General features: G+C 36.7%; 59 protein-coding genes (1 of these 59 running past the window's edge). 32 read left to right on the top strand and 27 right to left on the bottom strand.

The features are described 5' to 3' along the window. The 3 genes from ACQWU4_RS12515 to ruvX all read right to left on the bottom strand — a co-directional run. Nucleotides 1-464 carry the 5' portion of a DUF5606 domain-containing protein gene (locus tag ACQWU4_RS12515; RefSeq protein WP_429936107.1) on the bottom strand. It extends 94 nt beyond the left edge of the window, so the window shows 464 of its 558 coding nt (coding positions 1-464); the start codon lies at nt 462-464; its stop codon lies beyond the left edge, outside the window. Nucleotides 465-542: 78 nt separating this feature from the next. Further along, on the bottom strand, nt 543-1,115 hold the full coding sequence (gene def, locus ACQWU4_RS12510; protein WP_429936106.1) for a peptide deformylase: 573 nt from the start codon (nt 1,113-1,115) through the stop codon (nt 543-545). After that, nucleotides 1,112-1,528 carry a Holliday junction resolvase RuvX gene (ruvX, locus tag ACQWU4_RS12505; RefSeq protein ID WP_429936105.1) on the bottom strand — a complete coding sequence of 139 codons (417 nt, stop codon included), beginning with the start codon at nt 1,526-1,528 and terminating at the stop codon, nt 1,112-1,114. The genes def and ruvX overlap by 4 nt, the downstream gene beginning before the upstream one ends. 115 nt (nt 1,529-1,643) lie before the next feature. Here ruvX and ACQWU4_RS12500 point away from each other — a divergent pair, with 115 nt between their 5' ends. Together ACQWU4_RS12500 and ACQWU4_RS12495 are read left to right on the top strand one after the other, a co-directional pair. Next, a complete protein-coding gene (locus ACQWU4_RS12500) occupies nt 1,644-2,120 on the top strand; it encodes a SixA phosphatase family protein (protein ID WP_429936104.1) in 477 nt (158 codons plus the stop codon). Continuing rightward, nucleotides 2,101-2,985 carry a Zn-dependent protease gene (locus tag ACQWU4_RS12495; protein WP_429936103.1) on the top strand — a complete coding sequence of 295 codons (885 nt, stop codon included), beginning with the start codon at nt 2,101-2,103 and terminating at the stop codon, nt 2,983-2,985. Before ACQWU4_RS12500 ends, ACQWU4_RS12495 begins: the two co-directional genes overlap by 20 nt. 61 nt (nt 2,986-3,046) lie before the next feature. On the opposite strand, the gene ACQWU4_RS12490 is transcribed toward ACQWU4_RS12495, so the two are convergent. After that, complete coding sequence (locus ACQWU4_RS12490) at nt 3,047-4,591, bottom strand: serine hydrolase (protein ID WP_429936102.1); 1,545 nt, start codon at nt 4,589-4,591, stop codon at nt 3,047-3,049. Between the two features lie 134 nt (nt 4,592-4,725). On the opposite strand from ACQWU4_RS12490, the gene ACQWU4_RS12485 reads away from it, so the two are divergent. From ACQWU4_RS12485 to ACQWU4_RS12470, 4 genes are all read left to right on the top strand, one after another. After that, complete coding sequence (locus tag ACQWU4_RS12485) at nt 4,726-5,223, top strand: metallophosphoesterase family protein (protein WP_202094497.1); 498 nt, start codon at nt 4,726-4,728, stop codon at nt 5,221-5,223. A 28-nt stretch (nt 5,224-5,251) separates the two neighbouring features. Beyond that, nucleotides 5,252-5,746: a Smr/MutS family protein gene (locus ACQWU4_RS12480; protein WP_429936101.1), complete on the top strand. Its 495-nt coding sequence runs from the start codon at nt 5,252-5,254 to the stop codon at nt 5,744-5,746. Nucleotides 5,747-5,764: 18 nt separating this feature from the next. Further along, complete coding sequence (locus tag ACQWU4_RS12475; RefSeq protein WP_429936100.1) at nt 5,765-6,481, top strand: DUF3822 family protein; 717 nt, start codon at nt 5,765-5,767, stop codon at nt 6,479-6,481. 83 nt (nt 6,482-6,564) lie between these two features. Continuing rightward, on the top strand, nt 6,565-7,137 hold the full coding sequence (locus ACQWU4_RS12470; protein WP_429936099.1) for an RsmD family RNA methyltransferase: 573 nt from the start codon (nt 6,565-6,567) through the stop codon (nt 7,135-7,137). Here the strand turns inward: ACQWU4_RS12470 and ACQWU4_RS12465 are convergent. Next, nucleotides 7,134-7,484: a winged helix-turn-helix transcriptional regulator gene (locus tag ACQWU4_RS12465; RefSeq protein WP_429936098.1), complete on the bottom strand. Its 351-nt coding sequence runs from the start codon at nt 7,482-7,484 to the stop codon at nt 7,134-7,136. The genes ACQWU4_RS12470 and ACQWU4_RS12465 overlap by 4 nt on opposite strands. A gap of 86 nt (nt 7,485-7,570) precedes the next feature. Here ACQWU4_RS12465 and ACQWU4_RS12460 point away from each other — a divergent pair, with 86 nt between their 5' ends. Next, nucleotides 7,571-8,170: a nitroreductase family protein gene (locus ACQWU4_RS12460; protein WP_429936097.1), complete on the top strand. Its 600-nt coding sequence runs from the start codon at nt 7,571-7,573 to the stop codon at nt 8,168-8,170. A gap of 55 nt (nt 8,171-8,225) precedes the next feature. Here ACQWU4_RS12460 and murI read toward each other — a convergent pair whose 3' ends face one another. From murI to ACQWU4_RS12430, 6 genes are all read right to left on the bottom strand, one after another. Continuing rightward, entirely contained in the window at nt 8,226-9,056 is an 831-nt protein-coding gene (gene murI, locus ACQWU4_RS12455) for a glutamate racemase (RefSeq protein WP_429936096.1), read from the bottom strand. Nucleotides 9,057-9,119: 63 nt separating this feature from the next. Continuing rightward, nucleotides 9,120-10,784 carry a S8 family serine peptidase gene (locus tag ACQWU4_RS12450; protein WP_429936095.1) on the bottom strand — a complete coding sequence of 555 codons (1,665 nt, stop codon included), beginning with the start codon at nt 10,782-10,784 and terminating at the stop codon, nt 9,120-9,122. Nucleotides 10,785-10,874: 90 nt separating this feature from the next. Beyond that, complete coding sequence (hemW, locus tag ACQWU4_RS12445; protein ID WP_429936094.1) at nt 10,875-11,999, bottom strand: radical SAM family heme chaperone HemW; 1,125 nt, start codon at nt 11,997-11,999, stop codon at nt 10,875-10,877. A 51-nt stretch (nt 12,000-12,050) separates the two neighbouring features. After that, nucleotides 12,051-13,001 (bottom strand): PorP/SprF family type IX secretion system membrane protein, encoded by a 951-nt coding sequence (locus ACQWU4_RS12440; protein ID WP_429936093.1) that lies wholly within the window; start codon nt 12,999-13,001, stop codon nt 12,051-12,053. Between the two features lie 51 nt (nt 13,002-13,052). Further along, nucleotides 13,053-14,126, bottom strand: coding sequence for an RluA family pseudouridine synthase (locus tag ACQWU4_RS12435; protein WP_429936092.1), 1,074 nt, complete (start codon nt 14,124-14,126; stop codon nt 13,053-13,055). Between the two features lie 72 nt (nt 14,127-14,198). After that, on the bottom strand, nt 14,199-15,302 hold the full coding sequence (locus ACQWU4_RS12430; protein ID WP_429936091.1) for a PASTA domain-containing protein: 1,104 nt from the start codon (nt 15,300-15,302) through the stop codon (nt 14,199-14,201). 155 nt (nt 15,303-15,457) lie between these two features. On the opposite strand from ACQWU4_RS12430, the gene ACQWU4_RS12425 reads away from it, so the two are divergent. The 4 genes from ACQWU4_RS12425 (at nt 15,458) to ACQWU4_RS12410 (ending at nt 18,102) form a co-directional block, all read left to right on the top strand. Then, entirely contained in the window at nt 15,458-16,441 is a 984-nt protein-coding gene (locus ACQWU4_RS12425) for a D-alanine--D-alanine ligase (RefSeq protein ID WP_429936090.1), read from the top strand. Between the two features lie 4 nt (nt 16,442-16,445). Further along, the gene (locus ACQWU4_RS12420) at nt 16,446-16,901 is read left to right on the top strand and encodes a hypothetical protein (protein WP_429936089.1); all 456 of its coding nucleotides are present in this window, start codon (nt 16,446-16,448) and stop codon (nt 16,899-16,901) included. Between the two features lie 3 nt (nt 16,902-16,904). Continuing rightward, complete coding sequence (coaD, locus tag ACQWU4_RS12415) at nt 16,905-17,378, top strand: pantetheine-phosphate adenylyltransferase (RefSeq protein ID WP_429936088.1); 474 nt, start codon at nt 16,905-16,907, stop codon at nt 17,376-17,378. A 91-nt stretch (nt 17,379-17,469) separates the two neighbouring features. Further along, nucleotides 17,470-18,102 carry a trimeric intracellular cation channel family protein gene (locus ACQWU4_RS12410; RefSeq protein ID WP_429936087.1) on the top strand — a complete coding sequence of 211 codons (633 nt, stop codon included), beginning with the start codon at nt 17,470-17,472 and terminating at the stop codon, nt 18,100-18,102. A 58-nt stretch (nt 18,103-18,160) separates the two neighbouring features. On the opposite strand, the gene ACQWU4_RS12405 is transcribed toward ACQWU4_RS12410, so the two are convergent. Together ACQWU4_RS12405 and ACQWU4_RS12400 are read right to left on the bottom strand one after the other, a co-directional pair. Continuing rightward, nucleotides 18,161-18,730 (bottom strand): DUF2892 domain-containing protein, encoded by a 570-nt coding sequence (locus ACQWU4_RS12405; RefSeq protein WP_429936086.1) that lies wholly within the window; start codon nt 18,728-18,730, stop codon nt 18,161-18,163. A gap of 75 nt (nt 18,731-18,805) precedes the next feature. Beyond that, nucleotides 18,806-19,300 (bottom strand): dihydrofolate reductase, encoded by a 495-nt coding sequence (locus tag ACQWU4_RS12400; protein ID WP_429936085.1) that lies wholly within the window; start codon nt 19,298-19,300, stop codon nt 18,806-18,808. 73 nt (nt 19,301-19,373) lie between these two features. Here ACQWU4_RS12400 and ACQWU4_RS12395 point away from each other — a divergent pair, with 73 nt between their 5' ends. The 5 genes from ACQWU4_RS12395 (at nt 19,374) to ACQWU4_RS12375 (ending at nt 23,812) form a co-directional block, all read left to right on the top strand. Continuing rightward, a complete protein-coding gene (locus ACQWU4_RS12395) occupies nt 19,374-19,979 on the top strand; it encodes a LemA family protein (RefSeq protein ID WP_429936084.1) in 606 nt (201 codons plus the stop codon). A gap of 2 nt (nt 19,980-19,981) precedes the next feature. Beyond that, entirely contained in the window at nt 19,982-20,410 is a 429-nt protein-coding gene (locus tag ACQWU4_RS12390) for a TPM domain-containing protein (protein WP_429936083.1), read from the top strand. Next, complete coding sequence (locus ACQWU4_RS12385; protein ID WP_429936082.1) at nt 20,391-21,203, top strand: TPM domain-containing protein; 813 nt, start codon at nt 20,391-20,393, stop codon at nt 21,201-21,203. Before ACQWU4_RS12390 ends, ACQWU4_RS12385 begins: the two co-directional genes overlap by 20 nt. A gap of 189 nt (nt 21,204-21,392) precedes the next feature. Continuing rightward, nucleotides 21,393-21,914 carry an NAD(P)H-dependent oxidoreductase gene (locus ACQWU4_RS12380; protein WP_429936081.1) on the top strand — a complete coding sequence of 174 codons (522 nt, stop codon included), beginning with the start codon at nt 21,393-21,395 and terminating at the stop codon, nt 21,912-21,914. Nucleotides 21,915-21,925: 11 nt separating this feature from the next. After that, nucleotides 21,926-23,812, top strand: a complete 1,887-nt coding sequence (locus tag ACQWU4_RS12375) for a monovalent cation:proton antiporter-2 (CPA2) family protein (protein ID WP_429936080.1) — start codon at nt 21,926-21,928, stop codon at nt 23,810-23,812. Between the two features lies 1 nt (nt 23,813). Here the strand turns inward: ACQWU4_RS12375 and ACQWU4_RS12370 are convergent, their stop codons facing one another. Continuing rightward, nucleotides 23,814-24,647: a head GIN domain-containing protein gene (locus ACQWU4_RS12370; protein ID WP_429936079.1), complete on the bottom strand. Its 834-nt coding sequence runs from the start codon at nt 24,645-24,647 to the stop codon at nt 23,814-23,816. Between the two features lie 58 nt (nt 24,648-24,705). On the opposite strand from ACQWU4_RS12370, the gene ACQWU4_RS12365 reads away from it, so the two are divergent. Both ACQWU4_RS12365 and ACQWU4_RS12360 read left to right on the top strand, forming a co-directional pair. Further along, the gene (locus tag ACQWU4_RS12365) at nt 24,706-26,847 is read left to right on the top strand and encodes a M3 family metallopeptidase (protein WP_429936078.1); all 2,142 of its coding nucleotides are present in this window, start codon (nt 24,706-24,708) and stop codon (nt 26,845-26,847) included. A gap of 122 nt (nt 26,848-26,969) precedes the next feature. Next, nucleotides 26,970-27,347 carry a YchJ family protein gene (locus ACQWU4_RS12360; RefSeq protein WP_429936077.1) on the top strand — a complete coding sequence of 126 codons (378 nt, stop codon included), beginning with the start codon at nt 26,970-26,972 and terminating at the stop codon, nt 27,345-27,347. A 36-nt stretch (nt 27,348-27,383) separates the two neighbouring features. Here ACQWU4_RS12360 and ACQWU4_RS12355 read toward each other — a convergent pair whose 3' ends face one another. Together ACQWU4_RS12355 and ACQWU4_RS12350 are read right to left on the bottom strand one after the other, a co-directional pair. Next, nucleotides 27,384-27,884, bottom strand: coding sequence for an FKBP-type peptidyl-prolyl cis-trans isomerase (locus ACQWU4_RS12355; RefSeq protein WP_429936076.1), 501 nt, complete (start codon nt 27,882-27,884; stop codon nt 27,384-27,386). 102 nt (nt 27,885-27,986) lie between these two features. Continuing rightward, the gene (locus ACQWU4_RS12350; RefSeq protein WP_429936075.1) at nt 27,987-28,238 is read right to left on the bottom strand and encodes a VF530 family DNA-binding protein; all 252 of its coding nucleotides are present in this window, start codon (nt 28,236-28,238) and stop codon (nt 27,987-27,989) included. A gap of 158 nt (nt 28,239-28,396) precedes the next feature. On the opposite strand from ACQWU4_RS12350, the gene ACQWU4_RS12345 reads away from it, so the two are divergent. The 5 genes from ACQWU4_RS12345 to ACQWU4_RS12325 all read left to right on the top strand — a co-directional run bounded on the left by ACQWU4_RS12345 (nt 28,397) and on the right by ACQWU4_RS12325 (nt 32,509). Further along, entirely contained in the window at nt 28,397-29,488 is a 1,092-nt protein-coding gene (locus ACQWU4_RS12345; RefSeq protein ID WP_429936074.1) for a sensor histidine kinase, read from the top strand. 2 nt (nt 29,489-29,490) lie between these two features. Then, the gene (locus ACQWU4_RS12340; RefSeq protein WP_429936073.1) at nt 29,491-30,165 is read left to right on the top strand and encodes a LytR/AlgR family response regulator transcription factor; all 675 of its coding nucleotides are present in this window, start codon (nt 29,491-29,493) and stop codon (nt 30,163-30,165) included. A 215-nt stretch (nt 30,166-30,380) separates the two neighbouring features. Beyond that, on the top strand, nt 30,381-31,130 hold the full coding sequence (locus tag ACQWU4_RS12335; protein ID WP_429936072.1) for an intradiol ring-cleavage dioxygenase: 750 nt from the start codon (nt 30,381-30,383) through the stop codon (nt 31,128-31,130). 120 nt (nt 31,131-31,250) lie between these two features. Next, nucleotides 31,251-31,892, top strand: a complete 642-nt coding sequence (locus tag ACQWU4_RS12330) for a hypothetical protein (RefSeq protein ID WP_429936071.1) — start codon at nt 31,251-31,253, stop codon at nt 31,890-31,892. Nucleotides 31,893-31,990: 98 nt separating this feature from the next. Then, nucleotides 31,991-32,509: a hypothetical protein gene (locus tag ACQWU4_RS12325; RefSeq protein WP_429936070.1), complete on the top strand. Its 519-nt coding sequence runs from the start codon at nt 31,991-31,993 to the stop codon at nt 32,507-32,509. 16 nt (nt 32,510-32,525) lie between these two features. Here ACQWU4_RS12325 and ACQWU4_RS12320 read toward each other — a convergent pair whose 3' ends face one another. Then, a complete protein-coding gene (locus tag ACQWU4_RS12320) occupies nt 32,526-33,551 on the bottom strand; it encodes an LLM class flavin-dependent oxidoreductase (RefSeq protein WP_429936069.1) in 1,026 nt (341 codons plus the stop codon). A 109-nt stretch (nt 33,552-33,660) separates the two neighbouring features. On the opposite strand from ACQWU4_RS12320, the gene ACQWU4_RS12315 reads away from it, so the two are divergent. Then, nucleotides 33,661-34,467, top strand: coding sequence for a hypothetical protein (locus tag ACQWU4_RS12315; protein ID WP_429936068.1), 807 nt, complete (start codon nt 33,661-33,663; stop codon nt 34,465-34,467). A 60-nt stretch (nt 34,468-34,527) separates the two neighbouring features. Here ACQWU4_RS12315 and ACQWU4_RS12310 read toward each other — a convergent pair whose 3' ends face one another. Beyond that, on the bottom strand, nt 34,528-36,669 hold the full coding sequence (locus ACQWU4_RS12310; protein WP_429936067.1) for a DPP IV N-terminal domain-containing protein: 2,142 nt from the start codon (nt 36,667-36,669) through the stop codon (nt 34,528-34,530). A 346-nt stretch (nt 36,670-37,015) separates the two neighbouring features. Here ACQWU4_RS12310 and ACQWU4_RS12305 point away from each other — a divergent pair, with 346 nt between their 5' ends. The 3 genes from ACQWU4_RS12305 (at nt 37,016) to ACQWU4_RS12295 (ending at nt 39,689) form a co-directional block, all read left to right on the top strand. Then, the gene (locus ACQWU4_RS12305) at nt 37,016-37,528 is read left to right on the top strand and encodes a YceI family protein (protein ID WP_429936066.1); all 513 of its coding nucleotides are present in this window, start codon (nt 37,016-37,018) and stop codon (nt 37,526-37,528) included. A 109-nt stretch (nt 37,529-37,637) separates the two neighbouring features. Next, nucleotides 37,638-38,465, top strand: a complete 828-nt coding sequence (ygiD, locus tag ACQWU4_RS12300; protein ID WP_429936065.1) for a 4,5-DOPA dioxygenase extradiol — start codon at nt 37,638-37,640, stop codon at nt 38,463-38,465. 54 nt (nt 38,466-38,519) lie between these two features. Further along, on the top strand, nt 38,520-39,689 hold the full coding sequence (locus ACQWU4_RS12295; protein ID WP_429936064.1) for a carboxypeptidase-like regulatory domain-containing protein: 1,170 nt from the start codon (nt 38,520-38,522) through the stop codon (nt 39,687-39,689). Nucleotides 39,690-39,720: 31 nt separating this feature from the next. Here ACQWU4_RS12295 and ACQWU4_RS12290 read toward each other — a convergent pair whose 3' ends face one another. From ACQWU4_RS12290 to hutH, 4 genes are all read right to left on the bottom strand, one after another. Further along, entirely contained in the window at nt 39,721-41,214 is a 1,494-nt protein-coding gene (locus ACQWU4_RS12290) for a S8 family peptidase (protein ID WP_429936063.1), read from the bottom strand. Nucleotides 41,215-41,334: 120 nt separating this feature from the next. After that, on the bottom strand, nt 41,335-41,781 hold the full coding sequence (locus ACQWU4_RS12285) for a GNAT family N-acetyltransferase (protein WP_429936062.1): 447 nt from the start codon (nt 41,779-41,781) through the stop codon (nt 41,335-41,337). A 104-nt stretch (nt 41,782-41,885) separates the two neighbouring features. Further along, a complete protein-coding gene (locus ACQWU4_RS12280) occupies nt 41,886-42,551 on the bottom strand; it encodes a flavin reductase family protein (protein ID WP_429936061.1) in 666 nt (221 codons plus the stop codon). A 231-nt stretch (nt 42,552-42,782) separates the two neighbouring features. Continuing rightward, the gene (gene hutH, locus ACQWU4_RS12275) at nt 42,783-44,270 is read right to left on the bottom strand and encodes a histidine ammonia-lyase (protein WP_429936060.1); all 1,488 of its coding nucleotides are present in this window, start codon (nt 44,268-44,270) and stop codon (nt 42,783-42,785) included. 136 nt (nt 44,271-44,406) lie between these two features. Between hutH and ACQWU4_RS12270 the strand changes: the two genes are divergently transcribed. The 3 genes from ACQWU4_RS12270 (at nt 44,407) to uvrC (ending at nt 47,953) form a co-directional block, all read left to right on the top strand. Then, complete coding sequence (locus ACQWU4_RS12270) at nt 44,407-45,168, top strand: hypothetical protein (RefSeq protein ID WP_429936059.1); 762 nt, start codon at nt 44,407-44,409, stop codon at nt 45,166-45,168. 78 nt (nt 45,169-45,246) lie between these two features. Beyond that, entirely contained in the window at nt 45,247-46,110 is an 864-nt protein-coding gene (locus ACQWU4_RS12265) for a hypothetical protein (RefSeq protein WP_429936058.1), read from the top strand. Nucleotides 46,111-46,159: 49 nt separating this feature from the next. Beyond that, the gene (uvrC, locus tag ACQWU4_RS12260; RefSeq protein ID WP_429936057.1) at nt 46,160-47,953 is read left to right on the top strand and encodes an excinuclease ABC subunit UvrC; all 1,794 of its coding nucleotides are present in this window, start codon (nt 46,160-46,162) and stop codon (nt 47,951-47,953) included. Nucleotides 47,954-48,016: 63 nt separating this feature from the next. On the opposite strand, the gene ACQWU4_RS12255 is transcribed toward uvrC, so the two are convergent. From ACQWU4_RS12255 to ACQWU4_RS12245, 3 genes are read right to left on the bottom strand one after another with little or no spacing between them, the layout of a single operon-like run. After that, nucleotides 48,017-48,772, bottom strand: a complete 756-nt coding sequence (locus ACQWU4_RS12255) for a hypothetical protein (protein WP_429936056.1) — start codon at nt 48,770-48,772, stop codon at nt 48,017-48,019. A 24-nt stretch (nt 48,773-48,796) separates the two neighbouring features. Then, complete coding sequence (locus ACQWU4_RS12250; RefSeq protein ID WP_048502901.1) at nt 48,797-49,879, bottom strand: PorV/PorQ family protein; 1,083 nt, start codon at nt 49,877-49,879, stop codon at nt 48,797-48,799. A gap of 13 nt (nt 49,880-49,892) precedes the next feature. Beyond that, a complete protein-coding gene (locus ACQWU4_RS12245) occupies nt 49,893-50,771 on the bottom strand; it encodes a DMT family transporter (protein WP_429936055.1) in 879 nt (292 codons plus the stop codon). 197 nt (nt 50,772-50,968) lie between these two features. On the opposite strand from ACQWU4_RS12245, the gene ACQWU4_RS12240 reads away from it, so the two are divergent. Together ACQWU4_RS12240 and ACQWU4_RS12235 are read left to right on the top strand one after the other, a co-directional pair. Further along, a complete protein-coding gene (locus ACQWU4_RS12240; RefSeq protein ID WP_429936054.1) occupies nt 50,969-51,496 on the top strand; it encodes a GNAT family N-acetyltransferase in 528 nt (175 codons plus the stop codon). 301 nt (nt 51,497-51,797) lie between these two features. Next, nucleotides 51,798-53,426 (top strand): acyl-CoA carboxylase subunit beta, encoded by a 1,629-nt coding sequence (locus ACQWU4_RS12235; RefSeq protein ID WP_429936053.1) that lies wholly within the window; start codon nt 51,798-51,800, stop codon nt 53,424-53,426. An 86-nt stretch (nt 53,427-53,512) separates the two neighbouring features. On the opposite strand, the gene ACQWU4_RS12230 is transcribed toward ACQWU4_RS12235, so the two are convergent. Continuing rightward, entirely contained in the window at nt 53,513-54,952 is a 1,440-nt protein-coding gene (locus ACQWU4_RS12230) for an AAA family ATPase (RefSeq protein WP_429936052.1), read from the bottom strand. A gap of 57 nt (nt 54,953-55,009) precedes the next feature. Then, entirely contained in the window at nt 55,010-56,128 is a 1,119-nt protein-coding gene (locus tag ACQWU4_RS12225) for a vWA domain-containing protein (protein WP_429936051.1), read from the bottom strand. Nucleotides 56,129-56,465 lie beyond the last annotated feature (337 nt).

Raw genomic sequence — 56,465 nt, 5'->3', positions numbered from 1 at the left:
GCTTTTTTAGGAGCTTCTTTTTCAATGCTTACTTCTTCCTGTGCACCTTCCAATGTTTCTGGTTCTGCTTTTACAAAGCTGTCAGGAGTAACGTATCCTGCTTTCTGAAGGATATTGTACCACTGAGCCAGTTTTTTGATATCTGAAGCATATACTCTTTCCGTATCATAGTTTGGAAGAGAAGCTGTCATAAATTCTTTCAGAACATCATCAGAAGATTTGTGAGAGATCGCTTCTTTGTAATCATTATTCTTAGCAATATTTTCAAAAACTTCGAACAAAGGAACTTCTTTATCAACTGTAAACATGGCAATATTATCCAGCAAGCTTACCTGGCTTGAGTTTCCAATGCTTACTTTCTTCTTGGATGTTACATCTTCAATGATGAAACCGTTTCTTAACTGGGAAACTAATTTGAAAAGTCCTGGCTTTCCGGAAATTGAAATTATTTTTTCTAACAGCATAATTTTATTTTTTGTAAATTCTGCAATCCGCACGGGGCTTTTTGCTTTGTATTATTTTTGTTTTAATCGTTGTTTAATTTATTTTGGAAATCTCATTTTATAGCCGATACTTACATCACCCTGAGAGATTTTCGTCAGCTTACCTTTTACAAGCTTTTTCTTCAATGCGCTCAAATGATCAGTAAACAGCACGCCTTCAATATGATCATATTCATGCTGAATTACGCGGGCTCTAATATCGGAAAAAGTTTCTGTATGTTTCACAAAATTTTCGTCATAATATTCAATAAGGATAGTGCCTTTTCTCTTCACATCTTCTCTCACATCGGGAATAGAAAGACAGCCTTCATTGAATTTCCATTCTTCTCCGGATTCTTCAAGAATCTTTGCATTGATGAAAACTTTTTTAAATTCAGCCAGCTCATCTTTAATATCTTCATAATCTTCATCATCTGCAAGCGGAGTCACATCAATCACAAACAGACGCAGGTCCAACCCGATCTGCGGTGCTGCAAGCCCTATGCCATTTGCACTGTACATCGTTTCGAACATATTATCTATAAGTTCCTGTAAACCGGGGTAGTCTTTGTCTATATCTTTTCCTATTTTTCTCAAAACAGGATCCCCAAAAGCTCTTATCGGTAAAATCATCTTATTCTTTGTTCTAAAAAATTCTGCAATATAATTGTTGCACTTACTTTATCTATTAACCCCTTTTCCTGTCTCTTTTTTTTACTTTTTCCACTTTGGGAAATAAAAAAAGAAGCCATTTTTGAGGTAAATCTTTCATCTAAACGGTGGACTGTGATACCGGAAAATTCTTTCTGAAATTCTTCAATGAATTTTAAAATATCTGTCTCCACTTCGGAAATGTTTCCTTTCAAATCTGTAGGAAGGCCTACTACCACATCATCCACTTTATTTTCTGTGAAATATTTTTTCAAAAAATCCATCAAAACCGGTGTCTGAATGGTATCCAGAGCGCTCGCAATAATCTGCATATCATCCGTTGCAGCAATGCCGCATCGCGCCTTTCCATAGTCTATTGCAAGGATCTGTCCCATAAGTGTGCAAATTTAGTAAAATTTAATGATTTTATTCATAACGCAGTTTTTTTATAAAAATCATGTTTTATTCCATTATTTTTTTTATAATTTTAATCTTCCAAAAAACGAAAATATGAAGAAACTCATCCTCGTAAGACATGCAAAAAGCGACTGGCCGGAAGAAACGGAGGACTTTGACAGACCTTTGGCAGACAAAGGTTTGAAAGATGCTATGAACATGTCCAGATTCATGAAAAGCAATAATATTTCTATTGATCAGTTTGTTTCCAGCCCGGCAGTGCGTGCACTGAATACGTGTAAAATCTTTAATCAGGCTTATCAGCTTAATGTATCTACGGAAGACAAGCTTTATAATCCCTCGGAAAGAAATTTTGAATCTGTAATCTACGACCTGGATGACAGCGTAAGCTCTGTGGCTTTTTTCTCTCATAACAACGGAATTTCCAATTTTGCCAATTCTATCTCTGAAGATATTTTTCACTTCCCGACCTGCGGAGTGGCGGGTTTTGAAATAGACTGTAATTCATGGTCTGAATTTGACGGTGCCAAGAAGAAACTTTTGTTCTTTTATGAGCCTGGGAAAATATAAGACTATCTTTTTATACCTATTCCCTCTCCTGCTCTTTTTTTCATGTCATAAAAAAGAGAGGACGTATATTGAAGCTATTGCCTTAAATGACGCAAAACTTCCCAAAGCAAAGCCTGGTGACTGGAGGTATTCAAGGAATGAAAAATTTCAGACCTTTGAAGATTTTCAAAAATTAAAAAAGATAAAGCCTGAACAGGGTAAAAATACGATCTATCTTCAGCCTATTGGGGAATTCAATGAACTTCAGAAAAAGGAAATACTTCTTACTAAAGAATATTTAAGCAGGTATTTTCAGCTGGAAACAAAAGTGCTTCCTGCTTTAGCCAATACTATTTTTCCAAAAACAGTACGAAGAATTTCTACAGAAGGCCAGGAACAGATTCTGGCAGGTTATGTGCTGGACAGTATATTGATAAAGCGTAAACCTGAGGATGCTGTCGTTTTTATGGGTATTACAGAAAAAGATCTTTTTCCAAAGCCTGAATGGAATTATGTCTTCGGTCTGGCTTCTTATGAGGATGGTGTAGGCGTAACTTCAATGTACAGGTTCTCCGATGGTCATCTTTCTGATGCCAATTTCAATGAAAGTCTGGAAAGATTAATTAAAATAAGTTCCCACGAGCTCGGACATATGTTTGGAATCAGCCACTGTCTCAATGCCAACTGTGTAATGAACGGAACCAATAGTCTTTCTGAAACAGATTATCATTTTGCAAGAGCCTGTTCGCTTTGCCAGCAGAAATTAAATTCAAGTATTCAGTATGATCATAAAAAACGTCTGCTTGATTTGAAAAATTTCTTTGAAAAGCAACATCTCAATTCTGAGTTTGCACGTGCCGGACAAGACTTTAACCTTTTGAAATAATCTGTTAATAAAAAAAACGGACAAAAGCCCGTTTCTATTTATATTGTTTTAACACATCAATCTATTTTCTTCTAAGATCCAGATCATCAAAATCAAAGCTGAAATCTGTAACGTCTGAAACAGGTTTCAATTTCGCAGACTCTGCTTTTCCATTCTCATCATAATCGAAAATAATGTATGCATCGGCATCATAGCTTCTGTCGTCCCATTTTATAATGAAGGAATTATTTGAAAATGGAAGCAATTCTCCTTTTAGTCTCGGAGAGTTCTGGCAAATGATTCTGTATGTATTTCCCTGCTGAGAAATTTCTACATCTCCAAACCATTGATCATTGTATTTTCCAACAATCTGTTCGGCTTTAGGCTGAAGATTTTTTTCTTTTTTAAAAGCTTCGGATTTAGCAAAGGCTTCTTTTTTCTGCTTGTCAAAATCTGCATTTACTTTTGACATTCTTTCGCCGTATGTTTTCAGCCAGTTTCTGTCTGCTACTCCCAAATAAGAATCTTTAACAGTATTTGTAATCGTATTGAAGGCCGCTCCGGACTGCTGATTGGTCAATACCACAATTCCTAATTTCATATCCGGAATCAAGGTAAACTGGGTAACCGTACCGATAAGCCCTCCTGTATGCTGGATTTGTCTATGTCCTTTAACATCACTTAAAAACCATCCTAATCCGTAACCGTAGAAACTTGTATCATAAGGATTTTTTAAAGCAACCCTATCAGGGATCTGCAAGCTCCACAGCTGTTGCACATTTTTATCTGAAACCAATTTTTTACCGTCTTTGGTAGTGAAGTTATTTAATAAAAAGTCAGCCCATGTGGTCATATCTTTGATATTACTCATAATTCCTCCAGCTGCATTACCTGTCTCATTCCAGTCGTGAGGAACGGCAATGGCTTTTCCGTCTACCGGTGCGTGAGCATCAATTTTATTTGATACAGCTTTGGCCCTGTTATAACTTCCGAAACTGGATGTCATTCCGACAGGCTTCATAATTCTCTGTTCTATAAAGTCAGCCCAGCTAAGGCCGGAAACCCTGTGGATTACTTCTCCGGCTACAATGAACATGATATTGTTATAATCCAGCTTAGTTCTGAAAGGATTTTCCGGTTTCAGATATCTTACATTGTGAACAATATCATTAACGGTCAGATTCCCTCCTTCCGGGAAAAACATCAGATCTCCCTGTCCCAAACCTAATCCTGCTCTGTGAGTGACAAGATCTTTTATGGTTACATTCTGGGATACATACGGATCGTACATCTGAAATTCAGGAATATATTTTGAAACTTTATCATCCCAGTTCAGTTTCCCTTCGTCCGCCAGAATAGCCAGCGCAGTGCAGGTAAACCCTTTTGAGTTGGATGCTATTCCCACCAGTGTATTATCGTCCATCGGTTGTTTGGTTGTTAAAGAACGTTGTCCGAACCCTTTGGAATAGATCACTTTTCCATCTTTTATGATTCCTACAGACATTCCCGGAACATCAAAGGTTTTCAGTGTATTCTGGATCAGCTCATCCAGTTTTTTTTCTTCAACCTGAGCGTTGAAAAGCCCCACTGCCACAAGAAAAATTAAAAGAGAAAATTTCTGCTTCATTTTTATAAATTTTCTCAAATTTAGTAAATATTAGATCATTCGGACCTTTCCGTAAGAACTTTGTTCATTTAAAAATAACCTAACTCTTAATGGAAAATAAATCTTTCCTAAATTTGTAAAAATTTCAGATCTTAATGACAAAAATTCTCCTTCTCTCCGATTCCCATTCCTATATAGATGACAGAATTTTAGAATATGCCCGTCAGGCCGATGAAATCTGGCATTGCGGAGATTTCGGAAGTATGGAGGTTATAGAGGAACTGGAAAAAATAAAACCTTTAAAGGGTGTTTATGGGAATATAGACAATGCAAAGATACGGGCTGAGTTTCCTGAAGTAAACCGTTTTTTCTGTGAAGATCTTGAAGTTTTAATGATCCATATCGGAGGATATCCCGGTAAATACACACCACTTACCAACAAGGAAATTTCTGAAAAAGCTCCAAAATTATTTATTTCAGGGCATTCTCATATTTTAAAGGCTATGTTTGACAAGAAAAACAATCTTCTTCACCTTAATCCCGGAGCTTGTGGAAAACAGGGATGGCATAAGACAAGAACTATGATGCGCTTCGTTGTGGAGGGAGAAGAGATCAAGGATCTAGAAATCATTGAACTGGGGCCTAAAAATTAAATTAAAAAACAACAAAGAAGCGGAATACATGAAAATCGGGGACAAAGTTTCTGTAGTAGATGAGGATTTAAGCGGAATTATTACTTCCGTGAACGGCAATATTGTTGTTTTTAAAGATGAATATGGATTTACCTATCAATATCCGAAAGAGAGACTGGTTCCAAAAAATGCGGATCTTTATGAAAATATCCGGGTAGTCAGAAAAGCAGAGCCTAAAAAGGTTATTTCGAAAAAGCATCAGAAAAATCATATGGTTCTGGACCTGCATTTTGATAGTCTGGTTAAGAATCCCAGTGATTATGACAGCTTTGAGAGACTCTTCATCCAGAAAGCAAAGCTGACAGAGGTTCTTGATTTCTGCAGAAAGCACCATCTGAAGAGGCTGGAAATTGTTCACGGAATAGGTGACGGGACACTGCAGAGAATGGTTATGGATGTTTTGGAAAGCCAGACAGATATCGATTTTTACAATAAAGAAATACTTCATCATCAATCGGGTGCCGTTATGATAGAATTTCACTAAATTTGCAGCAATTGAAATATGAACGTACTTAATTTACTTTTTACCAAAGACGGATTAATCTACCAGATTGCAAAAAATAAAAGCATTCAGGAGGAAAAGTCTTATTTCGTTACTGAAGAAACTCCGGAAACTCTTATTGATGAAAAACTGGATGAAATTCTTCTTAAACAAAGATTCGACGAGATCCACGTGATCTCTGCACTGAATCATTTTACGCTGATGCCCGAGGGTTTTTCTGAGCATGAGACGGGATTTGAACTGATTGCGTTCAATGCTCCGGCGGACAGGGAAAAGGAAGAACTTATGCTTTCTGTCAATAAAAAATTCGGGGTACAGTTTTACTATACATTCCCTAAAAATTTTTACAAAAAAATAAAAGAGCTGGCAGTTCCGGTTCATTTCAATTTTTCGGGAGAGAAGTTTCTGAATTCAATCAACAATAAGAATAATAAGGAAATTCATATCAATCTTTACCATAATCAATGTGAGTTTTTTGCCATTGATAACAAGAAAGTTATTTTATATAACAACCTGGATGTAAATTCTGAAGTAGATTTTCTGTATTTCGTGATGTTTACGCTGAGTAAAATAGGCTTCGGAATTAATGAAACCAACTTTTACGCTTATGGTGAAACAACGGAAAATGAAACTTTTATCTCTGAGCTTCAGAAATTCGTTAAAAATATGAGAATTGTTTTTGACAATGTTCCCAATAAGAATTTTATACTCAATTAGGTTGCAGATAGCAGGTTATAGGGGATAATCCCTAAATGCAACAGCCTGCCACCTACAAACCACTACCTAACAACTTAAAAAATATGTTCAGAATAATCTCCGGTAAATGGAAAGCAAAAAAAATAGCCGCCCCTAAAAACTTTGAAGTAAGACCGACTACGGATTTTGCCAAGGAAGCGCTTTTCAGCATCCTGGAAAATAAATATGATATGCAGTCGATTTCCGTGCTTGATCTTTTTGCAGGCATTGGCTCAATCACTTTTGAATTTGCTTCCAGAGGATGCGCAGATGTTACTTCTGTTGAGCTGAATCCAAAACATACAAGTTTTATTAATTCCACTGCCTCAGAACTTGACATGTCTTTACAGATTAATGTTCAGAGAGGTGATGTTTTTGACTGGCTTAAAAAGTTCAGGAATAAGAAAAGTTTTGAGATTGTATTTTCTGATGCTCCATTCGAAATGGAGGAGAAGAAATATTATGAGTTACTGTCTCTTGTTCTGAACAATAAATTTGTTAAGCCTAACGGAGTCTTTATCGTAGAACATCAAAGCAGGATGAAGCTTGAGCACCCAAATTTAATAGACACCCGAAAATACGGAAATGTAAGTTTCAGTTTTTTCGAACCGAATAAAGAAGATGATCAGGAAATTTAATTCCTGATTATTTTTTTTACGGAAAGACCCGGTGCCGCTATTCCCCAAGTGGTAATCGCTTCAAGAACCGGAAGTAATGTTTTCCCAAAATCTGTCAGCGTATATTCTACCATCAAAGGCGGTTTCTCCGTATATACTCTCCTGTTTACTATATGATCTTCCTCAAGCTGTTTTAGCTGCAGGCTCAGAGTTCTTTCTGTAATGGTTGGAATAGATTTTTTTAATTCATTATATCTTTTTGCACCACCAATTAAGTGATGTAAAATTACCGCCTTCCATTTTCCCCCGATAAACTTCATGGTTACGCTGGTGCAGCACGGATATTCTTTGTTATCTATTTTGTACATTTTTATACTATCCTTTTTTACCGTTATTGCAAATGTATTAAACTTAAATTAGTTTTGCAACTATAAAAATGATAGTACAATAATTTATGAGCTTTTTAGAACAAATGAAAAAAAGGTATACGGCAAAAAAGTATAACCCACAAGAGAAAATCAGTGCAGAACAGATTGCAGAATTGAAAGAAATCCTTAATCTAAGTCCGTCTTCTATCAATAGCCAGCCTTGGAATTTTATTTTCGTTAACAAACCGGAACTGAAAGAAAAACTGGGAGAAGCGTCTTACTTTAACAAGGAAAAAGTACTGGAAAGCAGCCATCTGGTTGTATTTCAGGTATTGAAAAATCCGGAAGATTTTGAAAGACAAATCGAAGAAAATCTTACAGAAGGTTCAGTAAATTATTACAGAAACATGGTAAAACCAAATGGTGAAGCGGCCATCCGTTCATGGATGGGGCATCAGGTTTATCTTTCACTTGGAGTTCTTCTGTCTGCATGTGCTACGATGGGAATAGACTCTACTCCTATGGAGGGTATTGAAACTGAAAAGTATGATGAAATCCTGAAAAATGATTCTTATGAAACTCTTTTTGCAGTAGCCATCGGGAAAAGAGATGAAAACGACAAAAATCATCCGGAAATAACCCCAAAAAGAAGGCTGAAGAGTGAGATGGTTATTCTGGAACCATAATAATTCAGACTTTCTTTAAAAATAAAAGCTGTTTCAGGTGAAACAGCTTTTTGTATTATAATACTTTCAGTTCTAAATCTATTGTTTTTCCAAAGAATTTCTTAGAGATCTTTTCAAAGTTCTTCGTCAGATCCGAAAGATAGAAATGATAATTCGGCTTTGGATTATTATCATTCAGAAGATGATATTTATCCAGAATGATTTTCAGGTGATTGGCTACAATATTCGGAGAATCTATCACACGGACCCTGTTTCCGTAGTATTGCTTTATTTCATCAATCAATAAAGGATAATGGGTACATCCGAGGATCAGTGTTTCAATATTTTTAAGCTTGTTATTACTTAAATAATTGTAAATGATCGCATGAGTAATCGGGTGATTCTTAAATCCTTCTTCTATAGCAGGAACCAGTAACGGAGTGGCCAACTCATCAACCTTAATCCATTTGTTCTGTTTTCTGATGCTTTTTTTATACAATCCTGAATTGACCGTTGCTTTTGTCGCAATAACCCCAACGTTATTATGAATCTCATAGGCTACTTTTTCTGCCACAGGATTAATAACGTCTATGACAGGAACTTTTCCGGCAACAGATTGCATAACCTCGTTCAAAGCATTTGCTGTAGCTGTATTACAGGCAATAACAATAGCTTTACAGTTCTGCTGAAGCAGAAAATTGGTGATTTTTGTAGAATATTCTATGATGGCATCCTTCGACTTTTCACCATACGGAAGATGCTTGGTATCCCCAAAATAGATCAGGTCTTCATGAGGAAGAAGTCTTTTGATCTCTTTAGCTACGGTAAGTCCTCCTACCCCGCTATCGAAAATACCGATAGGCTGGCTTGGTGAAAGATGTGAATAGTCTTGCTTTTTAGTTTTCAAAATTCCATTTTAATGACTACAAAATTAATTTAAATTTCAATATCTAAAATGCATATCCCACTACTATTTCACTATGACCTTAAATATTTTTTTATATTCTTTATTTTCAAGTGTAAGTAAATAGCTTCCCGCAGTAATATGATTAACCGGAACAATATTTTTACCTTCATTAACATTGATGGACTGATCATAAACTATTCTTCCATCAAAACCTGAAATGGTAAGACGGGTAGCCCCATTTATTTTTTTATTATTATAAATTTCCAAATGTCCGTTTGAAAGCGGATTAATAATCTTTAATCCAGAATTATTACTGACCTCTACAGATTTCAACAGAGGAGAATTAAGAGCTGAAAAGGCATTAATTCTTCCCCATCCATGATATTTATCAAAGCCTGCTATATCTTCAGATGAAATACCTTTCATATCCTCCGCTGTTGATTGAAGAATATTTCGCACCTGCGCAGGAGTTAGTGAGGGATTTTGGGCGAAGATTAATGAAGCTACTCCCGCTACTAAAGGTGTAGCCTGAGATGTACCGCCCCAATATGAATTATAGGAAGTATTAGAATCCATACCCAGTCCATAAATATAATTCCCGGGGGCAACTACATTAATATGATTACCATAATTGCTTCCCGACGTTGAACTCCAAAAAAATGGTTGTGTCCTTTTATCGTTGGCATCAGTAGAGCCTACAGCAATAACATTATCATAAGTGGTAGAATAGGCAGCCGGATAATTAGCTACTTCATTATTATTGTTCATCATGCAAACTACCAACATTACATTATTCGTTTTCAGATGGTTTATTGCACTGGCCAGCAATGAAGATGATGAAGTGCCTCCGATAGACATTGATACTATTTTCGCACCGTTGGCGGCAGCGTAATAAAGACTGTTTGCCATATTTGCGTAGCTACCGCTGTTGGAGCTGTTTAATACTTTTAATGGCATGATCTTACTGTTCCAGTTTACTCCCGCATATCCTTTTCCGTTGTTAGCCGAACTTCCTATGATCCCTGCACAATTAGTTCCATGTCCGTGATCATCTGCAGGATTATTATCATTATTCACCCAATCCCAGCCCCGGTAATCATCTATAAGACCGTTTCCGTCATTATCAATTCCGTCCATTATTTCTACAGATTTGTTCCATATTCTGCCAGAAATATCTTCATGAGAAAGATTAAGCCCTGAATCTGCTACTGCAATAATCATATTGGGATCTCCAGTTTCAATATCCCATGCCAGTTCCATATCAACGTCGGCATCTGCAGTAGTATTCATTCCGGAAACAGAAAAAGTTCCATTATTGTATAAGCCCCACTGTCTGGAAAAAAAGAATGAATCATTAGGAAAATTCAAAATATTGTCAGGTCCTTTTACACCTGCTCCATGAGCTATATAATTAGGTTCTGCAAATTCAATTTTTGAGTCTTCAGTATAGATTTTTGAAACAGAGGAAATATCTGTATCGTTTTTAAATTCCAATAAAAAGGACGTTGTAATATTCGCATTTCCTATAGGGATAATTTTACTTACACCGTAGTTACTGTTAAGTTTATCAATACTTTGTACTCCAATGATATTTTTTGATGTATCAAATTTCTGTTGGTTAAAAAACTCCTTTTTAACCTTTATTACCAATTGATTTTTTTCAAAGTCCTGGGCATTATACAGGGACAAAAACAACACTGAAAAGAGTGTAAAGATATTTTTTCTCATTACTTTTATGTTTAATTAAGTTTCAGATTATTAAACATAAAAATACGGAAATATCCAACATTTACAAGTATTAAAAAAAGGAATCTATATTTACACAATGAACAGATCGGAAGCAATTCCATCCGCCATAAACCAATGTTTTTCAGGAATTTTTAAATGGTTATTTTCCACCGTTAAAATCTCTTCTTCAAGCTTTGGCTTAATCTCACTTTGGAAATGTTCAAGGATTTTATCACTGAATTTACTTTTCAAGCTTTCAAGATCTACTCCCCAAACTGTTCTTAAGCCTATCATAATCATTTCATTGAACTGATCCTGCTGAGAAAGAATTTCCTCTTCTTTAGCCAAAAGACCGGAATTTAATTTCTTAATATACTGCTGATTGTTGGCTACATTCCAGCTTCGCACATCAAATCCATTGTAGGAATGGGCAGAAGGACCGATTCCAAGGTATTCTTTATATTTCCAGTACGCAGAATTATGTCTTGAATAAAAGCCCTGTTTTGCAAAATTGGAAACTTCATAATGCTCAAATCCATTATCTTTCAGGAAATCTGAGAGATAATAGAATTCTTTATTCTGTTCTTCTTCTTTTGGACTGGCAATTTTGCCTTTCGATATCCAGTTTTCCAAAACAGTTTTAGGTTCAACTGTCAATGCATAGGAAGAAATATGGGGTACTTCAAGCGCTATTGTTTTGTTTAAATTCTCTTTCCAGATCTCCAGATTAGAAGTTGGCGAACCATAAATCAGATCAATACTAAGATTTTCAAACCCGAAATCCTGTGCTCTTTTAATCGAATCTTCTGCTTCGGATGCATTGTGGGCACGATTCATTAACTTCAGGTCTTCCTCAAAGAAACTTTGCGTACCGATCGAAAGTCTGTTTACAGGCGATTGAGCCAATTGCTTTAAAAAATTTTTATCCAGATCATCGGGATTGGCTTCGAGAGTGACTTCAATATCGTTATCAAAACTGAAATATTTCAACACTTCATCAATGATTGAACGGATTTCATCTGCCGAAAGAATGGAAGGTGTCCCGCCTCCAAAATACAGGGATTTTAAACTTTTACTTTGTAATTCGTCTTTTCTAAGTCTGATCTCTGCTTTCATGGCACTGATCATTTCATCCTTAAAGTTTAAAGATGTTGAAAAGTGAAAATTACAATAGCTGCATTTCTGTTTGCAGAACGGGATGTGAATATATATCATAAAAAAAGCCCTGAAAATTTCAGAGCTCAAATTTATTTAAATTAAATCAGATTAATATCTATATCCTCTATGATTAATAAAGTTATCAAAGTTATAACCTAAGCTGATCATAAAGCTGTTTCCACCATAAGTCTGGATATCAGACATTCCGATGTTGTAAGTAGCCCCGATCATGAATTTGTTGAATCTTACTTTAATAACAGGGGCAACCTGAAGCTGCTGGCTGTCAAATCTGTTCTGTACCGTTCTGTAACTTACACCGGCAGAGAAAGAGTTGATATCATTAAAGAAAGTAGCCATTAAGTTATAATCGATCATTCTTGTTGAATTGGTATTCAGGTTGATCAATGCTGATGGCGTTACATAGATATTGTCAGCAAAATGCCAGTCATATCCTAAGTTTAAGAAGAATTTAATTGGTGAAGGCTCGATTCCGTTTACGATAGCCTTGTCGTTGCTTAGTGCAATATCATTTACAGACACTCCTGCAAAGATATTTCTATAGGTAGCAGCTGCACCGAAGTTGGCATAAGCCATAAAAATATTCCCTTCTTTCCCGATCAATAGTGGATCGTAACCATCTTCAACATTCACTGAAGTATAGTCGAAGTTCATATTATAAAATGAAACACTGGTACCAAAGGAGAATTGGTCTTTTCTGTCTCCCTCACTACTTAGTGGAATAAAGTATGAAGCTCCCGCTGTAATACCGCCTGCAGAAATAGGTCCATTGCTGTCTCTGAAAATAGAGAGCCCTGCTCCCACTCTGTCGAAAATGTTCCCGTTGATTCCTATAGACTGCGTATTTGGAGAATCGCTAAACTTGTCAAATTGCTTGTGGTAATTAGCATTAAGCTGCACGTAATCGGTCTTTCCGTACTGAGCTGGGTTGAACAGGAATTCACCATCCAAAAGATATTGCTGATAGTATGGTAGTGATTCTTGTGCTTTGTATGCATTTGACAAAAGAGCTAAACATACGATAGCATATAGTTTTCTCATAACAAATCTTGATTTCAATTCAACAAATATAAAAAAAATCTCAATATATTTTTAGTTTTCTAAATAATTTCTCCATTTTTTTACAGCATCCGCCATATCTTTCGGCATTGGGCTCTCAAAATATAATTCCTTTTTAGTAGTCGGATGTACAAAGCCTAAAGTATGGGCATGAAGTGCATGTCTGGGAAGGATTTCAAAAACATTTTTTATAAACTGCTTATACTTAGGCAGATTCACTCCTCTGAGTGGGGTATGTCCTTCATATCTTTCATCATTAAACAAGGTATGCCCTATATGTTTAAAATGTGCCCGGATCTGATGCGTTCTTCCTGTTTCAAGTTTACACTCTACCCAGGTCATATATTTAAACCGCTCTAAAACTTTATAATGGGTCACCGCATGCTTTCCATGGCTGCCGTCCTCATATACGGACATCTGCATTCTGTTTTTAGGATGCCTTCCGATATGGCCTCTTATTGTCCCTTCATCTTCCTTAGGATTTCCCCATACAAATGCCCAATACAGTCTTTTCGTGGTCCTGTTAAAAAACTGTTTTGCCAAAAAGCTCAGTGCATATTCATTTTTTGCAATTACAAGAAGTCCGGACGTATCCTTATCAATTCTGTGAACAAGCCCTACTCTGTCCAGATCGGATTTCTGCCCATTCTTTTCAAAATGGAAGGCCAATGCATTCACCAGGGTTTTATCCCAGTTTCCATGTCCGGGATGAACAACCATTCCTGCTTCTTTATCTACAACGATCAAATCTTCATCTTCGTATATAATATTTACAGGAATATCCTGAGGGATGATCACATTTTCTCTCGGAGGATGGGTCAGAAGTACAGAAATCTGGTCGCCCGGCTTCACACGGTAGTTCTGCTTTACCGGAGCTCCGTTTACAATTACATTTCCTGCACGACAGGTTTGTGAAATCTTATTCCTTGAAGAGTTTTGTCTGTATATCAGTAAGAATTTGTCTATCCTTAGCGGTTCCTGATTCCTATCGACTGTGATATTAAGATGTTCGTATAATCCTTTATTTTCCTCATCAATATCAATATTCTCCAAACTGTCGGATTCCAACAATTCTTCATCCAAAAAATCTTCGTTATCTTCTGCCATTATTTTATCTTTTTACACAAAAGGCCCCAACATTTTGCAGTTGAAGCCTATATTTTATATAATAAACCGTTATTATTCTACTACTACTTTTTTAGCCTTTGGCTTTTGAGCCGGCTGCTGTGTGGTATTTCCGGCTGTTACAGGTTTAGTTCCCGACCCTTGACTGCTCGTTGCTGCCTGTTTAGGTTTTTCTGTTCCGGTTCCCGCAGGTTTGGTACTAATAGCTGTGCTAGTGGTCTTGGCCGGTTCTGTTTTTACCGGTTCAGTTTTAGGTACTTCTTTTCTTGGTACAGGTACTGCTGCAGGCGGATCATAGCTTGGTTCCGGACGGCTGATAGGAACTTCATCATAATGTACCGGAGGCAGTGAAGTATCCACTTTCATACGGTAAATAGAGTTCAGCTGTTCTACTTTAGCTCTAAGCTCAGCAGGTGTTCTCTTACTTGCCCAAAGGTCGATCTGCATTCCCTGATCTCTTACATCTCCGGAAGCCGGATCCTGGTAATAGATGATATCGGATTCATCTTTGCTTCCGTCTTCATGCTCTACCAAGCCTACTTCAAATAAACTTTTTGCAATAACAGCCCTTGCTTCTTTCACAGAAAGCCCTACTACACTAGGAATTGAAATATTTCTCATAGGTCCTGAACCTACTACAACATCAATCACAGAGAATCTCGGAAGACGTGATCCCGGATTAACAGCATTACCTTTATATAATACTCTTAAAAGAGCATCTTTCTGAATACTTGGTTCATAGATGGTATCACCAATCTTAAGACCAACCTGATCCAGTCTCTGGAAAGCCAGTCCTGAATATTTATTGATCACATCAGGAACAGTAATAGGCGCCCATGTTCTTGGATTAACAACGATTCTTACCAGTGATCCCGGTTTTACACGAGAGCTGGACAGAGGGTGCATTTTTAAAACCTGAAAAGGCTTATATTTAGGATTGTACTCGGCGCTGTCTACTTCATATTCCAGCCCGGTATCCTCTAATATTTTTACGGCATCATACACTGATTTATTAATAACGTTGGGTACAGGAATTTCCTGACCATGATTGGTATGATATTCCAACCAACGGAAAGTAAGCCAAACCAACCCCACAAAAATACCGATGGCGACTACTAAATTCAGTAAAACTTTCCAATTGAAAAGTGATTTAAGCATACTTAAGAATACTTTAATTATAACGGCAAATATAGCTAATAATTTTAAATGTGCTTTTATTTAACACAATTCATTTTCAATTTTAAAATTTCTGAATTTACCTTATTGCATTACAGAAAATGATTAAATTTGCCTTAATTGATACTATAATGGTTATGAGCAAAAAAAGTGTTGCCGTTGTCATGGGAGGCTATTCTGATGAATATGTGGTTTCCTTAAAAAGCGGTCAGTTGATCTACGATTCTCTGGACAGAAATCTATATGATGTATATAAGGTGGTTATCCTTAAAGACGAATGGTATTTTTTAGGGGAAAACGATAAAAAATATGAAATCAACCGCGGAGATTTTTCAGTGACATTAGATAACAATGAAAAACTGAAATTCGATGCCTGTTTCAACATTATCCACGGAACTCCCGGTGAAAATGGAATTCTTCAGGCTTATTGGGATGCCATAGGACAGAAATATACCGGCTGCGATTTTTACCAGAGCGCTTTGACCTTCAATAAAAAAGATACATTAGCCGTATTGTCAAAATATGGTATTCCTTCTGCCAAAAGTATTTATTTAAGGAAGGGAGAAAACATCAATACAGATGAGATCGTTGAAACTCTGGGTCTTCCGGTTTTCGTGAAACCCAATCAATCCGGATCATCACTTGGAATTTCAAAAGTTAAAGAGAAATCAGAATTAATTGCTGCCACTGAAATTGCATTCAAAGAAGATGATGAAATTCTGATCGAAAGCTTTCTGGACGGAATGGAAGTTTCCGTAGGTGTTATAGATTTTAAGGGTGAAACTATCGTTTTGGGAATTACAGAAATTGTACCTACCAACGAATTCTTTGATTATGAAGCCAAATATGAAGGCGCTTCAGAAGAAATTACGCCAGCAAGAATTGATGATGCCACAAGAATCAGAGTGGAGGAAATTTCAAAAAGAGCTTACAATTCCCTTGGTATGAGTGGATTCTCAAGAAGTGAATTCATTCTTATGGATGGCATTCCTTATATGCTTGAAATGAATACCAATCCGGGATTCTCTCCTGCCAGTATTCTTCCGCAGCAGGCAAGACATTATGGAATCTCCATTACAGACCTGTGTGGAAATGAAGTAGAAAAGGCTCTTAATAAGTAAAAAGATGACAAGGTTATTTTCTCTTTTATTATTAATTCCTTTTGCTGCATTTACTCAGAATTATACAAGAACTCTTGATTTGGGTATCCCCAAGAGTGGTATGGAACCGAAAAGCATTAATTTTTCAACCGATGCTATTTATATAGGCGAAAAGAAATGCTTTAACTATATTAAGAAGAGTGATGTAGTCATTAACAATGAAACAGTACCCAATTATTTTGAGATTATTTCTTTGGATGATACAGTAGTGTTTTCCGGAATTATTAAAAAAAATGAAAATGGAAATTTTGAAAGTACAATCAATTTCCATCCCATTAATAAGCTTTATAAAAATTCAAAAATAATCGGAAGAAATGATCTGATCTTAAATCTTTCTTCTAATCAGGTTCTAAATAATAACTGCAGCCTAAACATCAAAAACTTAGAGCTGTTTTACCAAAAATCAAACGAAAACAACTAGGATATGAAAATTGCTGTTTTCCCCGGATCTTTTGATCCTATTACTCTGGGACATTATGATATTATCGAAAGAGCGGCTCCGCTTTTTGACAAACTGATTATTGCAATCGGTCAGAATTCCCAAAAAAAATACATGTTTCCTCTGGAAAAAAGAATGGAATTCATTCAAAACTCCGTGGCCGAGTTTCCCAACGTGGAAGTTGACTATTTTGAAGGATTAACGGTAGACTACTGCTTTGAAAAGGATGCACAATACATCCTCAGAGGCTTGAGAAACCCTGCCGATTTTGAGTTTGAAAAAGCTATAGCCCATACAAACAGAACATTGGCCCACAAAAAACTGGAAACCGTATTCCTATTGACCTCATCCGGAAAATCTTTCATCAGCAGCAGCATTGTAAGAGAGATCATTAACCACGGCGGGGAATATGAATTGCTGGTTCCGGACTCCGTGAGAGTGGAGAAACACGCAAAATAAATGATCAACCATAAATGATAATTGATGAAATGGCCGAAAATTTGCAGATGCAGGAATCATTCATCGATTATCATTTATCATTTATAAAATTATGCATGAACAGTTCAATTTTGCCATAGAGGTACTCGGAACTATTTCCTTTGCGATGTCAGGCAGCTTTGCAGCGATGCAGAAACGTCTTGATCCGTTCGGGGTATTGATTATTGCGTTCGTGACGTCTGTAGGTGGGGGAACTGTAAGGGATCTTTTGCTGGATATTCCTGTATTCTGGATGCACGATCTGCTGACTTGTGCACTAATTTTGGGAACAAGCATTTTTGCCATGGTCTTCAAATCTATTGAAAAGAACTTCAAGGTAACTTTGTTTATTTTTGACAGTTTCGGGCTGGGATTATTTACTATTATCGGAGTTCAGAAAGGACTGAATGCCAATATCCATCCATTGATATGTGTAGCGCTGGGAACCATTACAGGCTGTTTCGGAGGAATTATCCGGGACATTCTTCTGAACAGGATTCCGCTGATCTTCAGAAAAGAAATTTATGCTACGGCATGTATCATCGGAGGATCTGTATTTCTTCTGATGACCAAGTTTATTCCGCTTTCTTATACATTTATACAGATCTTTACCATTTTACTGATTGTTGCAATCAGAACATTGGCCGTAAAATACCAATGGCAGATGCCTAAGTTTTATGGTTACGATCAAAACTCGGAAATGTAAAGTTTAAAATAAAAAAAGCACCCGAATCAGGTGCTTTTTTAGTTTTTGTATGTTTCTTTTAGAAGAATTTTCCTCTCTGTCTCATATTCGGGTTGTGCATATGCTTCTGCATAGAAGGCATCTTCAACTGATCTTTCATCATTTTAATTTGATCCGTCATCATTCCAGCGCTGTCTAATCTTTTTGCTTCCTCCAGAAGTTTCTGCCCTTCCTGTTTTCTTCCTTTGGAAATAGCTGCTGCTGCAAGATTCAATGTTGCCATTGCTCTGTCATGCTTCATATTCAAGCCATATTCCAAAGCTTTTTTCATGAAAGGTTCAACCTTTGCAGGATGCTCCTGAGCCTGTGTAAGGCCCATTAAGTAATGGAAATATCCATATTGGGATTTATGAAGCTGCGCCTTGTAATTGGTGATTCCATTTAACCATTCCGCTGCTTTTTCCATATTCTGTTTTCTCAGCTGCCAGAAGGCAAGAAGAATATATTCATTTTTGAAGAAAAGTAAGATAGGCAGTGCTGCAAGAAGGAAAACCACAATCCCCCAGCCCAGACTTCTTGTGAAAATCATCATATAAAGTCCTAAAAGGATAAGAACTGCTGCAATTACAATTTTTATGTACTTATTCATTATTCAATTTTAGAAGTGCAAAGATAGAAAATTTACAGGTTAGAAGCTAGAGGTTATAAATCAGAATTTTTATAACTATTCGCTCTTAATCCTTTCAAACGTCTGAAAACAGAAATCATACTGATTCTTTTCATCTTTCCCGTGGCAGATCTCTTCCGTTTTTTTCCAGATTTTCAGATCAATCTTCGGAAAGAATGTATCAGCTTTAAGATCAGCCTTCACTAAAGTAACTTCTAGTTTATCAACAATTTCCATAGTCTGTTCGTAGATATTTCCGCCACCGATAATGAACACATTTTCATCAATCTTTTTAGCAAATTTTACAGCCTCCTTAATGCTTCCTACGATCAGGATTCCTTCTTCAAACCAGTCTTTCTTTCTGGAAATAACAATATTCGTACGGTTAGGCAATGGCTTTCCTATACTTTCATAGGTTTTTCTTCCCATAATAATAGGATGTCCGGAAGTAATATTTTTAAAGTGTTTAAGGTCTTCAGGGAGATGCCAGAGCAGTTTATTTTCAAAACCGATCTCGTTTTTCTCTCCCATTGCCACCACTATTGTTGTCATTCTAATAATTTTTTACAAAATTAGCACATAATTTGTATATTTGGTTAGCACAAAAAATTTAAAAAAATAAACTATGAAAAATAAAGGCTGCCTTAGCGCAGGAACTATCGGTATTGCACTGCTTATTATTGTAGGTGTGATATTCTTCTGGGGAAAAAACGGTTATAACAATTTTGTTTCGAAAGAACAGAACGTGAACTCCAAATGGTCTAATATAGAAACTGTTTATCAGAAAAGGGCCAATCTTATTCCAAATCTGGAAAACACGGTTAAATCGTATTCAAAATTCGAACAGGAAACATTGACGAAAGTTGTTGAAGCTCGTTCTAAAGCTACTTCCATCAACATTGATCCTACGAATATGACTGATGCTGACATGGCAAAATTCCAGGCTGCACAGGGAGAATTATCCGGTGCATTGAGCAGATTAATGGCTGTAGTGGAATCTTATCCGAATTTAAAGGCTGATCAGCAGTACATTAATTTCCAGAGAGAGTATACGGCGATTGAAAACAGCATCAGAACCGAAACGGTTTACTATAATGATGCTGCGAAAGATTACAACACGACAATCAAAACTTTCCCGAATAATATTCTGGCGAATTTCACCAACTTTAAAGAAAAACCTTTCTTCAAGGCTGAAGCAGGTGCTGAAAAAGCTCCTGAAGTATTCAAATAATAATGAACCGTTTTCTGACAAATCAGCAGATTACTTCCCTTGTGGAAGCGATACAGTCGGCAGAAGAACATTCTACAGGCGAGATCAGGGTACATATTGACTCAAACACGGAAACTGAGAATGCACAAACAGCATTTGAGGTTTTCAAAGAACTCTGTATGAATAAAACTGCCGACAGAAATGCTGTGCTTTTTCATGTCAATTTCGAACAGAAATATCTTACCATTATTGGGGATATCGGGATTCATGACAAGGTGCACCAGTCATATTGGGATCACCTGCACGACTACATTACTTCTGAATTTGCCAAAGGAAATTATTATAAAGCTTTAAAAAGCGGCATCCTTGAAACCGGTCTTGAATTAAAAAAATATTTTCCTGTTGAAGGAAAAAATCCCAACCAACTGTCTAATGAAATTACGTTCTCTTAAAATAGTATTTTCATTTATACTCTTCTGCTTTTACACTCTTGTATCGGCACAATACACGATTCCGCAAAAACCGGCAGTCCTGTATCCCGTGTTTGATGAAGCAGGATTGCTTACACAGCAGGAAAAAGATGAGCTGAACAATAAACTGATTAAGTTTGCAGACTCTACTTCCACGGAAATTGAAGTGGTCATTATCCCTTCTACCAAAGGAGAAGATGTTAACTTTCTCGCAACTATGTTCGGCGAAAAATGGGGAATCGGGAAAAAAGGTGTGGACAATGGGGTTGTTTTTCTTATTGCAACAGAAGACAGAACCATGTCTATCCAACAGGGACGTGCTGTGGAACAATACCTTACAGCTTCAGTAGCAGGACAGATCCTTGATTATATTGTCACTCCTAATTTCAGGCAGGGCCAATGGTATGAGGGCATCAATCGGGGTACTTCAGCTATTATGGAGGCAGTTCAGGGAAAATTCAAACCTACGGAAACCTCAGCACCTTCCGGCAGTGGAAGTGCTTTTAAAATCCTTATTATAGCATTTGTGATCTTCATTCTGCTGGCTATTATCTTTGGTAACAGAGGCGGCGGCGGTGGCAGTGGTAATAATGATGACGATGATGTGATCATCACCAGAAGAGGGCGCAGAAATTATCCGGGTGGATTCTTCCCTTTCCCAGGCAGCTTCGGCGGAGGTGGTTTTGGTGGCGGAAGTTCCGGAGGCGGAGGTGGCTTCGGCGGCTTTGGTGGAGGTGGCAGCTTCGGTGGAGGTGGTGCTTCCGGCGGATGGTAGTTTAGAAAACAATAAAATTTATATAATCGGGCTTTCTGCCCGATTTTTTATTTAATATACTAAAATCAAGTGGTTTCTTTATGGCATCTTAATATTAAATTCAGTTTTTCATATTAAAAAATTAATAAAACCTCCTAAAACCTGTTTTTTATTTAATATTTTTTCATTATATTTACTGAAAACAGGTTTATGAAGAAGACGCTGGTAGTTTTTGCACATCCCTATTTAGAGCACTCCAATTCAAATGTGGAGCTTATCAATTTTTATGTCCGACACCAGCACTATACCCTTCGAGATCTTTATGAAGAATATCCTGATTTTCACATTGCCGCATTCAGGGAAAGAAAAAGATTGAAGAACTATGACCGCTTTATTTTCCAGTTTCCTCTGATATGGTTCGGAATGCCTCCTTTACTACGATTATGGATTGATGAAGTTTTTGACAGGGACTGGCTTAAAGAAGGTGAAATTAATCCGTTGGAGGGAAAGGAAATTTTTATTCTCGTAACAACCGGAGGAAAGGAAAGATCATTCAGTAAAAACGGAACTTATCAATATACTGTTGAAGAACTGATCAGCGGACTTATTGTATCCTTAAAAGTTTTCAAGGCAGATATCAAACACGTCAAGATTGTTTACGAAGCTAATAAATTAAGCAAAAAAGACATTATTTTACATAAAAAAGAATTTACGGAACTACTCAATCAATAGTAATAGTATATATGGAATCCAGCTTAGCAATGAATACATTAATTTTCTTAGGTGTAGCCATTATTATGGTTCCGCTGGCGAGAAAATTTGGGCTGAGCTCTGTAATCGGATATATTTTAGGAGGGATCATCATTGGTCCGTATGTTCTGAGACTTACGGGGAAAGATGTTAATGGTATTATGCATGCCAGCGAATTTGGAGTCATTATGCTTCTTTTTTTGGTAGGGCTGGAACTGGAACCCCGGAAGTTCTGGGAAATGCGGAAGAAGATTATGGGCCTTGGACTTACACAGATGGTTCTTTCTATTTCGCTGCTTTTCCTTGTTTTCATCAGTGCCGGATGGAGGATAGACAAGGCTATTGCCATTGCGATGTGTTTTGCACTTTCTTCTACGGCCATTGTACTTCAGACACTTCAGGAAAAAAATAACCTTAAAACTATGGCTGGAGAAGCCTCATTCTCTACCCTTCTGTTTCAGGATATTGCTGTGATCCCTATTCTGGCTATTCTTCCTATCATTGCTAACTATAAAGCAAGCCATCATGATAATAATATACAGATTCTCATCCAGAAACTTCCTGAATGGCTACAGGCCGGAACAGTAATTTTAGGGGTTGCTATTTTGATTCTTTTGGGAAGGTATGTATTTGTACCTTTTTTAAGGTATGTTTCAAAGTCTGGAATGACGGAACTACTTACCGCTTCTTCATTATTCCTTGTCATTGGGGTCTCAGAACTTATGGTGGCCATTGGACTTTCTCCTGCTTTGGGAGCTTTCCTTGCCGGAGTAATGCTTGCCAACAGTGAATTCCGGCATGAGCTGGAAGCACAGATCGATCCATTTAAAGGGCTTCTTTTAGCGGTATTTTTTGTAAGTGTAGGCTCTACAATCAATTTTAATATCATCCAACAGGATCCTGTGTTTATTTTTTCTACTGTTTTTGCGGTACTGGCAGTAAAATTTGCAGTTCTCTATGCCATCGGAAAGTTTTTTAAAATTGATACTCCACAGAGTTTATTCTATGCATTTGCCCTTTCCCAGGTGGGAGAATTCGCTTTTGTACTGATCAATTATGCATCAGATCTTTACCTCCTGAGTCCGGAACTTAACGCGCAGATGATGGCTGTAACAGCAATCACAATGTGTATTACTCCAATATTACTGATCATTAATGATAAGTTTATTACTCCTAAATTTATTCAGGAGATTCCTGATGCAGATAATGATTTTAATATCCTGGATAATACCGTAACCCAGAAAAAGATCATCATTGTAGGGTTTGGACATTTTGGAAGCACAGTAGGACGTCTTTTAAAAGCCAATAAAATTTCAGCTACGGTTCTGGACAGGGATTCCGACCGTGTAAAGCTGTTGAGAAGCTATGGTTTCAAGGTATACTATGGGGATGCTACAAGGATTCCTATCTTAAGGGCTGCAGGAATTGAAGATGCGGAAATTTTAGTACTTTGTCTAGATGATCCGGATGATAACAAGTTCATTGCAGATCTGGTCCGGGAACATTATCCGAAAGTACGGATTTTTGTAAGGGCAAAAAACAGGATTGATGCTTATAATTACCTCAATAACGGTATTGAAAATATTTACCGGGAAACATTGGGAACTGCCGTAGATATGGCTGTAGACGTTCTGCACGAAACCGGTATGAGAAAATATGCGGCAAGACGTTTAGGACAGAGATTTATGGCGATAGATAAAGCATCTATCAGAAGACTGGCCAAAGCAAAGGATGATGACGAGATCTTATTGTTTACCACAAAAGAAATCCTCCAGCGTGAGGAGGAATTGTTGGCTTATGATAATCTTAATTTTGATAACAGAAATTGGGAAGGATCCTCGTCAGTAGATGAAGAAAATGACGAGGAAACTCCGAATTAATTTATTGAATGCTAATGCTTCCGCCGCTGCTTTCCTGCTTGGTCACATTTTTAAGCTCACCTCTCTTGGAAACATCTATACTTCCGCCTGAAGAAGCTTCTGCATTTACCGAAGAAACAGCACTGATCTGAACACTTGCACCACTGGATGCTTCAGCTTTCACATTATCTGCAACCACCTCTTTAGCGGAAATACTGCCTGCTGATGAGGAAGTAACATCTGCATTCTTTGTTTTTCCTGAAATATCAATACTTGCTGCCGAAGATGCATCAATATCAAGATCTACAGCCCATACTTTTCCACTGAAACTGCTGCTGCTGTCTGCCGAAATATCAAAATCATTAGCTTCCAGATCTCCTGAAACACTTGCTGCGCTGGATATTTCAATATTCATTTTATCCTGCGTAAATTTATCCTTGACATGAATACTTGCTGCAGAATTAGCAATAAGCTTTGAGAAATCCTTGGTATAAATCTTTGCTTTCACATTGTTGATATTCCTGACTCTGATTCCCTGTTTGTAGTGGATATGAAGATTTCCGCCGCTATTATCCACAAGAATTTCATTAATAATATTTTCCGGGGCAGAAATAACCACTTTTTCAGTTTCAGACTTAATGATCTCTGCATCAATAGCCTGGGAAACTTCGATCTCGTCAAAATCTCCGTTAAATACTTTCTCTTTAACCGGACCTCTTTCTTCATCAATTACCTTATCTACCCAACCACCGTTATTATTGTCATTATTGTTATCATGGTTTCTCCTATCATGCTTTTCGTTACATGAGGTCATCAGCGCGAAAGCTGAAAATATAAAAAGAGTTGTTGATTTCATGTTTACTGCTTTTATAAATTAAGTTTTAATATCTTTATACTTTAATAACAACTAATTTATGAAAAATATTTCATCGGTATTGTTAATTTCTGCACTGGCACTTAACCAATCTTGTACTACAATGAAGAAAACCGATACTCAACAGGAGACTCCTGTTACCGATCCATCCTTATCTTCAAACCCTTTTATGAAGAAAAGCAAGCTTCAGTATGAAGCTCCGGAATTCGATAAAATTAAAAATGAACATTTCAAACCCGCTTTCGATTTTGGCCTTAAACAGCACGATGCTGAGATTCTGAAGATTGCCAATAATCCTGAAGCCCCTACTTTTGAGAACACTATTGTAGCCCTTGAAAAAAGCGGTGAAGTTTTAAAAAGAGCCACTATTGTATTTTCCAATCTTACAAGTGCTAATACCAATCCTACCCTTCAGGCTTTAGATGAGGAATATGCTCCGATTTTTGCAGCACATTCCGATAAAATGTACCTGAATGAAAACTTATATAAAAGAATCAAGTCCATCAAAGAAGACGGTTTAGATCCTGAGAGTAAAAAGCTTGTACAGTATTACAAGCAGAACTTTGAAATTGCAGGAGCTAATCTTTCTGCTGCTGATAAGGAAAAATTAAAGCAGATCAATCAGGAACTGGCTTCCCTTTCTACTCAATATGCCAATAAATTACTGGAAGCAAGAAAGCAGGGAGGTGTATTTTTCTCTGACGTAAAGGAACTGGACGGACTTTCTGCCGATGAAATTGAAGCAGCAGCAACTGATGCTAAAACTGCAGGTCAGCCGGGAAAATATCTTCTGGCGCTTCAAAATACTACTCAGCAGCCGCTTCTTCAAAATTTAAAGAACAGAGCGACAAGAGAAAAGCTCTTCAAGGCATCATGGCTTAGAGCAGAAAAAGGTGATGGAAATGATACCCGTGAGACTATTGAAAAATTAGCAAAATTAAGACTTAAAAAAGCTCAGATTTTAGGTAAGAAAAGCTTCGCTGAATGGAAGCTGCAGGACCAGATGGCAAAAACTCCGGAAGCTGCGACTAAACTGATGAATCAGATTGCTACTCCTGCTGTGGAAACTGCAAGACGTGAAGCAAAAGATATTCAGGATCTGATCGACCAGCAAAAGGGAGGCTTCAAAGTAGAGCCATGGGACTGGAACTTTTATGCAGAACAGGTAAGAAAAGCGAAATACGATCTTGATGAAAACCAGATCAAACCCTATTTTGAGGTAACTACTGTGTTGGAAAAAGGTGTTTTCTATGCTGCTGAAAAATTCTACGGACTTACTTTCAAAAAGAGAACTGATCTTCCGGTTTATCATCCGGATGTAGTAACTTATGAAGTTTTTGACCACGATGGAAAATCTATCGCTATCTATTACCTGGATTTCTACACAAGAGATTCTAAAAATGGAGGGGCATGGATGAGTAACTTTGTTGAGCAGTCTTATCTTATGGGGACAAAACCTGTAATCGTAAACTGCTATAATTATCAGAAGCCGGCTCCGGGAAAACCTTCTCTGATCAGCTATGATGATGTTTCTACAATGTTCCACGAATTCGGGCACTCTATCCATGGAATGTTTGCAAGCCAAAAATATCCATCGCTTTCAGGAACAAGTGTTCCGAGAGATTTTGTGGAATTCCCTTCGCAGATTAATGAGCACTGGGCTTTAGATCCTGTGGTTCTGAAGAATTATGCAATCCACTATGAAACCAAGCAGCCTATCCCTCAGGCTTTAGTTGAAAAAATTAAAAAAGCTGCTACTTTCAACCAGGGATATATGACGACAGAACTTGTTTCTGCGGCAGCTCTGGATATGGACTGGCATACAGTAACTAATGAAAGCCAGCTAATTCCGGTTCTGGATTTTGAAAAACAGTCATTAGCCGGCCACGGATTTACTTTGGCAACCGTGCCACCAAGATACCATACTCCTTATTTTGCCCACATCTGGGGCGGAGGATACTCTGCAGGATATTATGCTTACCTATGGTCTGAAACCCTTGATAATGATGCATGGGAATGGATCAAAAACAATGGTGGACTTACGAGAGCAAATGGTGACCGTTTCAGAAAACACATTCTTTCCGTAGGAAATTCTGTAGACCTTAACCAGGCATTCAGAGATTTTACGGGACATGATCCGGATATCAAGCCTTTATTGAGAAACAGAGGTTTTATAAAATAAATTTTACAGGAAGCATTCTTTCGAATGCTTCTTTTTTTGCAGGTCAACGCAGAAGCATTCCCATATTTTTTTATATGATCGATTAAAAACCTCTATTTTTGTGTTCAATAAAAATTAAAAATATGGACTGTCCCTGCTGTTCGGGAAAACTTTACGAAGAATGTTGTAAGCCTTACCACATCGGAGAAAAGCACGCTCCTACCGCAGAAGCTTTAATGCGTTCCCGTTTTTCAGCATTTGCCATTCCGAACGGAGAATACTTAATGGAAACCACACTTCCTTCAAAAAGAAAATTTCACAAGAAAAAAGATCTACAGGAATGGGGAGAAATTAATGAATGGACAAAACTTGAAATAATAAACAAGCCTTCTGCCAGCAAAGTTGAATTTAAAGCTTTTTATACTGACGAGGAAGGGCATAAACAGATTCATCATGAATTGTCTGCATTCAAAATGATTCAAAACCGTTGGTTTTATGTAAGTGGAGAATTTTTAGAATAAAAAATGTCCGAAAAAATCGGACATTTATATTATTTTTTAATGAGCATCTGTCCCATCAATTCCATGAGCATGGCCATGTGATAATTCTTCTTCCGTTGCAGGACGGGTATTTAAGATTTCCACCTGAAAATCCAAAACTTTCCCTGCCATTGGATGATTAAGGTCTGCCACCACAAATTCAGGCGTTACTTCTACTACAAATGCCTGAAAGTTATTCCCCTGATTATCAGATAAAGGCAAAATAGCTCCGATAGGCGGAGTTCCTGATTCTTTAAACATATCAATTGGCAGCTGTGCAATAGCATCAGGCTGTTTTTCACCATAAGCTTCTTCAGGCTGAATTACAAATGCTGCTTTATCGCCGGCTTTAAGGCCCAGGATATTCTGTTCAAATTTTGGAATCATCATTCCTACACCGTATAAAAATGTAAGTGGATTTTCTGCTGTTGTTTCTTCTACAAGAACTTTACTTCCATCTTCTTCGATTGTGTGAAGTATATACTTTACAGCTACAACATGGTTGTTTTCGATTGTCATATTTTTTCTTTTTTTCGTGATATTTTTTCACGATTAACAGCACAAATATACTCTTTTTGATTGTTTGGGAAAGTCATAAAGAAATAATCTTCAGACAAAATTCTAGTTTCCGGACTTTTTTTCGTCCCGTTTTTTCTGTCTCAGTACAAAGAGATACAGGCTTTCAACTTTCGTTCTCGCCCAAGGTGTTTTCCGGAGAAATTTAAGAGATGAACTGATGCTTGGATTATCTGTAAAGCATTTGATACTGATCTGCTCGCCAAGTTTCTCAAAACCCTCGTAGTATTCCACCAATTCTTCAAGAATGACATCTAGTCTTTTTCCATGTAATGGGTCTTTGGACGATTCCTGCATTGTTATTTTTTTGTAAAATTAGAATATTATAAATTGATATGAAAATCTATCACCCGGACACTGTTACTATTCAACAAATTCAATTGAAATTATTTTAAAAGATTTTTCACTCACTTTTAATACATTTGAACGAAGAAAATAAATTAATACCTTTTTTATTGAAAAAACTTTGGCCACATATCATTCTGATTCCCTTACTGCTGACTATTCCCATAGTTTCTTCGCCGGACTTTGATGGTACACTTTCCGTTTTCAGGGTCTCCCCTTTTCAGCGGGAGTTCATCCGTTTTGTATTGGTCATTATTTTCTTTTATATTAATCTTAATATTTTTCTTCCGAAATTATACAGCAGAAAAAAATATGGACTGTTTACAGTGTGTATCATATTGAGCTTTGGACTTATGGTTTTCCTTCCATATTATCTGACTTCTCAAAATATTTTTGCTGCAGGGTCATCTCCTGTGAGAATAGGGCCTTCTGAAATGATACCCCCACCAGATGGAAACAGACCGCCACCTGTTGAAAACATGTCTCCTGATGGTAATCCGGCCCGTAGAAATGATGGTTCTTATTATCAGATGATATTTGCATCTGTTCTACCCTTCCTTTTTTCTTTTTTATCTTCCCTGTTCATTTACCGGAATATGGAGAAAAAAGAGCTGGAAAGATCTAAGGCCAAAGCTGAATTATTAAATTTAAAATATCAGCTGCAACCTCATTTCTTATTCAATATCCTCAATTCTGTCTATTCATTGACGCTGATGAAGTCTGATGATGCTCCAAACGGAATCTTAAGGCTTTCGAATGTAATGCGGTATGTGGTTCAGGAAAGCAGTAAAGATTTTGTTGATTTAAGCAGAGAAATAGAATATTTAAAGGATTATACAGCCCTTCAACTGATCAGGACAGACAGCAGCCTGGATTTTTCCTATACAGAAGAGGGAGAAACGGAAGGTCTTCAGATTGCCCCCTTTATTTTGATTAATTTTATTGAAAATGCCTTTAAATATGGTTTTAATGCTGAAGAAAATTCAAAGATTTCAATTAAGATCATTATTAACGATCATATTTTAAGCTTTAATGTTTTTAATCATATTGTAAGCCAAAACACTACAGGAGATAACAGCCTGAAGGTAGGAATGAAAAATACAATAGAGCATCTTAAACAGGTTTATCCTGAAAAACACAGTCTCAATGTACGCAATGACGGCAAAAATTTTGATGTTAATTTAAAAATTGATTTAAGCTGAATATGATAAGAGCTATTGCTTTGGACGATGAAATTCTTGCCCTGAAAATTATAGAGAACTATGCAGGGAAAATTGAAAATCTTTCTCTTGAAAAGATCTTCAATATTCAAAGTGATGCCCAGAGGTATCTTAATAAATTCCCTGTTGACCTCATCTTTTTAGATATTGAAATGCCTGCTAAAAATGGGCTGGACTTTTATAAAAGTATTTCCCAGAATACTAAAGTAATTTTCACAACGGCCTATTCCGAATATGCAGTGGATGCTTTCAACATCAGTGCTGTTGACTATCTGTTAAAACCATTTTCTTTTGAAAGATTTAAAACGGCTGTAGAAAAAGTAAAAATAAACAATGTGACTGATGATGTACAACACCTCTCCATCCGTGCAGGCTATAAACTCCACAAGATAAACTTTAATGATATTGTACTGATTGAAGGTCTGGACGACTATATTCAGATCCATTTGAAAGACAGTTCAAAGATCACAGCACGTTCTTCGATGAAAAGCATATTGGAAAAACTGTCTGAAAAGGATTTTATCAGAGTCCACCGCTCCTATATCGTTCCTGTCAACAGTATCCGGACTATTGTCAACCGCAATATTCATATCGGAGACTTTGTTATTCCTATTGGTGATACTTATAAAGATCTTGTAATGACTATCGTCAATAAATAGATTTCACTTTAAAAAACTTCCCGTAACCGTTTATTTTCTGCGGGAAATATTCTTAACATTTCTTAAAAATCAGGGTTTAACCGACACATTTTATCTGTTTACCTCATAAATTTTCCGGAGGTTTATTTTCAAAATACATTTGAAGTAAGAAATTGAAAAACAAAAGATTTACGTCTGTCACTTTTCAAATTAATTAACATTAAAAGCACTGTATTATGAAAACAATTAACAGAAAGGATTTTTTAAAAAGTTTGGGACTGGCTGGTGTAACGGCTGTTGCAGCACCTCTTTTAATCCATTGCGGAAGTGATGATGATGTAGTCACTTCAACGACTACCGGTTCTTCAGGAAGCAATTCAAGCTCAGGCTCATCTACAGGATGTTCCGTAACCAATTCGGAAACTGAAGGGCCTTTTCCTACTAAAACGCCATCAAGCCTTGTACAGAGCAATATTGTAAGCGACAGAACCGGTGTTCCTTTTACAATTACACTTACGATCCAGAATGTTAATGCATCCTGCGCCAACCTGCAGGGCGTTCTGGTAGATATCTGGCATTGTGATAAAGACGGAAATTATTCTGAATACGGCGGAACGGGAATGCAGGCTGCCAATTACACTTCTGTACACTTTCTAAGAGGAAGACAGACTACGGATTCTAACGGACAGGTGAATTTCACCTCAATCTTTCCGGGTTGGTACAACGGAAGAGCAACGCATATCCATGTGCATGTTTACAGTGCTTCCGGCCAGTCACTTCTGGTTACCCAGATCGCTTTTCCTGAGGGAAGCAGCAGTGCAGTAGCACTGGTAGCAGTAAGTACGGGTTATAAAGGGATGACCGGATATACTTATAACGCGAATGATAACGTGTTCAGTGACGGAACCTCCAACGAAATGTCCAGTATTTCAGGAAGCGTAAGCGGAGGTTTCGCTCTGACCCACACTATAAAAGTTTCAGCTTAAAAGCCATTAATTATTACCATTTCCGCACATGCACAGGTCACAGAAATTATATATATGAAGTGTTAAATCAAAAGCAGATATCTGTGCTGTGTGGAATATTAATCCTGAAAATAAAAAGCCATGTTAGTCCAAAGCCCTTCAAAAATATTTAAATCTGATCTATCCGTATGGAAAAGAGAAGAATCATGTTTCATCAATGTGATATTCTCTGGTCATAATTCCGGGTTAAAGAATGTATCCGAAATTGTACTGGAAGAAAATGGAGACTATGATTTTTGTTATCAAAAAAACAGCAGTATCCTGGTAATGGTTCTGTATGGTGAAACTTTGATCAGCGGTTTTACAGAACCTTTTACCGCAGGACAGATTTTTACACGATCAGCTAATGAAAGGGGTGCATTTAATTTAAAAAATAATCTTAATCACGATAAAACTGACATTCTGATTCTGGAATTAAAAAACAATGGTTCTGAAAATTCATTTTCTGTGGAAGATCTGAATTTCAATGAAAGAAATAAACTGATTCAGATCTCTAAAAATCTTAGGCATCCTAATTTTGCGGGCCTTTACGATGGAAGAAAGGAACAGGAATATGTTTTGCAGGAGAAAGGAAAAGCAATATTCGGAATGGTGATCAGCGGTGCTTTTGAATTTCAAAACCGGTTGATGGAAAACAGGGATGCTGTTATTCTTAATGGAATAGAAACTCTGGAATTTGAAGCTTTAAGTGAAAATGCTCTCTTAATTTTTATAGAGGTATAACTAATAGTATTGATAAGTGTTAGATACTTTTTTCATATCATTTTGTAATCAGGGGCAGGTATTGAAAAGCTGCCCTGTTTTTTATCCGTTTTAAAATCATGAAAGCTAAAATAAAACTTGCCTTCCGTATTGTAATTGATCAAAATTCTACGATGCCGTGGGATCAATACGTTTTTGAAGACACTTATTTTGAATATAAGATCCAGCATCAGGCTCTTGATGATAAAGAAAATCCTGTGAAAAATTACTGGGAACTTCTAACTAAAAATCCTCATGCGGAAAGAATTTCTTTTTTGCTTAGTTCTTCTGCTTCCAATTATGTTTCCCAGTTAAACGGTGTCATCAAAAGCTTACCCGATGTATTGGGAAGCACTTTCTTTCCTTTTGAAAATTTCAAACTGGATCTCATCAGTTCTAACATTGAAGATTCTTCAAAACACAGAATAGGACTTACTTTTTATACACCTGAACTTTTTCTGCTTGATATTATTAATGACAGGTATCTTTTGAGTCGCGGAATTACAGATAACAATATTTTCGAAACCTTCATGTTTGCATTTCATCCGCAGGTAGCGATAGCCTATTATGAACCGTTAATAAAAACCTCCGCTGAATAATCAGCAGAGGTTTATTTTACAGATTTTGAATTACAGGTTTCACTTTCTCACCAAATAATTCTATTGATTTCATCATGACATCGTGAGAAGGATCACCCACATCCATGTGCCCGATGAATCTTGTTATTCCAAAGATTTCTTTCATATAAGCAATCTTATCAGCAACTTCTGCCGGATTTCCGATGAATAAAGCTCCATCTCTTCCTCTTCCGCCATCATACTGCATTTTAGTATAAGGAGCCCAGCCTCGGGATGCTCCTATTCTGTCCATCTGGGATTTATAATTGTTGAAATATCCATCCACTACAGCCTGATCATCACTTACAAAGGTATGCGAATGAATAGCGATCTGCATTTTAGATACATCATGTCCTGCTTTTTGATATTCCTGCTTATAAAATTCTATCAGATTTTTAAACTGTACGGGCATTCCTCCGATAATAGCCACGACCAATGGCATTCCTAATTTCGCAGCACTTAAAACAGACTGCGGGGTTCCTCCTACTGCTCTCCAGATTGACAGTTTTCCGTCATTTTTTGCTCTCGGATAAACAGTCTGGTTCTGCATTGGCGCACGGAGCTTTCCTGACCAGGTTACATTTTCCTCAGAATTGATTTTTAATAAAAGTTCAAGTTTTTCATCAAAAAGTTCTTCATAATCATTCAATGAATAGCCATATAATGGAAATGATTCAATAAAACTTCCCCTTCCGACAAATATTTCTGCTCTTCCGTCTGAAATAAGATCTAAAGTTGAAAAATCTTCGTATACTTTAACAGGTTCTGACGAACTTAAAACCGTTACTCCACTTGCCAGTTTTATATTTTTGGTGATACTTGCCGCAGCAGCCAATACCATTTCCGGTGACGAAACCGCATAATCCGGACGGTGATGTTCTCCCATAGCAAAAACATCAATTCCTACCTCATCCATTAATTTTACCTGATCCAGTATTTCACGGATCTTCACTCTTGCATCTTTATATTTTCCGGTGGTCTGATCAAAAGCCAGATCCCCAAACATTCCTATTCCTAATTCCATATTTTTAAGATTTTAGATATACAAAATTACGGATGACAGAGATTAAAAACATTGATGTTTGTTAAGAATGGACTTTGCCTATCTCCTAACTTTTCAATAATTTTAAAAAATGAAAGCAACAATAACTTCTTTTTTACTTTTGCTGGCAGGATTCTGTTTTTCACAAACCAGAACCGAAATCTACGTCATCGGTAATATCCACGACAGTGTACCCAATTATCATCCTAAAATACTGTTCAGCATACTTGAAAAAATAAAACCGGACATTATTCTTCATGAAGTAGACAGTGAAGGCATGAAGGAATATGAATCGGATAAAAGCCTCAAAGGAAATGAAATAACGGCCAGCAATCTATATAAAGCGAAATTTCCAAAAACATTAAGGTTTCCTTTTGATTTTGAAGGCCGGAATCAGTACAGAAAAGACAAAGGCATGGTTCCCACGGATAATTTAGCTGTAAAATTAATCGACAGTCTCTATAAAGCAAAGAAATTAGCGCCTTCGGAGGTTAAGATCTATGAAAACTTTACCAATACAACTCAGGAGCTGATGAAGGTTGCAGAATTATCTCCGGAGAATTTCAATAAGCCTGCTACGGATAAAATTTCCGAAAAAAGACAGAATGCCCAATATTCTGAACTTTTAAAGATTGTGGAGGCAAGACCTGAATTTGCAAAAAGATTTATTGTAAAACCTGATGGTCAAAAGATCAGCTATAGAGATGGTTTTAAATTGATGTCCGGCTTTTGGGATCTCAGAAACCAGACCATGGCTAAAAATATCTATAAAATTGCAGAAACTTATCCTGATAAAAAGATCGTGGTACTGACAGGCTTCCTGCACAGATATTACTTATTAAAAGAGTTGAAAAGGATCAATAATGGTACTTATGTAATCAAAGAATTTTATGATTAAGCTTGGTTAAAATAATTTCATACTCAAATAAAAATCCAGCCTTTCGGCTGGATTTTGTTATTATTTCTTCAGATACTGATCAAAGTAATCTGTTACTTTCTGCATCAGATGAACTCTGTCTTTTCCGATCACATTATGCGGATGTCCCGGATATACAAAATAATCCAGTTGAACACCGTTATCTACAGCAGATTTTATAAATTTAACGGAATGCTGCCACACCACCACATCATCCTGAGCTCCGTGGATCATCAGTAATTTACCTTTTAAATTCTGAACTTTATCCAGAAGATTGGCTGCAGCATATCCCTGGGGATTTTCCTGCGGCGTATCCATATATCTTTCTCCGTACATGATCTCATACATTTTCCAGTCGATTACCGGACCTCCGGCAACACCCACTTTGAAAACTTCAGGATGGCGAAGCATAAAACTTGTCGTCATAAACCCGCCAAAGCTCCATCCGTGAATACCCATTCTCTGGGCATCTACATAAGGAAGAGACTTTAAATAATCTACTCCTTTCATCTGATCATTCATTTCCGTTGTTCCCAGATTTCTGAAAACAGCCTGCTCAAACTTCATTCCACGGTTGGCAGAACCTCTTCCGTCCATTGTAAAAATGATATAACCGTTTTGAGCCATATATTCGTACCAAAGGTTTCCGGATGCCGGGAATGTATTGGTCACCAGCTGAAGGTGTGGTCCGTTGTACAGATAAACGATAACCGGGTATTTTTTGCTGGCATCAAAATCTGTCGGAAGAATAATCTTTCCGTAAAGCGGTGTTCCGTCATCAGCTTTTAATTCTACATTTTTAATTTCAGGTCTCTGATAATTCTTTAATGTATTTTCAGCCGTAAGAATATTGGTTGATTTTGCCGTACTGGTATTGATGATATTTACAGATCTCGGGGTACCTGCATTGCTGTAAGTATCGTAAAGATAATTTCCATCGCTGCTCAGGATACCTGTATGTACACCGGACGCATCATCCATTCGCTGCATTTTAAAGTTAGCCCAGTTGATCTTATATAAATGCTTTTCCAGAGGAGTCTCTTTGGTAGAAGTGAAATAAATCTCTTTTTTCTTTTCATTAAACCCTAAAATATCCGTTACCATCCAGTCCCCTTTTGTGATCTGGGCAACCAGTCCTTTTTCAAGACTGTAGTGGAAAAGATGATTATATCCGGTTCTCTGGCTTTGCCAGATGAAATCTGTATTGGAATTCGGGAAGAAAGTAAGCGGATGCTGAGGCTCAACATATTTATCGCTGGTTTCTTCAAATAAGGTTTTTACCAGATTTCCGGTACCAGCATCATACTGATTCATCTTCATCTGATTTTGCCCGCGGTTCAGAACAGCTACAAAAATATATTTTGAATCCGGACTCCAGGTAACAGCTGTCAAATACTGATCTTTTTCACCTTCAATCTTCAGGAAAATGGTTGACTGGCTTTTAATATTATAAACTCCCAGAGTAACTTCATGGGATTTCTGACCTGCCATCGGATATTTAACGTTATGGTTTACAGCAGGCGTTACAGACCAGTCTATAACGGGATAATCTGCTACCATTGTCTGATCCATTCTATAGAAAGCTACAGCTTCTGAATTGGGAGCAGGAAAAATTCCTGTATCGATTCCGAATTCGTTTCTGTGAACTGCTGCACCCCCGTTGATGATATTTTCATCAGAATCGTTGGTTACAGCAATTGTTTTTCCGTTTTTGTTTACATATAGATTATTCTTTACGGTAAAGGCAAAAGTCTGGTTATCCCCGAAAACTTTTACATTGGAAGCACTCGCATCAACTGCTGCAGCTGTTTTTACTTTCCAGTCGTTCCCGGATTTTTCGATCCAGAACATTTTATCATTTGCATTGAAATACCCGTTGGAATTGTTGGTAAATTTAATCTGTGGAACAGCTTTTAGTTTAGCATCAGAAAATGATCTGTTCAGTTGGGTTAAAGACACCAGGGTATCCTGCTTATTGGTCTTAAGATCGGTGATCACATAACCGCCTTTTACAGCCTGAATATATGATTTACCGTCCGCAGCCCATGAAAACTGGGATATATTTTTCACAGCAAGATTCGTTCTCAGTCCATTTACGGCCTCTGCCATTGTAAACTTTTGGGTCTGCGCCACTGCAGAACTGCCCAAAACCAGCATCAATAAAGAAAATCTATATAATTTCATTGTATAAAATTGAATCCTTCAAAAGTAAGAAATAAAAATCATTCGTTAATAAATGTTAAAATAAAACATTCATAAAATAGGATTAATGTATTGATAAAAATAAATTCTTAACTTAATGGTAGGTTTTTCCAGAAGAGAAAGTAGAGAATTCAAAGCGGATGTTGCGTGAATTGTAAGTTTTTGTACTACACTATAAACTCACTATCGTAAAGCAAAATTGACTATTCACATTAAAAAAATATTATTAAAAATAGGAGTTATTTCATTTCTTAACCTAAATCAATGACTTGCATATGTTCTCTACCCTACATTTGCAGTATCAATAACAAACAAAAAATACAATACAATGGCAACAAAATGGAATTTAGACCCAACACATAGTGAAATTACCTTCAAAGTAAAACACATGATGATCTCTAATGTAAAAGGAAGTTTCAGAACTTTCAATGCTGAAATTGAAGCAGAGGATGACAGCTTTGCTAATGCTAAAACTACAGCTACGATCCAGACTGACTCCGTATTTACGAATAATACAGACAGAGACAACCATTTAAAATCTGCTGAGTTTTTTAATGCGGGGGAACATCCAACTATTACATTTGAATCTCAGGCTTTAAATGATCAGGTAACAGGAAATCTTACTGTAAACGGTATTACTAAACCTATTACTCTGGATGTAGACTTCGGAGGAATCAACGTTGACCCTTGGGGAAATACAAAAGCTGGTTTTTCTTTTGAAGGAAAGATCAACAGAAAGGATTTCGGACTTAACTGGAATGCAGCTCTTGAAGCAGGAGGTGTAATGGTAAGCGACGAAGTAAGAATCGCCGGAGAATTACAGTTTGTAAAACAGGCATAATATAAAAATAAATTTTGGGAGAATACCCAATATTTATCCAAATTAAAACATACAAAAGGTTCGGGGATTTTTCTAAAAGCCTTGAACCTTTTTCAATACCTATCTATTTATGAACCTCAACGATCTGCAAAACATCAGCGAAAATTTCGGAAATACTCAAAGAATGCCCGTTTTATTTCTGGGACATGGTTCGCCGATGAATGCTATTGAAGAAAACCAGTTTGTACAGGGATTCAGGAAAGCTGCCCAGGAAATTCCGAAGCCTAATGCTATTCTGTGTATTTCCGCACACTGGTACACACAGGGAACTTTTGTAACGGCAATGGATATGCCGAGGACGATTCATGATTTCGGCGGTTTTCCGAAAGCATTATTTGATGTACAATATCCTGCTCCGGGAAGTCCGGAACTGGCTAAAGAAACTGCCGAACTTTTAGCACCTGCTTTGGTGGAGGAAGATCACAACTGGGGACTTGACCACGGTGCATGGTCAGTCATAAAACATATGTATCCTAATGCTGATATTCCTGTAATCCAGCTGAGTATAGATTATACAAAACCTCCGCAATATCATTTTGACCTTGCCAAAAGACTGAATAAGCTCCGTGAAAAAGGAATTCTGATCATAGGAAGCGGAAATATAGTCCATAATCTCCGCCTTATCGACTGGAAAAATATTGACACAGTAGGCGCCGGCTGGGATTGGGCTGTGGAAGCGAGGGAAAAAACAAATAACTGGCTTCTGGATGGAAATTTTCAGAACATTATAGATTATCAGAAGCAGGGAACATTCCTGCAGTATGCTGTTCCTACACCTGATCATTATCTGCCGCTGATCTATACATTAGGTTTAAAAGATCAGGCTGAGAACCTGTCTCTATTTAATGATGAGCTGATTGGGGGATCTTTAAGTATGACGAGTGTAAGGATAGGATAATCCGTATTTTAGAGTGCTTTTTTTATCACTAAAAATTTAGTAATATTGTTGATCATGAAAAAAACGATATTACTATTTTTATTTATATTCCCTTTGTATATTTTAACGGCACAGGTCATTAAAGGTCATGTGGTAAATGATTCAGGCAGCTTTATTTCCGGTGTGAATATCTATATTGACGGGACTAAAACAGGAACCGTTTCAAAAGAGGACGGCAGTTTCAGCCTTAATCTTTCTTCAGGAAGCTTGGGAAATGTAATTTTTCAGAAGGACGATTATGAGACTTTTGCTTCGGCAATTTCAGAAGTTATGAATAAAAACCTGAAAGTTGTTCTGGCAAAGACGAATACCATTGAAGAAATCAGACTGGTACCGTACACTTCAGAGGCATACAGAAACTACATCAATTATTTCTTAGAAACTTTTATAGGACGCGACCGTGAAAACGTGAGAATTAAAAATCAAAAGTCACTGAAATTTTCCTACGACAAAAAGAATAAATTTCTGAGAGTTAAAGCTCCGAATACTTTAATCATTGAAAATAAAAATCTGGGCTATGAGATCCAGTACAACCTTATCAACTATTCTTCAGATTTCAATGCCCATCAAGTAAATTATACAGGAACAAGCTTTTTTAAGGAAACCAAAAATTCTGATAAAACCAAGCTTAACCGGATGAATGCTTATGATGGAAGTTCCCTGCACTTTTTCAGAAGTATTTATCAAAATACCATTTCAGAGGAAAAATTTATTGTGAATCATGTTGTAAAAATGCCCAATCCGAAATATCCTACAGAAGAAGAACTGAAACAGCTTGATGATTTTAGACAGATAGCACAAAGTTCAGCTGTAGTTAAAATTCCTGAAAATATAAATGATATTTCGCAACGGAAAAGCAGCCAGAAGCCGTATTCGCTGGCCATTGTAAAAACAATGATCCCCGATTCCGAATATGTGATGAGAAAAGATGGGAATGTTTTATTCAGTTTTAAGGATATGCTTCAGGTGAATTATCAAAAATATTTCTACGAAATCAAGGGCAAAGAATTTATTAAAAGTAAATATCCTGTGACATTATCTACTTTTCTGTATTCTGAGGGCGAGGTTTTTGAAGTTTCAAAAGAAGGGAATATCTCCAATCCTGACCTGCTTATCAACGAAGGCGATTTTTCAAAGAGTAAAATTGAAAATATGCTTCCACTTGATTATCAGCCGGGAGACTGAGATATTCCCCTGGTATTTTATTTAAAATATTTTACTGTACTGCTTTCAGAACGTTAATATTTCCGTAGCCGTAGCTTGAATTCACTGTAGGATAATATGTTGCAGACTGTCTCATTTTATTGAGCACCTGATCTCTTGTCCATGAAGGATTTTTAGCCCAGACAAGAGCCGCGATACCTGCTGTTGCAGCTGTTGCCACGGATGATCCGCCCACATAATCTGCCTGATTATTATAATAACTCAGAACCGGAACTGTATTTCCATTCGCTCTTTCCATCTGAAAAGTAAAATCAATCTGGCTTCCTGAGTGGCAAACATCACATTTCTGATTGGAAGTACCTTCTTTTACTCCGGTTACAGCCTGAACTTCAGACATACTTGCTGGAAAAATAACACCCACAAAATTGGTAAAACTGGTAGAAGTTCCTCCTGCACAGAAGATCAGCTTTCCTCTGGAATAGGCATATTTCACCCCGTCTTCAATTTTCCCTACCGAAAAAATATGTCCCATTGACATAGAGATAATCTTCACATTGCTGTTATTGCCCAGATCAGTAAATGCTGTTTTTACTCCGTTCTGCTCACTGGACGTTTCCAAAACAACATTGGAAGCCGCACGGTAAGTGATCAAGTTAGCATTGTAGGCAACTCCTACAGGAAGTCCTGCATTGTTTTTCGGAGCTGCCATTACGGAAGCCATTTTTGTACCGTGCCCACATTGATCCGCAGGACCGTCTGTAGTAGATCCGTTAACGTATGATCCAAACTTGCTGATTGTTCTTCCTGATGAGGCTCCGGTATTAAAGCTGCTTCCCAGCAACGTTTGCTCTGGTGAAACTCCCGTATCAACAAGTCCTATGGTAACTCCTGCTCCAGTACTATAAGCCCATGCATTTGGGATATTATGCTGGGTAAAAGCCCACGGAACTTTGGCATTTGGTGTTGTACTGGTATAATCTGCAGCATTTAAAGCTGTAGATTCGAATCCGCAGCCTGATGAAGAACCGCTGGATTTGGCATCGGGATTAAGGCTGTTTTCTATTTCGAAGTAATGATAATCTCCCGGCTCTACATAACGGATCGTTTCCATTTTCCTCAGAGCAGCAATGGTTTCTTCCTTTTCTATGAAGACATCCATCTGATTCAGATATTGGTCTGAAGAGATTAAAAACCTTGTCTGCTCAACACCTTCATATTGCTGAATGACATTTAAAATCTCAGCTTCCATTGCTTTATTATTTGCAGAAAGACTTCTGTCAAAATCATCTTTTGAAGCCCCAAAGCCAATGGATACCATTCTGTTTCCTCTGAAAACAGCACTCCAAACCAGATGATCTGAAGCATTTTTCCAGTTAAAAGTTCCGGTATTTTTAATTGTGCTGTTGATTTCAGCATTGATCTGCTTTCCTGTTAAAGGATCTTTCTGAACAGCTTCAATGGCAGGATTTTCATTTTGAAGTTCATCTCTGTTACATGAATTCAGAACAAAAAATAGGGCGAACAGGTAAAGTACGCTTTTTTTCATAGTTTTAATTTTAGTGGTTTGTGAAACCCTAATATAACACTTTGACGTGAATTAAAAGCTTAGAAAAAGTAAATTTAGTATTACCTGAATATTAATCTTTACACCTGTCTTTTGAAAAAACTATAATACTTTCTTATAACAGACACTTTTATCGATACCAATATATTGTCCATAATTAGGGATTCTGCAATATCCGCTTTTTTCATAAACAGAAAGTGCTTCATTCTGTTCCAGAGAACTTTCTAAAACCGCTGTAGAATATCCCGATTCTCTTGCCCAGGATTCCAGTTCCTGAACGATAGCACTTGCAAGCCCTCTTTTTCTGAAATCCGGATTGGTATACATTCTTTTGATCTCTACGGTATCTTCAGAAAATTTTTTGAAAGCTCCGCAGGCAGCAGGAGTTTCATCAATATAGATCACGATGCAGTTTTTTATACTGTCAATTTTATTAAACTGGTCATAGAACGCATGATCTTCTCCATTCCGGACGGCAAGATCGGCATCAAGCAATTTTACCAAATTTTGAAAATCTATGTCTGAGGAATCTGTCCTTTTTGTTGTCATTATTTTATTAAATAAAAATTATTGTCTCTGCTTATTGTTAAACTTTTACAGATAAACAAATTTAATGAATGATTGCTCATCTAAGGAACTCTTTAATCTTTTATTTACTTTGCCTGAACAGAATTAAATTCAGCAGTACGATAAAGCTCTTCCGGAACCTGAGCTAATGCGGACTCCTGAAGCTGACCACCCAGACCATAAAACTGCTGAAAACTCATTATAAGCGGTCGCCATTTATCCGGATCAACCCGGTTAGGAAAACCATCCATAAGTATAGATTCTTCCATATGTACTTTGACTATTTTCAGTTCTATATAGAGAATATTTCCGCGCTGGATCTCATGATCTTCCGCCAGCAGATTTACTTTAGCAAGGCTGGCTTCCATTTGTACAGGGCATTCTAATATTCGGGGTGGATTGACTAATATGGATTCAACAGGTGTCATTCCTGCAATTTCAAATTTTTGGGATTCATGACGGTATCCTTTATTTTGTTTACCTTTAGGAACAGGGGTTGAGCCAGTTGTCAGAGCAAGCTTATTAACCATTCCAACCTGATCTTCTGAAGGGAGGTTTATTACGCACTCTCCTGTTCTTAATAAATTTTCAGAGGTTTTGGATACCACTGATATACCAATTACACAACGCCAGCCTAACCAGAAAATTGATGAAATAGGAGCTGCATTAAAGCTGCCATTTTCATTTATGGTAGAAATAAGTATTACAGGTGTTCCAAAATACAAAATAGAGGGTGTACATATTTTATGCATAATGTTATTTTTATTGGCAAAGGTATTTTGATGAATCATTATAAAAAATCCATTTCCTGTCCTATTTTGTTTGAACGAAAACTGCCAGATTCAATCTTTTATAAAAACTAATGTATCATATATAGTTATGGTATTCTGCATTTCTGAAATTTGATATAACGAAAAAGCATAGATGAATTTTAACAAAAAAAGGCTTCCATTTCCGGAAGCCTTTATATCATTTAATTGTAATTAATTTACTTTAAATTCCCTATTATTTATTAGTTCTGCAATCGCCAGCATATCCTGTCCAATTAACCTGTCATCTTCCAGCTTCTTCACTTTGGAACGGATGATAGCAAAATTCTCTTCAATGATCTTTGAACATTTTGAAGGTCTTCTGAATTCCAGTCCCTGTGCTGCAAACATTAATTCTACAGATAAAATATTCACCAGATTTCCTAAAACCTGATTGAATTTTCTACCGGAAATACTTCCCATAGAAACATGGTCTTCCTGTCCCAAGCTTGTAGGGATAGAATCAGCCGAAGCCGGGAAACATAATGTCTTATTTTCTGTAACCAAAGCAGCTGAAGTATATTGCGGGATCATGAATCCTGAATTCAGTCCTGAGCTTTCTGTCAGTAGTCTCGGTAATCCATATTTTCCTTCTAACAACAAATAACTTCTTCTGTCAGAAATATTTCCCAATTCTGCAACTGCTAATGTTGCATAATCTAAAGGAAGCGCCATCAGCTGTCCGTGGAAGTTTCCTCCGGAGATGGATTCTTCAGCACTTAGAACGATTGGGTTATCTGTTACAGAATTCAGTTCCGTTTCTGCCATCATTTTAAGATGTTCAAATGCATTTCTGCTGGCACCATGTACCTGCGGCACGCATCTCATGGAGTAAGGATCCTGCACTCTTTCACAGTCCTCATGAGCCTTCATATTTTCGGAACCTTTTAAAAATTTAACCATTCTGGCTGCCACTTTTTTGCTTCCCTCAAAAGGTCTTATTTCATGAAGCTCTTTTTTGAATGGACTTTCAGAACCTCTGTAGGCTTCAATACTCATTGCCGCAGTCAGATCTGCCAGATTTAGCAGATATTCGAATTTTTCCAGTCCTTTAATGGCATGAGCAAGGATAAACTGGGTTCCGTTGATGAGTCCTAAACCTTCTTTTGGACCTAAAACCAAAGGCTCAAGACCATGTCTTTCCAAAACTTCCATGGTTTCAAAAATCTGATCTCCTTCCCAAACCTGTCCCAATCCAAGCAGAGGAAGTACAAGATGAGCAAGAGGGGCCAAATCTCCTGATGCTCCTACAGATCCCTGTTCAGGTACAACCGGAATAATATCTTTTTCAAGCATCAGGATCAGTCTTTCAATCACTTCCAGGGAAACTCCTGAAAATCCTTTTGACAGAGCATGAACCTTGGAAATAATCATAATCTTGGAAAATTCCTTGTCAATAGGTTTTCCTACTCCTACTGCGTGAGAAATGATAAGGTTATACTGCAGCTGAGCGGTTTCATCAGCTGATATTTTAGTATCACAAAGAGGTCCGAAACCTGTGTTGATCCCATAGACACATCTATCGGATTCTACTATTTTCTGAACATTTTTCTGAGATTTTAGGATCTGTTCTTTAGCTGCCTTGTTAAGTTTAGCTTTACCTGGTTTTTTACAGATTTCCAGAACATCATGGAAAGTGAAAACATCTACACCGTATATCATTTCTAAAAATTTTCTTAAAATTACGCATTTAACAATAATTGTAAAAACTAAATTTCGTGGTTTTATATTTTTTCGATAATAAGTAAATTAATTTGCTATTTTTACGACAAAAATTAAAAATAATTATCAATAACTTATGAAACTTAAAACTTTACTGCTTACACTATGCCTTGCAGGTACCGCGACTTTCGCACAGAAGGTAAAATACTCTAAGGAAGAAATCAAAAAAATGGAAACATACCTCTTTAACGAAGGTTTTAATACTCCATCCCCGAAGAAAACATCAACGATTATCTTAAAGGACGGAACAGCCCACAAAGGTTTCTGCAGCAAGATCGAAACAAAAAAAGGACAGATCTATGAGGTTTCTGTGAAAGACAGTATCACGAAAAAAAATGATGTTTTCAATGCTGAGCAGATCAGCGAAATGTATGTGTATCCTACCAATGCAGAAAAAATTGCAAAAGTTGGAAAGTATATGGGAAATATCAGAAACTTTGGAACCAAGAAACTGACAAAGAATACGGCAGGTGGCAGAATACATTTTGTAAATCAGACTGTTTCTCTAAAAAATAAAAAAGATGACAAGGAATTCCTGATGCAGCTGATCAATCCTGAATTCAGTGATATCATTTCGGTATATCATGATCCCAGAGCTAAAGAAACTGCAGGTTTTTCTATGATGGGTTCTCCACAGCTTGGTGGCGGAGTTATCAAATCTTATTATGTAAAGAAGGGTGATAAGGTAATGTGGCTTCACAAAGATGATTTTGAAGACAATTACGACTTCCTGTTTGGCGACAATGCAGAATTCATGAAAAAATATCCTAAAAATTCTGTTGAATGGGATTACTTCAGCTTCCTGATCAATGAGTACACTGAAATGAGCAATGGATAATCATTCAAAAAATACTTAGAAGCTGTAGAATTTTCTGCAGCTTTTTTTATCTTTTACCTCTTAATTTAAATTGTCCCAATGAAATTTTGTATCAATACCGTTCTGATGATAAGCTTCCTGTTCTGGGGTGCTTTGGGAAGAATATTTAAAGGCTGCTCAAAAGCCGATGATACCGTGCATGCCGGAGCTTATGTGAAAAACCTTGATAATATTCCTTATCAGACCAATTATAAAACGATGGGACGTTATCTCACTTCCGAGTCTGTGATAAAAGATCCTGTTTTATTACAGCGGAATATCGAAACCGCCGAGCTCGTTGATACAAAGATTATTAATGATCTGAAAATTAAAGATCCAAAGTTAAAGGAACAGGTTGATCAGATAGATCTCAAATATCTTCCTTCCGAAAGGTTGGCCGAGTATCAGAAAATTATTGAAAGCCGAATCAGGGATATTGATCTTATGGGTTATAAGAAGTTATTCAAGGTTTTAAAAATTGCCTCTAAAATGAAAAAGTTTTATCATCTTGATGGTAATGTTAAAGATGATAATAAAAAGGTGAGTGATAATTATATATACTCAAAGAACGGTTTTGATATTCATATTCCGCCAGGCTTTCATGAAATAACTTCCCTGCAGAACCCGCTTATTGATAAAATCTGGATCAGTGACAAATCCATGATCACTGTTTATACTTTTGAAAAAAATCAGGAAAAATCATTAGAGGAATGGAAAGCATTCAAAGAACAAAACCGCAACCGTCTGCAGCTGTTTGAAAGCGAAAAAAACCTCATTAATCACTCCGTATTCTCAGAGGGTGAAAAAATATATGGGTCTTTAAAAATTTTAAATAAGGGAAAGAAAATTCTATTTGTGGAAATAAGCTTTGACGATCATTTATCTTATATTGAATACCGCAAGAATTTACTCTCTGAAATTTAAAAAATAATAAGTCATAATACATCAAAACAAAATTCCGTAATTTTGTTATATGAATCCTTCTTTAGAATTACAGCTCAAAACTTTACCATCAGAACCAGGCGTTTATCGTTATTATGATAAGAACGATCAATTACTGTATGTAGGAAAAGCCAAACATTTAAAGAAAAGGGTTCTTTCCTATTTCAATAAAAATCTTCCGGGCTACCGTATCAAAATCATGGTAAGCAAGATCGTCCGTCTGGAAACGACCATAGTAAACAGTGAGTACGATGCACTTTTACTGGAAAACAACCTGATCAAGGAACACCGTCCTTTTTATAATGTACTGTTGAAGGATGATAAAACCTATCCATGGATCTGTATTAAAAATGAGAGTTTTCCGAGGATATTCCTGACCAGAAATGTGATCAAAGACGGGTCTGAATATTACGGTCCTTATGCCAAAGTACGCCCTGCAAAGATTTTGCTGGATACCATTAAACATATTTATAAGCTCAGAACCTGTAACCTTAATCTTTCTCCAGCTAAAATAGCGGAAGGAAAATACAAAGTGTGCCTTGAATATCATATCAAAAATTGTGAAGGCCCCTGTGAGGATCTTGAAAGTAAGGAGGATTATGATGAAAAGATTGATGCCATCCGGGGAATTATCAAAGGTGATTTCCGGAAAGCAAAAGAATATCTGGTGAACCAGATGATGAAAATGGCTTCTAATCTTAAGTTTGAAGAGGCACAGATCATCAAGGAAAGACTGGATATTCTGGAAGATTATCAGGCTAAAAACACAGTCGTAAATCCAAATATTGATGATGTAGACGTTTTCGGAATGACCAGTGACGAGACAGCTGCCTATGTAAATTTCTTCAAGATCAGAAACGGGAATATCATCCAGAGTTTTACTACGGAAATTAAAAAAATTCTTGAAGAAACGGATGAAGATATTATGGAAGAAGCTTTGATCGAGATCCGGCAGAAATTCAGCTCAGATTCCAAAGAAGTATTGTTACCCTTCCATCTTTCTGTAGAAATCCCGAATGTAAAACTGATCGTTCCAAAGGTCGGTGACAAAAAAAGAATTGTGGAACTTTCTGAAAAGAATGCAAAAGAATACCGTTTGGAAAAATTAAAGCAGGTACAGATTGTAGATCCTGAAAGACATACAAACAGAATCATGTCTGAAATGCAGAAGCTGCTTCGGATGCCTGTAGAACCCCGACATATTGAAGGTTTTGATAACTCAAATATCCAGGGAACCAATCCTGTTTCTGCATGTGTAGTTTTTAAAGACGGTAAACCAAGCAAAGCTGATTACAGGATTTTCCATCCGAAAACAGTTGAAGGAGCCAATGATTTTGCTACAATGGAAGAAGTGATCTACCGCCGCTATAAAAGAATGCTGGATGAAGGTGAAAATCTGCCACAGCTGATCCTGATAGATGGTGGAAAAGGACAGCTTTCTTCTGCCGTAAAAAGTTTAAAATTATTGGGTCTTTACGGCAAAATTACGATTGTAGGCATCGCAAAAAGGCTTGAAGAAATTTTCTTCCCTGAAGATTCTATTCCTTTATATCTTGATAAAAAATCAGAGACCTTAAAAATTTTGCAGCGGGTAAGAGATGAAGCTCACCGTTTCGGGGTAAAGCATCACAGAACGAGAAGGAAAAATTCTACTATAAAATCTGAACTGGAAGAGATTCCGGGTGTGGGAGAAAAAACAATTGAGCTTTTACTTTCCAAATTAAAATCTGTTAAAAGGATCAAGGAATCCAGTCTGGAAACATTGGAAGAGATTCTTGGAAAAAGTAAGGCGAAGGTTATTCATGATTTCTTCAACAGCAATTAGCAAATAAAAATCCTTAATTCCAGATTGAATTAAGGATCATATATTGTTATTTTAATCTGTTAATTATTTTGCTGAAAATACCTCTTTAGTAAAATCACCATTAGATTGCGGAATATCAATCACAATGTTTCCATTTTCAAAATATCCGATAGTATAACTTCCGTCCGAAAGCTTTACTCTAAAGACATCTTTTTTGGAAGAAGTTTTAAAAACAGCGAACGGAACAGAACTTCCACTGTCAGCTAAGATAAACTGATTGGTATCAACCTGTATTTTCTGAAGGTTCAATTTTCCGTTTGTATATTTTCCTGTTCCTTTTTCCGAAACAGTTACAGATGAAGTCTCTTCGTCTTTCTTTACAATTTGTTCTCCCGGACTTTCGGTCTTTGTAATCTGAAGGTTAGTTACAGGATTTGAAACCGGAAGAGAAACCAGAGATTGTTTTAAAGCATCCTGATACCCTTCTTTATATTCTTTAATATTCGAGTCTTTTTTTGATGAAAATATTACTTTGCCATTGCAATCCTTGAATTCAAGTTCTACTTTATTTCTCAGGAAGCCGCTTTTATTACTTATATTACCTGTTGCAAAATTACAGGAGTTTTTTTCAATCTCGGATGGCCATTGGTCTCTACCTTCCTGAACTGCGACGTATCCTTTAGATCTCAAGGCCTTTATCAGAACCTGATCCAGACCATAAGAATCCTTCTCAAAATCTTTAAATGTCTGAGGTATGGAAATATATTTATAATCTGAAATTTTTTGCCCAAAAACAGTAGTTAGAGCAAGCATAAATGTGAATACTGAAATCTTTTTCATTGCTTTTAAAATTACATTTCAAAGTTAATCATTTCTGAATGCTCCCATATCCAGTTTAAGAGAGAAAAAATTAGAATAAAAATTAGATCCCCCGATTCCTGAATTGGTGATGGCATAATCCAGTGTCAACCCTCTGTATCTTATCCCAAGACCTGCACTCGGCTGGAAGGAAACTTTTCTTTTTAAATCTTCAATATCGGTAATAGACTGGAATCTGTTGACCCCAAGTCTTACGAAGATCATTTTCTGATACCCAAGTTCAGCACCGGCATAAGGTGTTATACTTGCAAAATCTGTAGATATTAAAGCTGCTGTTTTAGCAAAATCAACATTGATTCCGGCTTCAGGCAATACATAAATACTGCTGTTGATATTGAATATTTTACTGGCCCCTACATTCAGTTTAGGCATGGTAAGTTCCATTTTATCTTTTGGCGCCGGGTTAAATTCCTCACCATTTACCACAGTTGAAAGTTCTCCCTGATTGATACTCCAGAAGTTTACAGTAGTAGTTGCATCACGAAGCATACCTCCGAATTTCCATCCGTTATCTGCTTTGTAAATGGCTCCGATATCAAAACCAAAACCGTAACCGCTGGCAAATTTTCCTACATTTCTGTAAACTATTTTAGCATTTACCCCTACATCCAATTTAGTATTCCCTGCCGGATTGAAGGCATAGGAAAGAATAGCTGCATAATCAGACTGGGAAAATTTTGTGATCTTATCATAATCAATATTTCCTTCAGAATCAATCATCTGTGTAGTGTTCAGGATATTATCTACCCCAAGTCTTACGATAGAAACTCCGAATACGCCTTCTTCCAGCACTTTCGCATAGGCTAGATAATCATATTTCGCAATAGATTCAAAATATTCTGCGTGCATTGCTGCTCCCTGCCAGTCTTTCTCAATAGCCATTAAACCAGCCGGGTTCCACATGGGTGAATACACATCATCCTGGTTGGAAATTACAGCTCCTCCCATCGCCAGTCCTCTTGCTCCGGCTCCGATATTTAAAAATTCATTAGAGTATTTTCTTATAATCTGAGATTGAGACAGCCCAAACAGCAGTGAAAATGCAAGTAAAAAATATTTCTTCATCATATAAATTTGATGCTTAGTTAAAGTTTTTTTGTTTCCTGGCTTTCATTAATCCATTTACAATGATAGCCAATATCATAACGCCTGAAGCTACATAAAATATAGGACTCATTTCTTCTGATTCTCCAAAGATAAAAAAAGCTAGTATAATTCCGTAGACAGGTTCTAAATTAACTGTTAAAATTAGAGTAAAAGGCGAAATATATTTCATCAGCTTTACCGATTCCAGCATTGGAAAGGCTGTAAAAACGCTTGCTAATAAGCATATTAACGCCAGATCTCTGTAGTTTATTTCATTCATTTGAAAAATCTGTCCTGTAAACATATAAAATATTGCCAGAACAAACCAACCACTGAAAATTTCATAGAATATAATATTTCCCGAGCTCGTTTTTCCGAACATTTTACCGTTAAAAACAGAGAAAACAGTTCCGAATACCGCACAGAGAATTCCATATATAATACCTTCTTTAAAGTGGAACTCCGTTTTAAAAATTAATAATATACAGGCTACTATCACTATTCCCATAATGACTTCTGATATATCAATCTTTCTTTTAAAAATAACAGGCTCCAATATGGAGGCAAATAATGTGGAAAGAGACAGGCAGCTTAGCGCTATTGAAACATTGGATACTTTAATGGAATAAAAAAAACAATACCAATGAAGAGCCATTGCACATCCTATTCCGGCAAGCTGAAAAAAAATTTTCTTTGGTACTTTAATGCTTTCTTTTTTATAAATCCTTATGAATATAAATAAAAATACAGCTGCAAACAACATTCTGTAAAAAACAAGGATTTGGGCATTTGCATGAATCAGTTTTCCCAAAATTGCAGTGAACCCCCATAAAAAAACAATCAAATGCAGTCTGAAAAGTGCTAATTTTTGCATATCCTAACTTCTGTAAATTTTTAACAGGCAAATTTACAAATAGGCTTTATAAATCTGATATAAAAACAGATAATAATTCAATAAAAAAATATGAAAACGTATTAATTGTGAGAATATTTTTAAAATGATGGAGAAACAGGAAGCACTAATCATTTTGAAGGGGAGCATTTATAAACTAAAAATTATACATTTGACTAATGATACTGAACAGTGATATTAGAATTAAAACGGACAGACTGATATTAAAACCGGTGGAAGAGGCTTATGCTGATGATATCAACACTTATTTCACACCGGAAGTTACAAGATATATGCCCTTCAATCCGGAGGGTAATATAAATGATGTTCTCAGTTTCGTGAACAGTTCAAAAAACGGTCTTTTAAACAACACCGATCTGGTAATGGTGGCAGTTGATGCAGATAAAAATTTTATGGGTTGCTGCGGTATTCATAATATAAGTCCGGAATCTATAGAAGTAGGCTTGTGGCTGAAAAAAAGTGCACAGGGTATTGGATTGGGCACAGAAATAGTTGCGAGTCTTATTCAGTTTATAGAGGGTCATTTTACCTTTGAATATATTCTGTATCCCGTAGATGAAGAAAATATTGCCAGTAAAAAGATACCGGAAAAGTTAGGCTTCATTCCTTATAAAAAATATCAGAAAAGTAAAGGCTTATCTTCTCACCTTAATATAGTGGAATATAGAAAATACTATTCGCAATAGCTCTTCATTACCATTCAATTTTCTGAAACTGCAAACACAAAAAACCCTGAAAATTTGTTCAACGTTCAGGGCCTTCAAATAATAAACTATTAAAAAAATAAACTAGGAACTTAGAGTATTTTGCAGGGAATATTATCCCTTTAACTCTGAAGTAAAGTTAGAAAAAATATCATTAATTTAAAAATATTTTTTAGTTAAAAATTTCACAATTTTCTGAGAACCAATATATTAAACGCTTGTTTTACTTAAAACGTAATTCATTATAAAAATAGTATCTTTAGCCGTAAAAAATTGAAATTTTATGGACCTTGAATTTAATAAACGGGAAGATCAAAACAGATTAAAATTATCTGGTATCAACCAATTACTTGCTGAAATAAAAAAAGGAGGCGGTGAAAAGAGGCTTCAAAAGCTTCGCGATGAGGGAAAAATGACAGCCAGAGAAAGAATTGAATATCTTCTCGATAAAGATTCAGATTCCATAGAAATAGGTGCATTTGCGGGCTATGAAATGTATGAAGAACATGGCGGCTGTCCTAGCGGTGGAGTTGTTGTGGTGATGGGATATGTTTCCGGCAGACAGTGTATTGTTGTTGCCAATGATGCTTCTGTAAAAGCAGGTGCATGGTTTCCTATTACAGGAAAGAAAAACCTGAGAGCCCAGGAAATTTCAATGGAGAACAAGCTTCCAATTATATACCTTGTGGATTCTGCAGGGGTTTATCTTCCTATGCAGGATGAAATTTTCCCTGATAAGGAGCATTTCGGACGAATTTTCAGAAATAATGCTAAGATGAGTTCCATGGGAATCATTCAGATTTCTGCAGTGATGGGCAGCTGTGTTGCTGGAGGAGCTTACCTTCCTATCATGAGTGATGAAGCAATGATAGTTGACAAAACGGGTTCTATTTTCCTTGCCGGAAGTTATCTTGTAAAAGCAGCTATCGGAGAAAGTATCGATAATGAAACCCTTGGAGGTGCTACTACGCACTGTTCAATTTCAGGAGTTACAGATTATAAAGCTAAAGATGATAAAGATGCTTTAGACAGGATAAAAAATATTATGAAATCTGTCGGAAGTACTGAAAAGACTGGATTTGACAGAATTGAAAGTTTTCCTCCGAAAGAGAACCCGGATAACATTTTCGGAATCATTCCTGTTTCCAGAGCCGAACAATATGATACCTATGAAATCATTAAATGTTTGGTAGATAATTCAGAATACGAAGAATACAAACCTGATTACGGAAAAAGTATCATCTGCGCTACAGCGAGAATTGACGGATGGTCTGTAGGAATTGTAGCTAACCAGAGAAAGCTTGTGAAGAGCGGAAAAGGTGAAATGCAGTTTGGTGGTGTTATTTATTCAGATTCTGCTGATAAATCAACGAGATTTATTGCTAACTGTAACCAGAGAAAGATTCCTTTGATATTCCTTCAGGATGTTACCGGATTTATGGTAGGTTCAAAATCTGAGCACGGAGGTATTATTAAAGACGGTGCCAAAATGGTAAATGCCGTTTCTAATTCTGTTGTTCCGAAATTCACGATTATTACAGGAAATTCATACGGAGCAGGAAATTATGCCATGTGTGGTAAAGCTTATGATCCGAGATTAATTGTAGCTTGGCCATGGGCAGATCTTGCTGTAATGGGAGGAGCTCAGGCAGCAAAAGTTTTAGTACAAATTCAGGAATCTACTTTGAAAAAACAAGGTAAGAATATCTCTGAAGAAGAGCACAACGAAATTTTAGATACCATTACAAAAAGATATCAAAAGCAGACAGAAGCTACTTATGCTGCAGCAAGACTTTGGACCGATGCCATTATTAATCCTACAGATACAAGAAAATGGATTTCTATGGGTATTGAAGCTGCTAATCACGCTCCGATTACAGAGAAATTTAACCTTGGAGTTATTCAAGTCTGATAATTATTACTTAATCAAAAATATAAAAAGATGTGGAAAACTGATTCCACATCTTTTTGTTTTTATATCGCTAAAACTCAGAAACTTTAAGAAAAGAATACTCCAGTTCTGAATCTTTCTTTATTCAGTTTTTTATTAACCGCCAATCCCCAAAGAATAAACTCTTTTAAGAATAAAATATCTTCTGGCTGCGTGTCTGGTTGATATTTTTCAATGATCTGGTCAAGTGGATCAATTCTGTTAAGAGATTTTGCATAGGCTTCATCCGAAGATTCATCCGTGATTTCCAAAAAGCCATCATCTTCCAAAAACCAATCTGTAATCCGGTTAAATGGTCCGTCAACACTCTTTTTTTCCAGTTTTTCCACTTTCGGGAAATAGGATGTAAATAAACTTCTGATCGCATTATCAATCAATAATTGAGCAACCGCTTCTGCTCCTTCCTGTTCACCTTCATACACCAACTCCACTTTCCCTGTAATTGCAGGAATTACGCCTACAAAATCGCTTAATCTTACAGAAGTTGTTTCGTCATCCGTTAACAAAGCCCTGCGTTCCGCTGTACTCAATAAATTTTCAAAGGCTGTGATGCTCATACGTGCACTCACACCACTTTTTGGATCTACATATTCGCTGTCACGAGCTTCAAAACCAATCTGCTCCAAAAGATCTTTCGCCAAAGAAGGAACATATACTCCATTTTTCTGACGGCTGTCTAAACTGGATTCATAATTGGTAATTTCCCTCGCAATATTGATATTTTCAGGATAATGTGTTAAAATTTGTGATCCGATACGATCTTTCAATGGAGTAACAATGCTTCCTCTGTTGGTATAATCTTCAGGATTCGCCGTGAAAACAAACTGAATATCCAAAGGCATTCTTACCTTAAAGCCCCGAATCTGTACATCGCCTTCCTGCAAAATATTAAACAAGGAAACCTGGATTCTCGCCTGAAGATCCGGTAATTCATTAATTACAAAAATACAGCGGTTCGCGCGCGGGATCATCCCAAAATGAATCACACGGTCATCTGCATAAGAAAGTTTAAGATTGGCAGCTTTAATAGGATCTACATCGCCAATAAGATCAGCAACCGTAACATCCGGAGTCGCCAGTTTTTCGAAAAATCTTTCATCACGGTGAAGCCATTCTATAGGAGTATTATCACCTTCTTTTTCAATTAATTCTTTAGCATAACGGGAAATCGGGTTAAATGGATCGTCATTAATTTCACTCCCTGCAACAAAAGGAATCCACTCATCCAGTAATGACGTCATCATTCTGGCCAGTCTGGTTTTTGCCTGGCCTCTCAATCCTAATAAATTAATGTTATGCCGACTTAGAATAGCATGTTCCAATTGAGGAATAACCGTATTTTCATATCCGAAAATCCCTTCAAATACAGACTCTTTATTACGAATTTTAGTTTTTAAATTATCTCTTAATTCGTCTTTAATATTTTTTGATATGTATCCTGATGCTCTTAATGAACCCAGTGTTTTTATGTTTGGCTTTTCAGTCATTTTATTTAAAATCTGATTTATAATTTTTGAAATATATTTTTATGAATAATGATTTTTTTAACGGATTCTTTTCTTGCGGTTAGTCTCATAATCTTCAAAAATCATATGACCTAATCCGTTGAGCCCCGTATAAAAAGCTTTCCCTTGATTAGCTTCTGTAAATTCGCTCACAAAACGCTGCAGATACGGATCCTGCGCAATCATAAAGGTAGTAATAGGAATATGCAGTCGCCTTGCTTGGGATGCCATATTATAACATTTCTGAACAACATACTCATCCAAGCCATAAGAATTCATGTAATACGTACCGTCCGCCTGACGAACACAGCTTGGCTTTCCATCGGTGATCATGAAAATCTGTTTATTGGTATTTCTTTTTCTACGCAAAATATCCATTGCCAGCTGAAGTCCGGCAACCGTATTTGTATGATAAGGACCAACCTGCAGATAAGGCAGTTCCTGAATTTTAACAGGCCATGCATCGTCTCCAAAAACAATAATATCCAGAGTATCTTTCGGATAACGTGTTGTGATCAGTTCTGCAAGGGCCATAGCGACTTTTTTTGCCGGAGTGATACGGTCTTCGCCATACAATATCATACTGTGACTGATATCGATCATTAAAACCGTACTCATCTGAGATTGATGAATACTGTCCTCTACAATTAAATCATCTTCAGTAAGATGAAAATCTCCGATCCCATTGTTGATTTGAGCGTTCTTAAGACTTTCGGTAATAGAAATTTTCTCTACCGGATCTCCAAAGTTATAGTTACGAAACTCCCCAGTTGTATCTTCTCCCGTTCCGCTTTTATTGGTTTTATGATTTCCGTTTCCACTCTTTCCAAGGTTTCCGAATATTTGGTTAAGCGCCTGTTTACGGATATTTTGTTCCATTTTTGCGCTCAGACGGATTCCATTTCCACCATTAGGATCAATCTCTTCACGGATATATCCTTTCTTTTTAAGGTCTTCAACAAAATCATCAATAGTATATTCCAGAGTAGTAAGTTGGTATTCTTCATCCAACATTCGAAGCCAGTCGATCGCTTCATCAAAATCTCCCGAGGTATGGGTTAACAAATCTGTAAAAATTTCAAGTAACCGATCAAATACAGATAATTCCGGTGCTTTGTAAGTTTCAAATCTGAACCCTCTCACAATATGCTCTTTCATGAAATAAAGTTACAACATAAATAGAAAGTGTTTAAGAGATTTAATCTATTTTAGTTTTTTAAATCTTTTTAACGCAAAGGTTTATTTGTATGCTGTATTATGATTTTAAGAAAAGCAAAGAAGGGATCAATTTCATTGATCTTATGAAGCGAACGGATGTAAGTGGATATGTTACTTAGGATAGATAGATAGATAGATAGATAGATAGATAGATAGAAGTTATTCCTGCCCCGCTTATTGCTTATTGCAAAATCAAACAGATCTGCAGGATCATTCATCATTCATCACTGATCATTTATTGGATATAGGTATATTACTTATCTTGTGTGTATAAACA

This window comes from Chryseobacterium sp. MIQD13 (assembly GCF_050496705.1).
Classification (GTDB): Bacteria; Bacteroidota; Bacteroidia; order Flavobacteriales; family Weeksellaceae; genus Chryseobacterium.
This window is presented reverse-complemented; position numbering and strand designations above follow the sequence as displayed.

What these genes read in the sequence shown, in the direction of transcription:
- ACQWU4_RS12460 (WP_429936097.1), top strand. Translation starts at nt 7,571, where the DNA reads ATGAGCTTTTTAGAACAAATGAAAAAAAGGTATACGGCAAAAAAGTAT.
- coaD (WP_429936088.1), top strand. Translation starts at nt 16,905, where the DNA reads ATGAAAATTGCTGTTTTCCCCGGATCTTTTGATCCTATTACTCTGGGA.
- ACQWU4_RS12435 (WP_429936092.1), bottom strand. Translation starts at nt 14,126, where the DNA reads ATGGCAGAAGATAACGAAGATTTTTTGGATGAAGAATTGTTGGAATCC.
- ACQWU4_RS12375 (WP_429936080.1), top strand. Translation starts at nt 21,926, where the DNA reads ATGGAATCCAGCTTAGCAATGAATACATTAATTTTCTTAGGTGTAGCC.
- ACQWU4_RS12245 (WP_429936055.1), bottom strand. Translation starts at nt 50,771, where the DNA reads ATGCAAAAATTAGCACTTTTCAGACTGCATTTGATTGTTTTTTTATGG.
- ACQWU4_RS12495 (WP_429936103.1), top strand. Translation starts at nt 2,101, where the DNA reads ATGAGCCTGGGAAAATATAAGACTATCTTTTTATACCTATTCCCTCTC.
- ACQWU4_RS12385 (WP_429936082.1), top strand. Translation starts at nt 20,391, where the DNA reads ATGAAATTACGTTCTCTTAAAATAGTATTTTCATTTATACTCTTCTGC.
- ACQWU4_RS12290 (WP_429936063.1), bottom strand. Translation starts at nt 41,214, where the DNA reads ATGAAAAAAAGCGTACTTTACCTGTTCGCCCTATTTTTTGTTCTGAAT.
- ACQWU4_RS12330 (WP_429936071.1), top strand. Translation starts at nt 31,251, where the DNA reads ATGTTAGTCCAAAGCCCTTCAAAAATATTTAAATCTGATCTATCCGTA.
- ACQWU4_RS12230 (WP_429936052.1), bottom strand. Translation starts at nt 54,952, where the DNA reads ATGACTGAAAAGCCAAACATAAAAACACTGGGTTCATTAAGAGCATCA.
- ACQWU4_RS12225 (WP_429936051.1), bottom strand. Translation starts at nt 56,128, where the DNA reads ATGAAAGAGCATATTGTGAGAGGGTTCAGATTTGAAACTTACAAAGCA.
- ACQWU4_RS12370 (WP_429936079.1), bottom strand. Translation starts at nt 24,647, where the DNA reads ATGAAATCAACAACTCTTTTTATATTTTCAGCTTTCGCGCTGATGACC.
- ACQWU4_RS12255 (WP_429936056.1), bottom strand. Translation starts at nt 48,772, where the DNA reads ATGAAAAAGATTTCAGTATTCACATTTATGCTTGCTCTAACTACTGTT.
- ACQWU4_RS12335 (WP_429936072.1), top strand. Translation starts at nt 30,381, where the DNA reads ATGAAAACAATTAACAGAAAGGATTTTTTAAAAAGTTTGGGACTGGCT.
- def (WP_429936106.1), bottom strand. Translation starts at nt 1,115, where the DNA reads ATGATTTTACCGATAAGAGCTTTTGGGGATCCTGTTTTGAGAAAAATA.
- ACQWU4_RS12400 (WP_429936085.1), bottom strand. Translation starts at nt 19,300, where the DNA reads ATGACAACAATAGTGGTGGCAATGGGAGAGAAAAACGAGATCGGTTTT.
- uvrC (WP_429936057.1), top strand. Translation starts at nt 46,160, where the DNA reads ATGAATCCTTCTTTAGAATTACAGCTCAAAACTTTACCATCAGAACCA.
- ACQWU4_RS12395 (WP_429936084.1), top strand. Translation starts at nt 19,374, where the DNA reads ATGAAAAATAAAGGCTGCCTTAGCGCAGGAACTATCGGTATTGCACTG.
- ACQWU4_RS12410 (WP_429936087.1), top strand. Translation starts at nt 17,470, where the DNA reads ATGCATGAACAGTTCAATTTTGCCATAGAGGTACTCGGAACTATTTCC.
- ACQWU4_RS12250 (WP_048502901.1), bottom strand. Translation starts at nt 49,879, where the DNA reads ATGATGAAGAAATATTTTTTACTTGCATTTTCACTGCTGTTTGGGCTG.
- ACQWU4_RS12320 (WP_429936069.1), bottom strand. Translation starts at nt 33,551, where the DNA reads ATGGAATTAGGAATAGGAATGTTTGGGGATCTGGCTTTTGATCAGACC.
- ACQWU4_RS12390 (WP_429936083.1), top strand. Translation starts at nt 19,982, where the DNA reads ATGAACCGTTTTCTGACAAATCAGCAGATTACTTCCCTTGTGGAAGCG.
- ACQWU4_RS12265 (WP_429936058.1), top strand. Translation starts at nt 45,247, where the DNA reads ATGAAATTTTGTATCAATACCGTTCTGATGATAAGCTTCCTGTTCTGG.
- ACQWU4_RS12355 (WP_429936076.1), bottom strand. Translation starts at nt 27,884, where the DNA reads ATGACAATCGAAAACAACCATGTTGTAGCTGTAAAGTATATACTTCAC.
- ACQWU4_RS12285 (WP_429936062.1), bottom strand. Translation starts at nt 41,781, where the DNA reads ATGACAACAAAAAGGACAGATTCCTCAGACATAGATTTTCAAAATTTG.
- ACQWU4_RS12350 (WP_429936075.1), bottom strand. Translation starts at nt 28,238, where the DNA reads ATGCAGGAATCGTCCAAAGACCCATTACATGGAAAAAGACTAGATGTC.
- ACQWU4_RS12235 (WP_429936053.1), top strand. Translation starts at nt 51,798, where the DNA reads ATGGACCTTGAATTTAATAAACGGGAAGATCAAAACAGATTAAAATTA.
- ACQWU4_RS12425 (WP_429936090.1), top strand. Translation starts at nt 15,458, where the DNA reads ATGAGCAAAAAAAGTGTTGCCGTTGTCATGGGAGGCTATTCTGATGAA.
- ACQWU4_RS12270 (WP_429936059.1), top strand. Translation starts at nt 44,407, where the DNA reads ATGAAACTTAAAACTTTACTGCTTACACTATGCCTTGCAGGTACCGCG.
- ACQWU4_RS12325 (WP_429936070.1), top strand. Translation starts at nt 31,991, where the DNA reads ATGAAAGCTAAAATAAAACTTGCCTTCCGTATTGTAATTGATCAAAAT.
- ACQWU4_RS12500 (WP_429936104.1), top strand. Translation starts at nt 1,644, where the DNA reads ATGAAGAAACTCATCCTCGTAAGACATGCAAAAAGCGACTGGCCGGAA.
- ACQWU4_RS12430 (WP_429936091.1), bottom strand. Translation starts at nt 15,302, where the DNA reads ATGCTTAAATCACTTTTCAATTGGAAAGTTTTACTGAATTTAGTAGTC.
- ACQWU4_RS12440 (WP_429936093.1), bottom strand. Translation starts at nt 13,001, where the DNA reads ATGAGAAAACTATATGCTATCGTATGTTTAGCTCTTTTGTCAAATGCA.
- ACQWU4_RS12340 (WP_429936073.1), top strand. Translation starts at nt 29,491, where the DNA reads ATGATAAGAGCTATTGCTTTGGACGATGAAATTCTTGCCCTGAAAATT.
- ACQWU4_RS12315 (WP_429936068.1), top strand. Translation starts at nt 33,661, where the DNA reads ATGAAAGCAACAATAACTTCTTTTTTACTTTTGCTGGCAGGATTCTGT.
- ruvX (WP_429936105.1), bottom strand. Translation starts at nt 1,528, where the DNA reads ATGGGACAGATCCTTGCAATAGACTATGGAAAGGCGCGATGCGGCATT.
- ACQWU4_RS12280 (WP_429936061.1), bottom strand. Translation starts at nt 42,551, where the DNA reads ATGCATAAAATATGTACACCCTCTATTTTGTATTTTGGAACACCTGTA.
- ACQWU4_RS12405 (WP_429936086.1), bottom strand. Translation starts at nt 18,730, where the DNA reads ATGAATAAGTACATAAAAATTGTAATTGCAGCAGTTCTTATCCTTTTA.
- ACQWU4_RS12420 (WP_429936089.1), top strand. Translation starts at nt 16,446, where the DNA reads ATGACAAGGTTATTTTCTCTTTTATTATTAATTCCTTTTGCTGCATTT.
- ACQWU4_RS12465 (WP_429936098.1), bottom strand. Translation starts at nt 7,484, where the DNA reads ATGTACAAAATAGATAACAAAGAATATCCGTGCTGCACCAGCGTAACC.
- ACQWU4_RS12365 (WP_429936078.1), top strand. Translation starts at nt 24,706, where the DNA reads ATGAAAAATATTTCATCGGTATTGTTAATTTCTGCACTGGCACTTAAC.
- ygiD (WP_429936065.1), top strand. Translation starts at nt 37,638, where the DNA reads ATGAACCTCAACGATCTGCAAAACATCAGCGAAAATTTCGGAAATACT.
- ACQWU4_RS12295 (WP_429936064.1), top strand. Translation starts at nt 38,520, where the DNA reads ATGAAAAAAACGATATTACTATTTTTATTTATATTCCCTTTGTATATT.
- ACQWU4_RS12480 (WP_429936101.1), top strand. Translation starts at nt 5,252, where the DNA reads ATGAAAATCGGGGACAAAGTTTCTGTAGTAGATGAGGATTTAAGCGGA.
- ACQWU4_RS12240 (WP_429936054.1), top strand. Translation starts at nt 50,969, where the DNA reads ATGATACTGAACAGTGATATTAGAATTAAAACGGACAGACTGATATTA.
- ACQWU4_RS12310 (WP_429936067.1), bottom strand. Translation starts at nt 36,669, where the DNA reads ATGAAATTATATAGATTTTCTTTATTGATGCTGGTTTTGGGCAGTTCT.
- hutH (WP_429936060.1), bottom strand. Translation starts at nt 44,270, where the DNA reads ATGATATACGGTGTAGATGTTTTCACTTTCCATGATGTTCTGGAAATC.
- ACQWU4_RS12475 (WP_429936100.1), top strand. Translation starts at nt 5,765, where the DNA reads ATGAACGTACTTAATTTACTTTTTACCAAAGACGGATTAATCTACCAG.
- ACQWU4_RS12450 (WP_429936095.1), bottom strand. Translation starts at nt 10,784, where the DNA reads ATGAGAAAAAATATCTTTACACTCTTTTCAGTGTTGTTTTTGTCCCTG.
- ACQWU4_RS12470 (WP_429936099.1), top strand. Translation starts at nt 6,565, where the DNA reads ATGTTCAGAATAATCTCCGGTAAATGGAAAGCAAAAAAAATAGCCGCC.
- ACQWU4_RS12305 (WP_429936066.1), top strand. Translation starts at nt 37,016, where the DNA reads ATGGCAACAAAATGGAATTTAGACCCAACACATAGTGAAATTACCTTC.
- ACQWU4_RS12490 (WP_429936102.1), bottom strand. Translation starts at nt 4,591, where the DNA reads ATGAAGCAGAAATTTTCTCTTTTAATTTTTCTTGTGGCAGTGGGGCTT.
- ACQWU4_RS12360 (WP_429936077.1), top strand. Translation starts at nt 26,970, where the DNA reads ATGGACTGTCCCTGCTGTTCGGGAAAACTTTACGAAGAATGTTGTAAG.
- ACQWU4_RS12380 (WP_429936081.1), top strand. Translation starts at nt 21,393, where the DNA reads ATGAAGAAGACGCTGGTAGTTTTTGCACATCCCTATTTAGAGCACTCC.
- hemW (WP_429936094.1), bottom strand. Translation starts at nt 11,999, where the DNA reads ATGATATATATTCACATCCCGTTCTGCAAACAGAAATGCAGCTATTGT.
- ACQWU4_RS12485 (WP_202094497.1), top strand. Translation starts at nt 4,726, where the DNA reads ATGACAAAAATTCTCCTTCTCTCCGATTCCCATTCCTATATAGATGAC.